This window comes from Ralstonia sp. 1138 (assembly GCF_040544795.1).
Taxonomy (GTDB): domain Bacteria; phylum Pseudomonadota; class Gammaproteobacteria; order Burkholderiales; family Burkholderiaceae; genus Ralstonia; species Ralstonia flatus.
The window spans coordinates 338,249-386,035 of sequence record NZ_JBEPKQ010000005.1; the positions used below are offsets into that span (position 1 = coordinate 338,249).

The following is a 47,787-nucleotide window of genomic DNA, read 5'->3' on the forward strand; positions in this document are numbered from 1 at the left end:
CGGCCGCTGCCACCCCGCGTTCGCCCGTCGTAAAAATGCTCTCGAGCGTGGCATCGAGCGAGGGATTCTGCAGTTGGCTGACCAGCGCGTGCGTGTCCCCCAGATGGCGAGCCAGCGCGGTGCGCGGCAAGCGCGGCAAATTCAGCACCAGCTTTTCATACAGTGGCCGCAGCGTGGTCGTGTGCGCATCGCACAGCAACGCCCAGTGAGCCTCACCGCGATCCTGCTGCAGCTTGCCGATCAGATGCAGTGCCTTCAGCTTCGTCAGCAGGTCGACGAGGTAATCGGCTTCCAATTGCAGGCGCCGGCCGATATCGCGTTCGGCCACCGTACGCGGCGCCTGTTCGCGTGCGCGATACAGCAGCAACAGGACACCCAGCGCATCAAAGAACTCGCTGCCCGGAAACGTGCGCCGCTGCCAGTAGCCCTGGCGGATGATCGGCAGCGTCGATGCGATGGTCGCGCCAAGCAGCGTCACCAACCAGCTCACATAGATCCACGTCAGGAAGATCGGCAGCGTGGCAAATGCGCCGTAGACGGCCGTGTAGGTGGGGATATGCGCGACGTAAGCGCCAAAGACGCGCTTCGCGATTTCAAATGCCCCGGCGGCAATCAGGCCGGCAATGAATGCATCGCGCCGCTCCACGTTGGTATTCGGCACGAACACGTAAAGCATCGCAAACGCAATCGCCGACAGCAGAATCGGGATCAAGCTCACGATCACGCCGAGGCCGAACGGCAGCTTGTGCACATAGCCCGCCGAGATCGACACGAGGTACGAACTGACCGACAGGCTCGCGCCAATCAGCACCGGCGCGAATGTCATCAGAGCCCAGAACACTAGAACGCGCTGCGCCAGCGGCCGACGATGACGCACGCGCCAGATGGCGTTCAATGCGTTTTCGACGGTGAGCATGGTCATCACCGACGTCACGACCAGGCCGATCAGGCCTGCGGCCGTCAGCCCCTTGGCGTTGCTGGAAAACTGGTTCAGATACGTCAGGATCGGCCGGCTGATGCTGCCCGGCACGAGGTTGCTGAACATGTAGCCTTCGATGTCCGCCCGGAAGCTCTTGAACATCGGGAAGGCCGTGAACAGCGCAAACGCCACCGTCAGGATCGGAACCAGCGACAGCACCGTCGTGAAGGTCAGGCTGCCGGCCACTTGCGGCAGGCGGTCTTCACCGGCGCGGCGCAAGGCGTAGCGCGCCAGCGCACGCAGCTTGGCGGCATTCCATTGACGAAGCGCGCGGGTGTCAAAAAGCATGAAAAATGAGGCGGGACGCGGGGTTGGGGGGCGCAACTATAATACCGCGACGCTCTCCACGCTTTGTTATGAAAGATATCCTGGTCCTGTACTACAGCCGTCACGGCAGCACGCGCGCTTTGGCCGAAGCCATTGCGCAAGGCATTGAAAGTGTCGACGACGCCCAGGCGCGGGTGCGCACCGTGCCGGCGGTCTCCACCGTCTGCGAGGCCACACAGCCCGACGTGCCCGATGGCGGTCCACCTTACGTGGAAGTACGCGACCTTGAAGAATGTGTGGGCCTCGCGCTGGGCTCGCCCACGCGCTTTGGCAACATGGCCGCACCGCTCAAGTACTTCCTGGATGGCACCACGCCGCAATGGCTGGCGGGCGCGCTGGCCGGCAAACCGGCATGTGTGTTCACCTCCACGGGCAGCATGCACGGCGGGCAGGAAACCACCCTGCTTTCGATGATGCTGCCGCTGCTGCACCACGGCATGGTCGTCCTGGGCCTGCCGTATCAGCACAGCGAACTGCTTTCCACCGACGCCGGCGGCACGCCATACGGGCCGTCGCACGTTGCGCACCGCGGCGATACCGCACCGCTGACTGCACACGAACGCACACTCGCCACAGCCATGGGCCGGCGGCTGGCGCAGACCGCTCTCAAGCTCGCCGCATGACTTCCTCCAACAACGCCGTCACCGAATCCCGGGCGCTGGCGCTGACGAGCGCAGCCAGCCTCATCGCATTGATCATCCTGTGCGCCGCGTGGGAGCTGTGGCTCGCGCCCGTGCGCCCAGGCGGCTCGTGGCTGGCGCTCAAGGCGCTGCTGCTGGCGTGGCCGCTGCCCGGCGTGCTGCGCAGGAATCGCTACACGATGCAATGGGCGTCGATGTTCATCCTGCTGTTCTTTACCGAAGGCATCGTGCGGGCAACATCGGACGTTGGGCTCTCGCGATCGCTGGCATGGGGCGAAGTGGCGCTCAGCGTGGTGTTCTTCTCGGCGACCATCTTCTACCTGCGTCCATTCAAGCGTGCGGCCAAAGCCCGCGCCAGCCAGAGCACCTGATCTGCCATGACTCACGATGCCTTCCTGCAATCCTGCGTTGATGCCATCGGGGCAACGCACGTCCTGACCGCACCGGAAGACCAGGCGCCTTACCTCACCGATTGGCGCAAGCGTTTCTCGGGCCGCGCACGCGCAGTATTGCGCCCCGCCAGTGCCGACGAAGTGGCTGCGCTCGTGCGCGTGTGCGGCGAACATGGCGTACCGATCGTTCCGCAAGGCGGCAACACCGGCCTGTGCGGCGGCGCCACGCCCGACATGGAAGGCAACGCGGTGGTGATCTCGTTGCAGCGCATGCAGCGCGTGCGCGCCGTCGACCCGATCAACAACACCATCACCGTGGATGCCGGCTGCATCCTGGCCAACGTGCAGCAGGCCGCTGCCGATGCGGATCGCCTCTTCCCCCTGAGCCTCGCTGCAGAGGGCAGTTGCACGATCGGCGGCAACCTTGCCACCAACGCCGGCGGCACCGCCGTCCTGCGCTACGGCAATGCACGCGAGTTGTGTCTGGGCATCGAAGCGGTTCTGCCCAACGGCGAACTGTGGAACGGCCTGCGCGGCCTTCGCAAGGACAACACCGGCTACGACCTGCGTGACCTTTTGATCGGCGCGGAAGGCACGCTTGGCATCATCACCGGCGCGATGCTGAAGCTGTTTCCGCAACCGCGCGCCAAGGTGACGGCGCTGGCGGCGCTGCAATCGCCGCGTCAGGCGCTTGAGTTTCTATCGCTGGCGCAAGGCCATGCAGGGACGCTGCTGACGGGCTTCGAGCTGATGTCGGCGTTTTGCCTGGAACTGTTGCGCAAGCATTACCCACAGTTGCGCGTGCCGTTCCCGCAGGCATATCCGCAATACGTGCTGCTGGAATTGTCCGATCTGGAAAGCGAAGCCCACGCGCGCACGCTGTTCGAATCGCTCATGGAAGACGCGCTCGCGCGCGGCGTGATCGACGATGCGGCGGTGGCCGAATCGGTGGCCCAGTCCCGCGACTTCTGGAGCCTGCGCGAACACATTCCGCTGGCGCAGGCCGATGAAGGCAAGAACATCAAGCACGATATTGGTGTGCCCATCTCGCGCATTGCCGACTTCATTGACGTAACCGACCGCGCGCTGGCGGCAGCCTACCCCGACATCCGCATGGTGACGTTCGGCCACCTTGGCGACGGCAACCTGCACTACAACGTGTCGCCGCCGGAGGGCCATGCGCACGACGCGTTCCTCGCCAACCAGGACGGCATCAACCGCATCGTGCATGACAGCGTTCATGCGCACGGCGGCTCCATCTCAGCCGAACACGGCATCGGCCAGCTCAAGCGCGAAGACAACGCGCGCTACAAGAGCCCCGTTGAACTGGCGGCGATGCGCGCGATCAAGCAGGCGCTGGACCCGCGCGGCCTGATGAATCCGGGGAAGGTGTTGTAGGGCCGTCCAGCCTTGGTTCAGCCGAACAGCTTGAACGTGTAGTTCGCCACCGCGAAGAGGACCGTCGCTGCCAGCAGCCACAGCAGCATGCGCGGCACGCCGCTGGGCGGCAGACGATGATCGCTGGCGTTGGAACGATCGCCGATGCGCCCGCTCTGGGCACTACGGATGTAAGTGGTGCGTGACGACCCAGCCGGGCGTCGTGCATGACGCGTGTTCATTGTTTCCTCCCTGCCCCATGGCTAGCGCCTCGCCCGGCTCCCTGCAGCCATGGCGAAACACAGCAGCCCCATGGATCGCTCCATGGCTGCCCAAACAAGACTCCCTGATTTCCCGTCTGGTCGGAACCGAAAAGGCTTCGTCACGCCCGTTTGGCGTGCGTAGGCACGGCGTTCCACGTCATTGCGCGGAATTTCGAATGAAACGTTATTGTTGTGTGGCACTACCCGACGCCACGAAATGTATCAAAAATCCCCCCAATTGAGGGGTACGCATTTTGGGTATATGACCTTTCGGATGATGCGCGGGAACGACGCTTGCGGGCTCGATCAGGGCAAACCCCGAATCCGACCCATGTATGGAGGCAGCCCATGCCCGCTTCGCCCGATCTGACCAAGCGCGCCCACATCACGCCGCCGCAGCCGCCCGAACAGCCCCCGCACCCGCCGCCGGAGATGCCGCCGCCCGATGAACCGGCCCACGACCCGGTGCACGACCCCGAACCCCAAACGCCCCCAATCGAACTGCCACCCGGGGAGCTACCGCCGGAAATCCCGCCCCAGCATTAGCGCGGCGCAACATCCCATCTGTTAGAATCGCGGCCTCCCAGGCACCGGAGGCCGCGCGTCTTTGATATGCCTGGGCAGCCTGCACATCTGCATATCTGCCCATAGCTCAGTTGGATAGAGCATCGGCCTTCTAAGCCGACGGTCGGGGGTTCGAATCCCTCTGGGCAGGCCAATAAAATCAATGAGTTGCAGCTTTAAGCCTGCAACCCTTTTTCTCTGTGTAGGCACCGTGTAGGCATTTGCGGTCAGCGTCGATCCACGCCGATCCATCCGCAAGCGAGTTGTAGAAGTCGCCAACGTATCGACACAAGCTACCCCAACCTAATACCCCCACTCCTCATGCCGCACAGGCAAGCGATTCAACGCATCCCGCACCTGCCGCCACTGCGGCATGAATCGATCCATGAGGGACTGAAACCGGGCGTTGTGCGTCGGCTCGATCAAATGCAGCAACTCATGCACGAGGATGTATTCCAAGCACTCTGACGGCTTGCAAGCCAAGTCCGTATTCAGGCGAATGTTGCCCGAAACCGGGTTGCAGCTCCCCCACTTCGTCTTCATGTGCTGAACAAGGATACGTCGGGCCTGAACACCCAGCAGCGGCTCCCACTTTTCCAACAACGGAGGCAGTGCGGCCCGGAGTTGCTCCCGATACCATGCCCAGAGCACCTCACGGCGCTTGTTGACATCGCTATCGGGGCGCAAACCTAGCTCCAGCGTAGCGTGCTTCAACTTCACCGTCGGCGCCGCGTCGGTTGCCACAATACGCAACAGATAACGCTTTCCCCAGACATAGTGGCTCTCCCGATCCAGATATTCGCGGACGGTCTCTCGTTCCTGGGATAGCAGCTTGCGCTGTTGCCGCCGAATCCAATCCAACCGGGTGATGGCATAGATTCGAATGACGTCCGACGCCATGTTCAGGGGCGCGGAAATACGAACATGTCCATCTGGCGGATACACGCTCAGATGGACATGCTTGATGTCCTTCCTGACCACATCGACGTGAAGGTCGCCCAGGTCGATGCTATTGCGCCGCTCCACGGTCAATACTCCTGCTTCTGGGCCTCGATAATCAGGAAGATACGCTCGACCTCTTGGTCATCCTTCAGGATGTCCCACAGCGCCTGTTTGATCACGTTCTCTCGCGGCAGCACGCCACGCCAGCCGTCCGGCCGCACGCGCTTGACGGCCGCATCCAGTTCGAGCGACAGCGCCAGTGTCTGCTCCGGGGAGCGACCGTTGGCAGTTTTCAAGTTATTGAACAGTGCGCGCTTGCCGGCCGTGTCCAGCGCGGGGGGCGTGTCCGCCGACGTGCCCGCCCGCACCTTGGTCACGAGGTCGGCCATTTGCTTCAGATACTCCTCGTAGTCGACAGCCTTTTCCTTGCGCTTCTTGATGATCTCGTCGAGCAGCGCGGACATCGTTGCGAAGTACGCGGGATCAGTCAGGTGGTCCTTGACGATCTTGCTGCGAACGTTGTTTTCGATGGTCTCGGCAACCGATTGGCGATCCTTCATCTCGCTGAGCTTCTTTGCAATGGCGTCGGCGATGCCCGACTTCACGATCAGGTCGAGTAGGCCGATGTTCTCGAACTCGGAAATCTTGCGCGGCTCGTTGGCCTGGATGTACGTGTCAATCAGGTGGCGCATGTCCGCTTCATACGGCTTGAGGTCAAGCGTCTCGCCGCTGGCCAGACGGATCGTCTCGCGCAGCTTCACGTACTGCTCCAGTTTCTGCCGGATGGACGCCTGTTGCTCGGTGCTGTAGCCGGCTTCATCCAGCTCATCGGCAATGCAGCCGTAGGCGCGAAGCAAGCCGACCACTCCGGTATAGAAGGCGACCCGTTGTGGTTCGCGGGCTTTCAGATCATCAGGAATCTCGGTGTTTCCGCAGAAGTAGTGGATGTAGTCCAGCTCGCCCTTGGGCGGTTCCACCTTTTCCACCAGCAGCGCCAGGGCTTCCAACGCCGCATCCAGACGCTCTCGGCCTTTCTGGACTCGGTTTTGGAGCAAGATTTCTGGTTCGGCACCGCCCGCGCTGTGGTCCAGCTCGGACGTGTACACGGCGATGGCCTTCTCTACCTTTTTGAACAAGTCCTTGTAATCGACGATGTAGCCGAAATCCTTGTCGTCGGTGTCCAGCCGGTTGGTGCGGCAGATGGCCTGAAACAGGCCGTGATCCTGCATGGACTTGTCGATGTAGAGGTACGTACACGGCGGAGCGTCGAATCCGGTCAGCAGCTTGTCCACCACGATCAGCAGCTTCATGTTGGCCGGTTCCTTGATGAACCTCGCCTTGGCCTGGTCCTCATACGTCTCGGTTTTCGACATGCCCGCCCTCGGCTGCACGTCTTTCAGCAGTTCGGTGTACGTGTTGTAGATGAACTGCTTGTCGGTTTCGGTGTTCGCTCCGGTTTCTTCCAGCGTCACATCTTTAGCGAGCGGGTTGTATGAAGTGACGACCGCGCACTTGCCCTTGAATGGGGTTTTCTGGAACAGCGTGAAGTACTTGCACGCTTCGTAGATGCTGGATGCCACAAGCAGGGCATTGCCGCGTTCGCTGGAGAGCCTCGGCTTGGTGCTGAAGTCGAAGATGATGTCCTCGACCACGCGGTCCATGCGCGAGCGCGAACTGAGCACCTGCTGCATCGTGCCCCATTTCTTTTTCAGCTCGTTCTTCTGCCAGTCGTTCAGCGCCTTGGTCTTCGATTCGAACCATGTGTCGATCTTGCCCTGGGAACCAAGCTTTTGGTCAATGTCCCGTGCCTCATAGACGAGATCGAGCACGACCTTGTCTTCGACCGCTTCGCTGAATTTGTACGTGTGGATATAGCTGCCGAACACTTCCAGGCTGGTCGCTGCGTCGCGCTTGAGCAGCGGCGTGCCGGTGAAGCCGATGAACACGGCTGCCGGCATCATCGCCTTCATGACTCGGTTAAGGCGGCCGCCCTGGGTGCGGTGGCATTCGTCCACGAACACAAAGAGATCGCCCACGGTCTTGCCGGGCTGGGATTCCAGTTCCTTGATGAAGACATCGAAATCTCCATCTCCAAGCCCTTTACCCGCGCCGAACTTGTGCACGAGTGAACATAGCAGACGCGGCGTCGGTTCGCTCAAACGGGTCATCAAATCGCGTCCGCTGCTGGTGCGGTGGATTGCCTCGCCGCTGCTCTTGAAGACGCGCTCGATCTGTTCATCCAGTTCGTCGCGGTCTGTGATGACGACCACGCGGGCGTGCGGGTTGTTTTCCAGAAGCCACTTGGCCAGTAGCACCATCAGAATGCTCTTGCCCGCGCCTTGGGTATGCCAGATGATCCCGCCCTGGCGTTTGCGCACGTGTTCCTGCGCAGCCTTGATGCCAAAATACTGGTGAACACGCGGCAGCTTCTTGATACCGCCATCGAACAGGATGAAGTCGTGCATCAGCTCGATGAGCCGAGACTTCTCGCACATCTTCAGCAGATACTTGTCCAGCTTGTAGCCGCTGTTATCGGCTTCGTCCTCTTTCCACCGGAGGAAGAATTTTTCTGGTGTGCCGGTTGTGCCGTATTGCAGGCCTTCGGAGTCGTTACCGGCAAAGACGAACTGCACGGTGCTGAAAAACCAGGCATTGAACGTCGACTGCTGGTTGGACAGGTTCTGCCGGATGCCGTTGCCAATGCTGACCCGGCTGTTTTTCAACTCCAGCACACCGACGGCGATGCCGTTGACGTAAAGGACGATGTCCGGACGGCGCGCGTGTTCGCCTGTCAGGGTCACTTCCTCGGCGAGCGCAAAGTGGTTGTTGGACGGTTGGGCCCAGTCAATGAGCCAAAGCGTTTGCGCCACCTTGTCACCCTCGACCTTCACCGAGATACCGTAGCGCAGAAGCTGATAGACCGCTTCGTTGTTGGCGTACAGCTCGCGCTGCGGGTTGGCCGCTTCGGTCTTGAACTTGTAGATCGCCTGGCTGATCTGGGCGGGTCGATAGCCGGCCTCCGTCAAGTACGCTGTCAGCAGACCTTCTTCAACGTTGCTGTTGCCGGCGCGATCAGTCCAGTCGCCGAGATAGGCATAGCCCAGTTGCTCGGTGAACAGCTTGATGACGCGGTTCTGCGTGGTTTTTTCTGATTTTCCGATCTCGCCCGTCATTGGGGCTCCCTTACACCAGTCGCGTCTTGCCGGTTAATAGTTCCTGCATCATGCCTTGTTTCAGCAGGCGGGTTTTTTCGCGTCGCGCTTCCAGCGCTGCCAGCTCGGCGTCCATGCTGGACAGCACTTCGGCAATGGAGGCCTGCTCTTCCCGCCGAGCAGGAATTTTCATTTCCAACCCGTCAATACTTTTCGGTGAAAGATTGTTGATACTCGAGCCCGCGAGAAGGATCGCAAGCTGCCTCCGATATGCTTCCGTCTGGAACAGATAGAAGGAAAAAGAGGCATTGACGAGCCCAGTATTTGGCCGATAGCACCCCATGAATGCCCCAAAGGTGTAGTTCATGCCGTCATCTAGCACCACTCTAGCCGCCTTCCCAACAAGTTCCTTACTTCCATTTGCCATGCAGATAAGCACATCTCCAACGCAAAGGTATTGGTGATCAGCAACTCGATTTCTTTTTACAAACTGAAGCACATCGAGAACAACACTGCTGTTTTGAACATTGTTAGCCCTCAGAAGCCTCACCGATTCAGCGACATCGCCGGAGAACAAGTCGTCGTTGGGTGAGTAACTAACACCGCGATAACAGACGCCAAATTCTCCCAACCGTTTCACCTCCCACTCCCCACTAAAACCCGGCAGACGCGTCTTACCCGTGAGCAACTGCTGCATGGCAGCCTGCTTGAGGTCGCGCTTTTTGGCGATGAGTTTGTCCAGGCCGGATAGCAGGGCATCCACATCGCCCAAAGCTTCGGCGATGGCGGTTTGCTCCGGGAACGCGGGGACAGCTAGCGGTAGCGCTTTGAGTTGCGTACCAGTGATCAGAGGCTGGCCGGAGCCAAATACCAGACTGTTGAGGCGCTTGGCCTCCAACTGTCGCCAGAAAAATGGCAAGTTGCAACTACCGCCAAAACGCAAAATTATCGTGTTGTCGGTAACACCATATTTGCCCGACACAAAATTCAACCTGCCCGCATTCGCACCTACCCGAGCCGTCAAGATCGCCTCACCGTCATATTCTGGCAAGGCAGTGTTACCAATAATCCCTGTCGAGCCATAAACTGGGTAGTCCCCCAGCGCTGAGCCGGCCGATGACCGACCTGAAGCGACCATAGTGGCTAATGTTCCAAGCAAGTGCACATCCCAATCTTCCGGGATAAGGCCGGCTTCCGTCTGTTTGTACCCTGACCTCAGTTCCACACCACCCCCATCTTGCGCAAATGCGCTTCAACGCGAGCGGATAGCATCGCGACTTCATCCACCAACACCGGCAACGGGGTTTCATAGCGCAAGGCCAAGTCACGCACACGGCTGGTCAGCGTTTGCGACACGCGCTCCAGTTCGCCTGACACGGTGGCGGCAAAGGCCGCGAGCCACTTGTCTTCCACAACCAGCGTCTTGATTTCGTCGACGGTGAGCTTGGGGTATTGCGCGTAAGCCTTGGCATCCAACTCGGTTTCCAGCGTCTTGAGCTTCTTCTTCAAGCCGGCCTCCTTGTCGGCCAGCGACTGCCATTGCTTCAACACGGCCAGTTCCTCTGCAGCCTCTTCGTCTTTGCCGATCTCTTTGATGCGCTCCTTCACTGCCGCCGCGTTGATCTTGTCGAAACCACTGAACGCACTGTCTTCGCCGCTGTGTTCCTCTTCCAGCTCGCCTAGCGCGCTGCTGGCGGCTTCCAGCGCGGCGCTGGTTTCATCAATGGCCTTCTGCTCGGCAGCAAAATAACGCGCCACGATGTATTGCCTGGGTATCAGGTCGCAGGCCCAACCCTTGTCCTTCTCAACGATCTTGGCGTTGTCGCCCTTGCCTTTCTTGGTCTTTTCGATAACGCGATAGGTTTTCGCCTCCCACCCATCGGCAGCCAGCAGGTAGGCATCGTCCTGCATGGTTTGCGCCCAGTAGTCCATCAGGTGCTGGTACACGTCGTAGGCATCCACCAGCGGCTTTCCTTCATAGTGGTGCAGCAGGCCATCGGCCAGCTCCACGATGAGCTGCTTCGGGTGGAACCCTGTGTCCAGCGCCTTGAGTTTGGGCACGGCCTGCGCCCGCCAAGCGTTGAAATGCTCGCCCATGCCCTTGAGATAAGCCGCGAACTGCGGGTGCTGGAAGATGGTGGGCTTGATGGCGGCCTTGTCCACGGCCAGCGTGGCGTAGCCTTCGCGCAATGGCTTGAACAGTGCGTCTTTCAGTTGCGGGCAGACGGCCCAGTAGTCTTTCAGGGCGTCCACGTCGGCCAGAGGGATACCGCCTTGCAGGTGCCCCTGAATGTCCTGAACGTCCTCGGCCACGCTGCTGTCGATGTAGCGCGGCAGGTTGAGGTTGAAGTCGTTCTTCTCGATCTCGGCCAGCCCCACCATGCGGGCGTAGCGCGGCTCGCTCTCGTCCTGGCGGTTGAACACGTCCACGATGCGGTGGATGTCCTGCTCGCGCAGGCGATTCTTCGGGCCGTCTTTGATGAATCCCTGGCTGGCGTCGATCATGAAGATGCCCTTGCGTGCCTGGGCGTTTTCCTTGTCGATGACGATGATGCAGGCAGGAATACCCGTGCCGTAGAACAGGTTGGCGGGCAGGCCGATGATGCCCTTGATGTATCCGTGGCGAACCAGATTCTTGCGGATTTCTGCCTCTGCATTCCCACGGAACAGCACGCCATGCGGCAAGATGCAGGCGCCCTTGCCCGTGCTCTTGAGCGAGCGAACGATATGCAGCAGATAAGCGTAGTCGCCTTGCTTGGCCGGTGGCGTGCCGAACGTATCGAACCGGCCGTAGGGGTCATTGATCGGATCAAGGCCAGTGCTCCAACGTTTGTCAGAGAACGGCGGATTGGCTACGACAAAATCGAACGTCTTGAGCCCATTACCGTCCTTGAACTTCGGATCGGTCAGCGTATTACCTTGCCCAATCAACGCCGTGGGATTGTCGTGCAGGATCATGTTCATGCGCGCCAAGCCGCTGGTCGCCGAGTCTTTTTCCTGTCCATACAGTGTGACAGCGGTGGGAGCCGAGTCGCCAACCTTCAACAGCAAGGAACCGGAACCGCAGGTGGGATCGTAGACCGTGGTATCTGTGCTGGTCTGAGCGCTCCCAATGCCGATGACGGCTGCCAGAATGCGGCTGACTTCGGCTGGGGTGTAGAACTGACCCTTGCTCTTGCCACTCTCCGTGGCGAAGTGGCGCATCAGGTATTCATAGGCGTCACCGAGGATGTCATCGCCATCGGCGCGGTTCTTCGAGAAATCCAGGTCGGGGTTCTCAAACACGGCAATCAGGTCGGTCAAACGCTTGACCATCTCCGCACCTGTGCCGAGTTTGCCTGTGTCGTTGAAATCCGGCATGTCCGACAGCTTGTTGGCGGCTGCCAGCGGTCCGACGATCTTCTTGTTGATCTGGTCACCAATGTCCGGCTTGCCTTTCAAGGCAACCATGTCGGCAAAGCTGGCGCCCCCGGGGATGGTGATTGGGGCATATTTCTTGCCAGCATACTTGTCGCTCACGTATTTGATGAACAACAGCACCAGCACATAGTCCTTGTACTGGCTCGCGTCCATCCCGCCGCGCAAGAGGTCACAGGACTCCCAGAGGGACGAATAGAGTTCGGATTTCTTGATTGCCATGGACTTGTTTCGGAAGGGGTCGGCACCTGCCGCGCAAGGCACGACAGTGGATTGCCCGGAATTTTAAGACACGCCGACGGCGCCGCACCTGAAACCCTTGGCCGCCGCCTGTGGCGCGGCAAGTTGGCATCCGCCCACGCCCGTAGGCAAACGGGTTGGTCACTCGTCAGTCATCGCCAAACTTGTCGCCAAATACCGGCGCTTGGCACTGTCATGCAGGCATCGATCTAGAATGGCGCATTGCGGGCACCAGTGGTCCGCATTGATCACACTGTCTGGGGTGACTTTCCATTGATGGCCACGATGACATTCCCACAACAAGGGCTCCTTTACGCCCAGGTATTCCGGGCTCAGGCAACGGCCACCACGCTCCCTCGCAATCTGCTGCATGGATTCGATCGTATGGCGTCGACGCAAACCCGCGCACGCTCTGCACCAAGTGCCGTCTCGCAAAACGTGCCCGCCGTTGGTTCGCCATTCGTGCCCGCGCGCGCAGCGAAACGTGTAAGACGCATTGAGACCCGCGTAGACGGACTCCAGCAGCTCGCCACCATGGGAGACGGCAACGGCCTTGAGCTGATCGAGCCCATCCGGTAGGCGCTGCTCCTTCCCCATGCGCTCGGCTGCGCAGCGACTGCACCACCTTCCGCCCAGGACCCCTGATCCTGACTGCCGCCATTCGTGGCCAGCCGCGCAACGGAACCTGTACTTCTCGTGGACACCCCGATACTCGCTGTCCAAACACTGCCCACCTTTTACCTCCGCAGCAGCCCGCAGACGTACAAGGCCATCTGGATCGGTCATACGCTCACTATGGCGCAGGCCAAAGCAGACCCGGCACCAACTGCCTCCAACAACTTTCGCGGCATTTGCATGCCAGCGATGCCCGAGCGCGCATTCCCATTCGTAGTTGACGTTGATGCCCGCATACGCCTCGGCAAGGCATCGTCCCCCTCGCTCGGCCGCCGACTGATGCAGCCGTTCCAGTCCATCTTGGTGGCGGTTCAGCGCTGCTGTTTGCGCGTTCGCACAGGCAGGGCAACCACTCCCCTCCAAGATCTTGCGCGCCTCGGTATCCCAGCGATGTCCTTGCGCACACTCGAAGCGCTGCCGAACAGTGCTCCCCAGATAGTCGCCCTCAAGACAGACCAGATCGCGCTGAGCCAATTGGTCGAAAAAGCGCTGCCGAACGATGGCCTTCTTGCACAGCTTGCACGAGGTGATGCCCGCCTTCACCGCGGTCGCGTGTCGCTCGAATTCATGGCCATGTTGGCATCGGAACAGGTACTTCGCGTGCGAGTTGATCCAGTGTGGCGTCAGGAGCGTAAGACCCGCTGCCTTCGCAATCTCGACCAAACGCGCCAAGGCGCCACCACTGGCGTGGTGTGCAGGTTTAATCGATGAGGCTGGCTTGGTCATGTTCGGAAATGATGCCGCGCACCGCTCGTGCTGACCGTTGTGCCGTCGCGCCAAGGCGCGATTGTCAATCCACGCACAGCCGCTTTGGGGACGGTCAGGCCCAGACTGACCACCCTCTTCTCCTTCATATTCGGTCGCAAGTTCTTCATGGAAGCCGCACTTACGGGCCTCCAGCCAACATCACTGGGAAGCATTCGATGGGAGTTCGCCGGCGACGGCCAGCCTCTGGTCGACCAGTTCAAGCTTCAGCGGTTTGTCCGCATCAAGCTTCTTCTTCTCAATCACCATCTTCCAGTCATTGGTGTTGCCGGGGTTGCGATAAAACGCAACGACCGCAACGAACTTCGTTTCCGGCTGCATCGGCTGTGCAAGGCTGGCGGATGCTCCCGGGCTCAACGTGGCCGCCATACTGGCTTGCAGATCCTGCGCGAGCACGGTCCGGTCGTTCTTGAGCAGATCGTCGTAGGAAGCGCTGTCCAACAGCTTGCGATCCTTGAGTTGGTAGACGCGCACAGCCACCGAAGTCGCCCGCCCTGCCTCGTCCGGATTCAGGGCACGGCGCGCAGCAAGATCGACATTCAAAACCTTGATCTGCTTGTAGAACACCGCCTGATAAGCCCCCACCGAGGCGTCAGAGACAGCCTGCCAGGCTCCGCAGCCCGACAGCAATAAAACAAGTGCAACAGTGGAAGTGGTGAAACGGAAGGTCATTGCAAGATTCCTGATCAAGCCGGTCGTGTCAGATGCGGATTGGGTGCAGGCGTGGGGAAGGCCTCGTACGTACCAAGCACGGCGCGCAAGAAGCCCATTGGAATAGCCGCTAAGCGGTCGTCACGCCGTTGTTGGCACGATCCTGCGCCTCGGAGAGCAGGCTCCAGTTGTTCGCTGGATCGTAGCCCTTGTCGCCGAAGTACATCATTCGCCAGTTCTCGAGCTTAGAGACATCTTTTCCAAAGCCTGCTACTGAGTCATGTACAAGGTAATCAAACAGATCGAGCATCTGGCTGCGGTTATTCTTGTGCTGGACGGAATCCATCGCGAAGCCGTCCGAGCGATCGGGCGAGGTGGATTGATCACGCATGAACCCGTCAAAAAAATCCGCTGGCAGCGGTGGGTGCTGCGTGAAGTCATCAACCGTTTGCAGCGCGTCCAAAAGCGTTTGCTCGCGAAGGGTCAGGGGGGCGTTGCTGCGCTGCTTAACGCGCGCCGCCTCCATGGCCTCTTGCACGGAAGTGCCGCCCTTCGTGATCCGCACCAATTCCCCATCTTGTTCGGCCACCAGATCGCCGTTGTTGGTTTGCGCCAGCACCGTCTTGGCCTCGGGCAAGCGTGCCGTTGCGGCCGCACCCCGTGTCTGCGCAGACAGGTAGCTGCGCGTGGCGTACAGCCAGTGCATGTGCGCCCCCACCGCCTGCTCCAACGGGCCGCTCGGTAGCACGGTGCGCAGGTAGTGGTTGTAGCGGGTGGCGGTGTCGGGCGAAACGTTGAACCACATCCTGATCTTGGGAGCTAGGGTTTCCAGTGCCTGAATCGGCACGCCCGCCACACGGGCGGCGCGGTGCATGTGCACGAGAGGGATCTGGCTGAGCTTCTCATCATCCCGCAACGCCCGGGTCTGCTCGCCCGGTGCATAGCCGCCGCCCACATCCGTGTGCACGCCTGGGTACACCTGCTCGAAGGTATTGGACGGATAGCTTTCGCCATCGCGTACCGAGTCGAGCGGAAACGAATCGCGCACCTCATGTGCGGCCACGTAGTGGATGCACTGCTCCGCCATGGCGGGGATCTTAAGGTTGCCTGCCCAGGCGTAGTGGCCATTCTTGGGAACCAGGGCAAGCCCGGCCCCCACCAGCAAGGCCGCCGGGCCGAACAACACCGTGCCAGCGGCCGTCATGACCGCTAGTAAAGGGCTGCGGTCGATGGCCTGCACGCTCGTTTGCATGCCCACCGACGCCACGGTATCGAACAGGCCCATGAAGTAGAGGCGGATGGGATGGCCTTGATGGCGCCACCCCTCGTCTTCCTGCTGACATTCCTTGGTCAGCCGCACGGCGAAGGCTCGCGCCAGCGCCGCCCCGCGCGAGAAGCCGAACAGGGCCACATTGATCATCCGGATCGGGTGCTGAGGGTTGGCGGCGCGGGCCTTCGCACGGGTGAGGATGTCATCGAATTGTTCCTTGGCCCACTGTAGGCGTTTCTCGCCGCCGACCCCGAAAGCGCCGCCAAGTGTGCTGTATGTCGTTTCGCCGATCTCGGGGAAAGGCGTTCCCAGACCGGGGATGTAGATTCGATACGTTCCCTTACTTTCATCTACGTCCTCATGCGCCATGAACAGGCGCGCCACGTTGCTGTGCTTGGACTTAGGGAGGTGGTCCCGCATGTTGTTGCCTGTGCCATCGAAGAACAGCGAGATCGACAGTACTTGCGAACAATCCGACATGCCGGGGCGTTTGGCGGGGTCGAAGCAGGCCATGGAGCCGGCGCGCTGCTGGCGTTCCTGCGCGGTCAGCGGGCGCTGGCCAGCCAGCTCAGGGATTTGGGCGTCATCAAGCATCGTGGAGGACTCCGTTATCGGATGAAGGGCAGGCGGCGTTCGAGCTTAAGCCGAGGGTCTAGAGAATCAAATCGCCCCACGATGGCGGCCTCGATATGACCGTCCGGGTAGAAGTGAACGGTGAGATATTTCGGGTCCGGCGGAATGGGGCCGGTCACCTCCACCTTGCGCGTGAGGTAGGGGCTCGCGGGTTCGATGGTTTTGCGCGTTTCATAGGACACGAGTTCGTCCAATTGGTACTCCACGTCCACCCAGAACGGAGTCTTGGTGGCGCGGCTCAGGACGACGCAGCAGACTATCCCACCCCCACCCGAGGTAGGCGTGCTGAGATTAATGTTTCCCCCGCCCGCCCCGTTCACAGAAAATTCCGGAATGGCGCGGTCCGTGTAATCGTAGCCAATGATCGCTAGGGTGTATGGCTCTTGTGCAGCGCAGCCGGACAGGCAGACCAGGCCCAGGCACAAGACGGTCAGCCAGGGTGAGAGGCGGTGGAGCAGAATCATCGAGCGTGTCCTTGGATTTGGTTGTTGGTTGGTTCTCTTCGAAGTCAAACAGGCCGTACCAGGTGGGGATTCGGCGCAGGCGTCGGGAAGGCCTCATACGTCCCGAGCACGACGTGAATCATGTGTTCCTCCTCGGACGACAGCACGGTGGTCCAACCCAGGCGCGGAGCGGGGCCGGCTTCGGTCCCGCCGATGGCGGGCACGGGAGCCAGTCGCGACGACACCATCATGCGCAGGTGGACATCCGCCTTGACACCGACATACAGGCGCAGGAAGGCCATCAGGTCACGATGCAGCCATGCACCGGGCAGAAGAGCGTGCGCCTGCTGTGCATTGGTCGGGCGCAGCGTCACACGCACGGCGCGGCTGCGGTACGTAAGACGCTGTCCCAGCACGTAGCCGCCACCGAGACCCTTGGCGGGGCTACCCACGGCTGGTGGTCCGCCCGATGCGGTCAGCGGCTGGGGCGTCCCCGCGCTTGTGGTGACCGACCAGAATTCGTCCACACGGACGTCCACCCCCGGCACGGCCAGCGCAATCACACCGGCCAGGCCTTCGGGCGTGCGGGTCTTCTGGATGAGTAGCCCCAGCAGCGCCAGCATGCGCGAATCCGGCAATCCGGCGCGCTTGGGCTTGTCACCCCAGCCGAAGCCCGCCAGACACAACAGATTGCGCGAATGGGCGTCCGTGCCGCCTGCACGAAAACTTTCCGGATAGCGGTATTTCTTCCACGCGCGATACAGCAGCGTGACGAAGCGGTGGTTGAACTGGTCCAGGAACGCTTCGACGGCCTCGTGTCCTTCCTCGCGCAGCACGATCTCGTCGATCATGTGCGATGGCATCGCCGCATCGACTCCATACAGGCCCATGAAGGTCGTGCGCACGGTCGGCGGCGCATCGGGCCGCTCGTCGTCGAATTCGACCGCGGCGATTTCCCCCGCTGGAAAGCCCACACGGGGCCGCGGTCGGAAGCGCACCCGTTCGTGCTCCAGCGTATCCCGTGTGCCCAACCCAGGGGCTTGCGGCTCACGCGCCTCCAGCAGCCGGCAAAGCTGCATGAAACTCATCCGCGGCGAGCGCCACAGCAGCGAGGCCACCAGGGGCTCGAGATCCGGCCAGTCTGTCGGCTTCACAGCGGCATCCGTTGCGCTTTGCTGCGCGGCCAGACCGTGCGCGTCTGCGCCGGCAGACTCACGATGGCGAGCTTGGTGAACAGATTGATTTCGGCGTACAGCGCGAAGAACCGATGCAGCAGTTCGCCGAACAACATCACATCGCCCTCACCCGCGAAAGCCTGCGCATCCAGCGTGACCTCGATCAGCACGCCCCGCTCGACCGCGCCCCCCGACACCTCCTCGAGCAGTTCCTGCGTCACCCGCAGGATGCCGGCCAGGCGCCTGCGGTTCAGTTCGTCCTGCCGCCAGTCGTACAGCGCCAGCGCGCCGCGCAAGACCTCGGCATCCATCAAGGACAGGAAGTTGGGCGCCAGATGCGACAGGATGCGCCACTGGAACCGGTCTTCCGTCGGCGGATAAAGCGGCAAGGTCAGCGCAACGAGATTGCGCACCCCGGTGACATTCGGCGTGCTGGCTGCAAGCTCGCTGAGACTGGCTTCCCGCAGGCCCTTGCGCGGCAACATGCCATTGGTGCCCGTCACCCGCAGGGAAACGCTCTCCTCTGGAAGGTCCTCCATCGTCTCCCACGCGTGCCCGCCAAGAATCACCCAGGTCTCATGCAGGCCCGAGACGCCGGGACGCACGCGCGTATGGAAATAGCGCTCGGGCGCCTCGTGCCGCAGCATGCCACCCCGGTGCCGGAAGGTCGCAAAGGGAACGTATTCGTAGCGCTCTGCAGTCTGATGGTCGAACGATTCGATGGCATCAACCGCGTAGGTTTCCACATGCTCGCCACGGTGCCCGGCCGGTACCACACGGTATTCGGTCTCGTGGTGATGGATGACGATCGGTTCGGCGTCGAGTTCGAACAGGTTGATGACCGGCGCACAGAACAGCCGCACATTCTCAGCACTGAACCGCTGGTCCGACGGATAGGCGGACTTGAGGACGATCTCTAGCTCGAAGCGGGTCGAGGTCGCGGGCAGCTTGGTGATATCCAGCCCACACAGGTCGACGAAGAGGAATTTCTCGCGAAACGTGAAATATTCCAGCAGCAGTTGGTAACCGGAGAACGCCGCCTCCGCCTTCGGCCACAGGCGCTCCTCCGTCGAGAACCCCGCTGGCTCAAGGGTGACGCCCGACAGCGGCAGCACTTCGCCATCGCGGACCTCCGGGATGCGCCAGTCGATCGAATCAACCTGACGCGTGAGCGCCAGATGCATGGCAAACGCCGTCGGCAGATCGGCATTCAGGTACAGGCGCAATCTCGACAGATCCGTCTCCGTGCGGCGCGCCGACGCTTGTAGCATGAAGCCCAGTCGAATCACCGAGCGCCCATCATGGCGTACCGTGGGCCCGGCATGGGTGATCGACACCGGTTGCAGCGTGACCGCCTGGGTGGTCCGGTACAGGCACTGCACAGTCTTGGGTGTCGAACCTTGCACGTCAGAGGCTTGCGGCAAGGTGATCGGCGCTGAGCGCACCGGGACGCCTGGCGGGACGAACTCGGTCTTTTGGAGCTTCTCTGCGAGCGGAATCAGTTCCACCACGGAGAGCGACGGGATCATCCGCAGGTAATGCGGCCACAGCAAGCTCACGAGCCCTTCGGTAAGTTCCGGCAGCTCGTCATCGAGCTTTTGCTGCAGCCGGCCCGTCAGGAATGCGAAGCCCTCGAACAGCCGTTCGACGTACGGGTCGCGATCGCCCACGCGGTCCAGGTTGAGCAGGCGCGCGCGGTCGGGATGCGCCTGCGCGAATTCCCGGCCGGACTCGCGCAGGTAACGCATCTCGGCTTCGTAGTAGCGCAGGATCGGGTCGTCGTGTTCCATGAGTTTGTGTTCTTATGCGAGCGTCAATGCGCGCGATGGGTCCAGCACGGTCAGCTCGGCGTGGAGTTCCGCGATGCGCTGCGCCAGCGCGGGCTTGTCGGCCTCCTTGCGGTTGCTCATGGCCTTGAGCGAGCGGACCAGTTGATGCTTGACCTCGAAGACGAGCGCCGGCTCCCAGCGCGTCAGAGGCAGCGAGCGGGCAGACAGATCCAGCTCCACCAGCAGCGCATGGGCTGCGTCCGGGCGTCCGGCGTGGTCCGCCAGACGTGCCATGACCAGGCGTTGCAGATAGCGGTGGCGGTCGGTTTTCAGGCCGGGCAAGGCTTCGAGCCAGGTAAAGGCGGCTTCCACGCCCTCGCGTGCCGCCAAATCCCGAGCTTGCGCCTCGATCTCGGGCCAGTCCCCAGCCGCTTCGCCCGCACCCTCTGCGGACACGGGCAGTGGCGCCACGCTCTCCCCGGCTTCTAGGTCGCGCACCACGGCGTGTCGCGCAATCCATTCGAGCGTGGTGTCATCGGCAAACGGCGTGCCGTCGTTGAAAGCCAGCCGCTCGATCCCGGGCAGGCGTTCCAGAAACAGCGCCACGTCGGCGCGCAGCAACTCGCGCCAGGCGTTGTACGGCGCCCCAACATGGTCGAGTGCGACGTGCTGGAAATACTGCAGGTCAAACCACAGGTGGTTCACGCCCTCCATGAAGGCGCCTTCGACACGCTCGAGCAGTTCGTGCCACTGCTTCTGCAGCACAAGCCGCTTCATCTGCTGGCGCAGTTCGCCCCGCGGCGGCGCCAGGCGCGTGCGGGAGGCGGCGTCCGCCGGCGGCACCTCGTGCAAGGTATCCCAACGCACGCTGCGCACGAGCCGCACCGACGGCAGGTAGCCGTTTTCCTGATCGCGCAGCCACGTGGCCATCGCGCGCGCCTGCTCGAGCAGATCGCGCGTGGAGGCGATCGTGCCGGAGGAAGCCGGCATTCCGGTGGTGGATGCCGGCATACTGGCATCGGGCTGCACGCTGCGGGGCGGTGCCTCCTTGCGCTCGAAGCGGGAGACCAGGGGTTGCAGGTTGGGCCGGGCCGCTTCCGGCCAGGCTGCGGTGCGCGTCAGCAGCACATCCAGCGCTGCCAGCGCACGCTCAAGGTCCGCAGGCGCGAACTCGCCGCGCGCCTCCAGCAACTCAATCACGCGCGTCGTGGCGAGCATCTCCAGCGCGCCCTTCTTCGCTTCGGCGCGGGCGGGCAGCACCGCCTCTCCGAATCGGTCAACCAGGGCAGCGGCCAACTCAAGCCCGTCGGCCAGCCCTGCCGGTCCATCCAGCCTTAGCCGTGCCAGGGCATAGTAGCCGGCAAGGCGCACATCCTTGCCGGTTTCCTTGAGCAGTTGTTCGCACGCCCGGGTAATGCGGCCATCATCGATCCCGGAGAGCTTGTTCGCCTCGTCCTTGAGCTCGAAGAACGCGTCTTCGTAGCCCGGATCGCGGCCAACGCCGGTTTCGCCAGCCAGTGGTTGCAGCCACGCTTGCCACGCATCCAGCCGCGTACGCACCAGTTGTTCGGCGTCGCGTGCCGGAAACAGGCTCTTGAACAATCCCGCCAGCATCACTGCACCTCCGCCGACACGGCGCGCGGAGCCCCGGCGTTGATGGCGATGGGCTTCGGTCCTGCCTTCGCTGCCCCGGTCACAAAGATCCGCGCCGGCAGCGTGAAGCGCCGCAGTTGCAACACATCGAGGGGCCCTGCCCCCGCTTCGCTGCGCAGCTGCACACGCAGCGCGATGGCTTGGCTCATATCGGGCGTCCAGGTCACCAGGTAACGTGCGTTGTCCTGTTGGGAGACCTTGGCGCGCTCCAGCAGCCGGATCAGCCCAAACCGCCCTTGCGCGTCCAGTGCCGAGCGCAGCCCGCCCTGCTCGGTCTGCCATTCGATGTGGGAGAGGTTCTCAAGCGTCTGGCCCGGCCACTCGAACGGCACCCACTCCTCCTTCTGATTGAAATAGTGCAGTTCTCGCCCCGAGAACACGTATCGCGTATCCGTGACACCGGAGGCGGGAACCGCGCGCAGATCAAAGCGCAGATGGGCGTCCCCCGATGGGAACAGCACCGTCGCCACCCGGGTGAGCCGATTGAGCCCGTCCAGGAACGCCGGGTCGAGCGCGAGGGCGCCGTGGTTGGCGCCTTGCGCGGCGACCCAGCGGTCACCCTGGCGTTCGACGACACCCGCCAGTTGTGTGGTGACGAACTGCGTCAGGACGCCGATGTCAGGGCGCATGAAGCGCGCCATCTCGGGCAAGGAGGCATCGTTGTCGGAGTCTGCGAACGGATAGCGGCCCCCAAAGGCCTTGTTCCAGTCCGCCACAATGGCGGTGCGCCAGATCTCGTTCAGGCTGGATGCGGCCGGCTGCACCACCACCTCCCAGGTCTGGTCGAGTGGCGCTTGGAACAGCGCACCGAAACCCGCCCACTGTTCGCCCAGGCTCGCGGCCAGCCGGCTCGCGTAGTCCCGACTGTCCGCGATATCCGAGCTCTTGCCCTGCAGTACCGACTGCGCGGCTATGCGCGACATCGCATCGGCATCCGGACTCGCCACCATTTGCTGGGCTTTGAGACGCATGGCGGTGACGCGTTCGAGATAGCGGGCGAGGCTCAGGTCGCCGGTGGTGGCAAGCTGTACGCCGGCCTTGCCGTTTGCCGGCGCACCCGACACGACGTCGCTGCCGGTCAGGCGCAGGATCGGCCCAAAGGGTCCCGCGAGGGGTGCCAATTGGGCTTGCGTCTGCTTCGAGGGGTCCTTCTCGCCGGCGCCGACGAGTTGCTGGGCCTTGCCCAGCAGGGTGTCGGACAACGATTGCGTGGTGGCGCCCGCCCCGGCCTGATACACGATCGCATTCATCAGGGCGACCAATGGCGAGCGTTGCGGGTCACCCAGCAGCGTCAGTTGGTCGACGGTACCGGACAAGGTGGGCACACTCTGCCAGCGCAAGCCATTGAGGAACAAGGCCCACGCGCGGGTGTAATCGTCGAAATACCGTTGGCGCAGTTCGGCTTTGAGTGTCGAGGGTGCCTGGTTGGCCGTCTTGGCGTCCGACAGTACCCAGTCCCCTGCAACATTGCGCTGTTCGCTGGCTTCATCGATTGCCTTCGCGATGCGTCCGTCCCATGCGGCCCGTGTGAACACGCCCGGTATGGCCGTGGTCGCGTCGAACAGCCCCCGGCTGGTGGTGTCGCCCAGCAGCATGGCGAGGGTCACGGGCGGGTATTTAGCGGCTGCCTCTTCAAGAATCTGCTGATAGAGCGCATCGCGAGAGTTCTGGATACCGCGCACGCCGATGATGGTCTGGCGCGCTGCGGCGACGAGCCCGACGTCCGGGTCGATCGCGAGCGCAGCGCCGTCCTCTCCTGCGCGGTGTCCGAGGTGGTTTGCGAGAAACGCGATGGTGTGTTGGCGCAGGTCTTCCCAGGCGCCGGACGAGACCGATGCATTGCCTGGGCGTGCGGGTACAGCGGTGGCAATAAGTTGCGGCGTCAGGAAGGCGGGGACGACCCGCTCCGGCTTGGCCAGCATCAGGTAGGCCTTGAGGGTGTCGTAGGCCGCCTGCACTTGCGTGCTGCCGCCGCTGGCGATCTGTGCGTCGGTGGAAGCGCCAAGCTCGCGCAGGCGCTCTTCGAGTTTGCGACGGATCGGGCCGACAAGAATGCGGCCAGCGGCGTTCGCATACCCGGGCCACAACGCCTCGAGCAATGCGGCGTCTCGGTTCAGGCCAAATCGGGTGATCCACGGTGCGCCGTCGCGTTGTCGGGTCTCCAGCGTTTCGATTTGTTTGTCGAGGCTGTCCAATGTCAGCAGCGCCTGCGTACGGTCCTGCGTCACGGACAGGTGATTGAGTGTGTCAGCAGCCGCTTGGGCCGTCGCACGGTTCGTGAAGCCCGACAGCATGGTGCCGGCGATCCAGCAGCCGACGAGTGCCGTGGTAACCCACGCGGCGGTGGTCGACCACGAAAAGCCGACACGGCGGCCATAGACCTTGCGGCTATGCTCGGCGACGGTCTGCCAGACCGGGTGCTGCTGGGGAAGAGCCAGTGGGTCGTCTTCACCGTCCTCGCCAGGAGCGGACTGAACCGGGTCCCGTGTCTTGCCCAGCGGCGCGAACAGCAGCCCATGCACGGCGTTGCACCAGAAGCGCGACTGGGCGGTCTGCAACACCAGGCCCGACAACGCAGCGTGCAAGCCAGAGATGTGCTGTGAGAGTTCGGCGGGATAGCGGTCGAGAGGATTCTGCGTGAGGCGGACCACGCCCCCGTCCGCGAGGTTGTGTGCGAGATCCTGCAGCGACGCATCGATCTGCTCGGCGTTTGCGCGCGGGTTGGCCCAGGTGAAACCGATGGTCTCTTCCGGTCCCGAGGCGTTGCCTCCAAAGGTCGTGGCATTGAGCAGATACACAGGGGCTGCCCAGCGCAGCGCGCGAGCGTGGCGGGCCAGCCGTTGGGCAACGCTGTCTGGGTCGAAGGGTGTATTGGGGGTGCTTCGATTGCGCGTGACGGCCACGACCGCATCGACCGGGCGACGGCGGCGCAGGCGGCGGATCTGGTCGAGCCAGTCGGTGTCGAGCGTGTTGCTGGTCTGCTTGGCGTAGAGTAGGACCGTGTCGCCAGTGAGCAGGTAGCCGGCTTCAGCCAGGCCTGGCGCTATGAGCTTGACCAGCGGTTCGTCGCCGACGACGAGCACCCAGCGGTCGTGGTAACGCCAGCGCCAGCCGTGACGGTCCAACAAGATTGCCTTGAGCGCGTTGCGACGGACAGGTGCTATCTCGGCACTTGCAGCCTTCTCGTCATCGACTCGCGCAAGCTGCGCGCGTTCATAGCGCCCCGCTCCCCGGCGTGGCGCGTGGCGCGCAACAATGCGCCAAGCTGCAGCCAGCCACGCTCGGCCTGCCAGAAACAGCAAGCCAACAAGACCGACAAACACAATGCGGCGCACCGGCGATGGATCAAGGCTTGCGCCATTGGACCAAGCGAAAATGGCGACCAGTATCGTGACTGCGGTGACAAGAATCCAGTATCCCGACAACTTCGGCAACTTCATGCTCTGTAGTCCATTCTCTGCTTACGCGATGGATTGAATGATGGCGAACCGCAAGGTGCCTTCGCGCCATGCCACCCACTGTGGGCGCTTGGCTTGTGCCGCATGTTCGATTCCTAGTGCCAATGCAAGCCACCCACCGGCTACCCCTTGGCGCCCGAGCTCGCTATCAAGGTCGTGGACACCGGACAAACCAGGCGTCTGCGACACCCCGAAAGAAAGGTTTCCGAGACGATCCGCGATGGCGGTTTTGTCGATGGCATCCAAACCGACCTGCCACACATCCTCAACTTTGTCGGGCGTCGTACAACCCCATTGCAGTGAAGTCGTCATAGCCGATTCCGGGGTCTGAACACCCTCCTCGACTGGCCGATGCAGCAAAGCAATACTCTTGAGTCGGCGGCGCTTGGCAAGCGGCGCCCAGCCCAATAGCAGCGCAACTGCGGCTTCGGCCACCTCCGATGAAGGGGTGTCGCGCAGGCCAACGGCGACGAACAGCGTGAAGTTTTCAAGCTGCGGCCCACCCTTTTGGTCAAGCCACGCGTCCAATGCCATGACGCCCGTCTCTGTGGGCACCAACGCGGCCTTGGCTGTCCGCAGCCCTTTAGCACACCAACAGGCTTGCCAACTGTCCAGTTGTGCCTGCCTTCCCTCGCCCTCTGGCAACGCCAACCGCACGCTGAATGGCACGTCAGCAGGGATAGCGCTGACCATGTTTGCCACTGCATCAATCAAATCCTTGAAGCAAGCACGGTAGCGCGTGGGGTCCTCGTCATCGCCAGCCAAACTGAGCGTGATTTCGGGTCGGAGTGCGGCTTCAGACGCAGCATCGGGCCCCTCCTGCAGACCGTCAGTCTGCGTCCATCGCTGCGACACACCTTGATTGCCCGCTCCCGTCAGGTAGGTAAGCCCGACGACCGCAAGTGGGTCGCTGCCAAACTGCAGGGCTTCTGCCCTGTCAGCCCGCATGACTTCTTCTTCCGCGTCGATACGCTCGTTTTCCTGCTCGTAGTAAAGCGTTCGGAGCCCGAACAGGACGCACCAAGCGAGAAAGGGCATCACCACCAGTCGCATCCAAAACCATACCGTGCTGGTTGGCGCCCCCTGGGGCCAGGTCAGCAACGTATGAGCGACGCCCCCGGCCATGGTCGCCACCAGCAGGCCCATCCACAGCGCAAGGCGTGGAGGGGACGGGCGAGGTTCTGTGGAGACCACAGGAGGAAGCACGACGGGCATGCGCGCTCAGAGCAGGCTGGAAATCAGGCGGCAGCCACACATGGCGCGGTGCCCGTGCCGAGCGATCGGCACGCCGTCGTCCAGCATCGTCTCGTCACCCTCGATGATGAGGTTGGGCCGGATGTCGTGGCGAGGACACGTCACCTCGTCGCCCTTGCGCGCCACGGCACGGTCATCAAATTGCATGGTCTTCGACGCACTGATTACCTTGCCGCCATGATCGGTCGCATCTCCCAAACGAATCAGGTCCATCATTGCTGTCGTGCTCCTTCCGTTGACATAGCGGGTTACGCCGTTGCCAGATCACCGTTACCTGGTTCCCCGTGCTTCTCTTCTTCCGCCAGATGCGTGGTCCAGTCATTCTCTGGCTCGTAGGCGAGATCGCCGAAATACATCATTCGCCAGTTCTGGAGTTTGGAGAGATCGCTGCCGAACCCCGCCACCGAATCGTGAACCAGATAGTCGAAGACATCGAGCAGCAGGCGTCGGTTGTTGTTCTCTTGCGCGTGTGAGGCGCTTGCCTTGCGCCGCGCGACATCGGCCTCAAAGGTGTCGGCACTGCCCTTTGGGGCGGACTGTTCGGAAGCTCCGGGCATCAGACCACCCAGACTTGGCGCATGATGGCCAAGGCTCCCTGCGCCGTGCGTCAGGAAGTCCACAGAATCGGCCGGTAGACCGCGTGGTTCAATAAAGTAGGCAGCACTTGCCTGCGCACTTGCCAGCGTCGCTTCACGCAGACTCAATCGCTTGTGGTTGCGCTGTTTGACAAGGGCCTCATCCATGGCCGTTCGAACATTTCGTCCACCATTGGTGATCTTGCGCAGCTCCTCATCTTGCGTCTCCACCAGATCGTTGTTCCCAGTCTTTGCCAGCATTGCCTTGGCCTCGGGCATTCGTGACAATGCGGCCGCGCTCTTGGTTTGCACGGATAAGTGGCTGCGCGCGCCATACAGCCAGTAAAGATGGGCCGCGACGGCCATTTCCAAGGACCCGCTTGCTCGAACCGTCTGACGGTAGTGGTCGAAGCGAGCTGCGGTCTCTGCTGACAATGCAAATGAGGCTTGGACCTTGCTCCCCATCGTCTCCAATGATTGAATCGGCACGCCCGCCACGCGGGCAGCCCGATGCATGTGCAGCAACGGCACCTGGCTGAGTTTCTCGTCGTCTCGCAAAGACCGCGTCTGTTCCCCCGGGGCATAGGCGCCACCGACGTCCGTATGCACACCGGGGTACACCACCTCAACTGTATTGGATGGGTAGCTCTTACCATCTCGCACCGAATCAAGTGGAAACGAGTCGCGCACTTCATGCGCGGCTACGTAGTGGATGCACTGCTCCGCCATGGCGGGGATCTTGAGATTCTTTGCCCAGTCGTAGTGACCGTCTTTGGGGGCAGCCTTCAGGCCTTCCTCCAAAATCGGGCCCAGCAATGCTGTCGTGGCCATTTGCAACATCGGGCTGCGGTCCAATGCCTTGGCACCTGCCGGCACGCCCACCGAAGCCACCGTGTCGAACAACCCCATGAAATACAGACGAATCGGGTAGCCTTGGTAGCGCCAGCCTTCACCTTCCTTGCGGCACTCCTTGGCCAGCCGAACAGCGAAGGCTCGCGCCAATGCCGCCCCGCGTGAAAAACCGAACAGCGCCACATTGATCATCCGAATCGGGTGCTGGGGGTTGGTAGCGCGGGCCTTGGCTTTTTTGATTCGATCTTCGAATTTGCCCATCGCCCATTGCAGGCGTTTCTCGCCGCCAGCCGCAAATGCCAGTCCAGCCGTGCTAAATGTCGTCTCACCGATCTCCGGGAAAGGTGAGCCGAGGCCGTTCACGTAGATTGGATACATCCCTTTACTTTCGTCTTCCAACTCGTGGGCAAGAAACAACCGTGCGACGTTGCTGTGTTTGGACTTCGGGGTATGCACATACATGTTGTTCTTCGTGCCATCGAAGAAAAGCGAAATCCATAGCGACTGCGAACAATCCGACATGCCAGGCCGCTTCGTGGGATCGAAGCACGCCATGGCATCGGCCCGCTGCTGACGCTCCAGCGAGGTCAGCGGGCGCTGGCCCGCAGGAGACGGCATTTGGGTATCGTCAAGCATGAACGAGCTCCAGTTATCGAACGAATGGCATCCGGCGGTCGAGTTTGAGCCTGGGCGGCGAAGGGCCGTCCCTCCCAGAGAGCGCGGCTTCAATGTGGCCGTCCGGGTAGAAGTGGATCTCCAGATAGCTCGGGTCGGGTGGAACCGGGCCGGTGACTTCTACCTGCCGCGTCAGGTATGGCCCCGGGGGCTCGATGATCTTTCTCGGCGGATAGGACTCCAGTGCGTCCATCTCGTACATCACCTCCACCTTGAACGGAGTCTTCGTGCCTTTGCGCATCACCACACAGCAGGATTCTTTCCCTCCTCCAGCCGTGGGCGTACTCAGTTCAACGTTGCTACCGCCCTGCCCATTCACACCGAAGAACGCGATCGCACGATCCGTGTAGTTGTAGCCAATGATGGCCAGCATGTAGGGTTCTTCCTTCGCGCAGCCCGACAGACTCGCGAATATGAGCAGACCGAGGAAGATGGCCGCACATCTTTGTGCTGCTGTCTTATTCAGATGCATGAGGTTGCTCCATGGCGCTTGCTTGGCTACCACTTCCATTTGATGTGCTCATATCGATCCAAAACGCAAGTTCGACGGCAGCGGAATCTCCGGTCCGTCGAATAGTGTCAAGACAAACGCCAACGAGGGGACCGACAACACGGCAAGCACCAGGGTTGTGGCGATGAGCGCCCTTGGACGTTTGAGTAGAAAGGCAAGCACGGCAATGCACAGCGCATAAGTCAGCACTGCACAGGGAAACATCATCCAAAACCATGCAACTCCACTGGCACCTTCAAAGTCCGATATGCCCTTCGCCTTTATCCAAGCAATTGCGAGACGATCAGCGAGTGTGACGCTCGCAGGGAAGACAAAAATCGAGTAGGACACGTACATCCACGGCTTGGGAACGAGTCTTATCAAGATAGCCACCTCTTTCGCAGGGATAGACCCGTAGCAGCGCCAAAGCACACGGTCTCGCTTGCTACCGTGCTGATGCCGCCCCAACAACAGCGACCGTCATAGGCCGGCCGGCGGCGTTGCATGGACGGGATCAATCGCCTCGATGTCTGACAGTTCTGCCTCAATTCGGCCCCCCGGATAGAAATGAATTTCCAAGGTTTTGGGTTCTGGCGGAATATGGCCTTTGACCGCAACATTCCGTTTGACAGAAGGGCCTGGTGGCACGGTGTACTTTCCCGAGAGGTAGGCTGCGCGCGAGATCGGTTTGTATTCAACCTCAATCCACAGGGGTGCCTTGGTGGACTTGTCCGTGGCCTCGCAGCAGGCATATTCCCCTGCGGCCCCGACCGGGATATTCAATGGGATGACCATCTCTTTGTGACCATCCACGCGGTAGAAGAACTTGGTATCAGTCGTGTGGTTGTGCGTGTTGACGCCGACGATAAAGACTTTGTACTCTGCATGACTAGGCAAACTGACCATGCCAAGGCACAGAGCCACCAGGAACGGTGCAAGGAAATGGCGCAAGGTCATATTTGTTCTGTCGATGTGTTCGACGAGGTTGTGTTTTCCAGCAGCGCCGCCCTGACTCGGTCGGCTAAAAGCGGCATGCTGTTGCGTTCGTCCGGCATGGCCCGCGCAATCGAGGCTTCGGCAATCAGGTAGCGCGTACGCGCATCGAATGCCGCAAGCAGATCGTCGTCGGTTTGGCTGAGCACGTGCAGCACAGCATCGGGCAGCCCAGCATCGACGAAGGCCGTCGTCTGCTGCTCGGTCAATTGCAGCGGTCCACAATACGTGTCGGCCGACAGTCCCAGACCGTCGATTTTCTGCAGGTTTCCGTGCCGGTCTACGTACCACCACGTCTTCACGACCTCAAAATACGTCGTGCGCTGCTCCGTTGACAGCGTGCGATCCAGCACGGCCAGCGATCGCGTGTCAAAGAACTTCATCTGCCATTCGCTCCGGTCCTCACAGACGACATCAAGCCGCGCGCGCAGTCCTGCCACCAGTGCCTCAAAATCCAACGGCGTGAACAGAAAGGAAACGCCTCGAAAATCATCCACGCAACAGCGGGCAAGTTGCGTCATAAGCTTCGTTGGCTGCGCGGCACCCGGTGCAAGGCGAACCAAGTAGGGGCCATATTGATCGGCCCCGTCTTCGGAGCTTGCGTCAAACAGCAGCGCAAGACGGGCATTTGCAGTCTCCCCACCGAACCACTGCCGCAGCTCGCCGAACAACTGTGGATACGCGACGCCGTAAACCAACGCGCACACCTGCAGGCTAGGGTTGGCGAGCTGGAATTCGTGAACTGCCGTTACCAGCAACTCCGGCGTGATTGGAGAATTCGGATGGCTCATTTCGCACCGAGCAAAGCGCCTTGGCGGAATTCAGCCAACAGACAGGGGATACACACGGACTTCGGCAGCAGCGGCAACACCGGCTGCATTGATGCGGGGCCGGGCTTGTTCCAGCTCGCGCACTTCTCAAGAATGCTCCCGGGGGTACAGTTCTCGATGCCACCGCCATGTATCCGGATGTACGATCCCCCGGCGCCGACCCAGACTTCCTTCTTCGCAGAGAGAACGAGCTTTCCTTCAGTGCTGGTGACGGTCAGATCCTTGAGGGCGGCCAGCGCCATCTCGTCGCCTTGTGCCTGGATCTCGACTTTCCCGCGCGACGCAAACAACTTCAGACCCAGCTTCTGCGCAACCATTGAGATCGCCTCGCCGGCGGCGACGGTCAGCCGCTTGACGACGCCGATGTCGGCGCTCTCGCCCGACGTGGCAATCAGATTTCGGGCCGCGCTCAATTGCATGTGTCCACCGGAGACAAGCCCAATACCCGCCGGTGCGCTGGCGAGAAGACCGGCTCGCTTCAAGCCATTCAACGTGCCCTCAAGCAGCGCCTTTTGCTCCTCGTAGTCCGCCGCAATCGCGTTGGCGGCCTTCGCCATGTCAGCCAACGCGCGCATCTGTTCAAGCGCGTTATCAAGCAGGACACGCGCGGGCTCGATATCCAGCTGTTTGCCCTGTGCGTTTGTTTTCGCGTCGGCGGAAAGCAGCATGCCCTTGGCCGCACGCACAGCCACGTGGCCATCGGAACGTAACTCCGCCCCCTGCCCCCGCTCCTTGCGGTTGCCGTCCACCATGTGGCCCAGATTCAGTTCACTGGTCTGGAACGGCGTGGTCAGGTGGATGTGCTCAACCCCTTCCTTGTCCTCCATCCGCAGTTCGTTCTGCGCGGCGGTGCGGATGAGGTTGCGCGTATGGTTCAGGTTGTTGACCAGGTCCGGATGCAGGCTGTCGTGCATCGCCCCAATGATCACGGGCCTATTCGGGTCTCCATTCGTATGGATGATGGCCACTTCCGCGCTGTCGATCAGCGGGAAATGCTGGCCATAGTTCTCGCCGCTATAGGGCTTGGCGAAGCGCACCGGCCGACTCGTGCCGCCCGGACTCCATTCATCCAGATCGAACGGCAACTTGATCACATACCAGCCCTGCTCGGTCAGGTAGGCGTATTTGTAGTTGCCCGGCGAGGTGATTCGCGCCGGCAGGATGCCGTCAATCACCGGCCGTTGGATCGACGCCATCGGCGTACGCCAGACGCGGTCGGCCGGAATCGCCTCGAACGTCATCCAATACGATTCGCTGCGTCCGCCATGCGACTCGACGGCCGTCATCAGCAGGCCATGCGGCGCATCTGCCGGGTTCTCGTCGAGACTGACCATCTCCCCGGCCTCGACCCCGAACGGATTGCCAGACCCCTTGAACACAACCTGCTGCGCGAGATACTCCTCGTGGCGCCGGCGAGCAATGCCCTGGCCCTCTTCCGGTGTCTCGTAGTGTTCGCCCCAGCGGTAATCGACGCCCTCGGTCGTCTTGTCCTCGCGCGCCGCGTTCTCTTCCACCAGGAGGGATACCCCCGCCTGGCGATGGTTGTAGTCGTGCAGCCGGACGGCCTCGGGCACGCGCTGCGTATAGCGCTCCAGCGTCTTGATGCTCTCGGCCCCGGCGCTCTCCAGCCCCGCATCGCGCCGGTGTGGCACGACGCGCTGCTTGCGGGCGTACGCGTCCAGATCGTCCCCAAACACAACAACGGTTCGATCCTTCTTCTGCTCGAAGCGAAACCACATCCCCTCTTCGGCGCACAGGCGCTGGATGAAGGCGAACGTCGTCTCGTGGTACTGGGTGATGTATTCGTGGCGCTTGTACTGCCGGCGCAGCTGGAACTCGAAGTCCACGCCTGCCCGATAGCCGTAATGCCTCAGCGTATCGGTCACAATTTCCTCGACCGACTGCTTCTGGAACAGGCGGCTGGTGACACCGCGGTTCAGGTCAGCGAGCTTCGGTTCGAGCCGCACCCGGTAGCGCGTCTCGTCGGCCGAGGTCCCCAACTCATCGAACCGCGTGATGATGCCGTGGACAGTGTAGGCCGGCGGCTTCTTGCTGAACTTCTCCGCGTTCTCCCCGAACATCTTGCGCAGATAGTCCATGTTCGGGTCGATGGGGTCGATGGTGAACTTCGCAGGGCGGCCGACCACTTGGTCCATTGGGAGACTGGCTACGGGGCTCGTGAACTCGATGTCGTACCAGTACAACTCGCTGATCGCATTGCGCCCAACGAACTTGAGGATGGAAAACGGGGCCGGATGCGGCGCCAACTTCAGCTCATACGCCTGCGAAGGCAACACCATCGACATACAAAGACTCCCTACGCGCAATACGTACTGACGACAACGCCGGAGCCAACGAGACCCCGGCGCTTGATGCGAGAGACCGCGAACCTACGGCGCGGCGCCGAAGTCCTCACGTAGCGGACCGCCCTCACCCTCGGCAAGGTTGAGCTTGGCCGCCTGGAGGTCACGCGTGTTCTTTTGCACGGCAATGGCACCGAACAACGCCAGCGCGAACGACATCCCGTAAAAGCCTTTTTCGCTCAGGGCCAGGGTGGCATTGAACAGTCCCACGCAAAGCAGGAGAACAGCCAGCAGTACGGAGAACCAGGCCAGACCGTAGTACAGCCCCGTCACGGGAATGCCCTCCGCGCGATCGCGTACGCTCTTCTGAATCGATACCGCCGAGAACAGCCCATAAGCCAGCACGGTGAAGTAGTAACCGCGCTCATTCAACTGCATGTTGGCGTTGTAGAGGCCGATGAGGAACGAGACGATGCCGATGAGCAGTGCGACCCACGAAACGGCGACGAACGCAAATGACGGCGCCTGAAGTTGCGGTTTCATAGGTGCTCCTTAGCTCTTTGCCTTAGGCATCTGCGACACCAGCGACAGCCCAATGTCCATCCCCTCGACCTGGAAGTGCGGGATGATGAAGAGCTTGATGCGGAAGAAGCCCGGGTTGTCCTCGATGTCTTCCACCGTCACCTTGGCTTCCCGCAGCGGGTGCGAGGCTTGCAGCTCGTCGCCCGGGTCCTTCATCTCGGTGACCAGTCCCTTGATCCAGTTGTTGAGTTCCAACTCCAACAGACGGCGATCCTTGGTGGTGCCGATGTTCTCGCGCTGAATCAGCTTCAGGTAGTGCGCAATGCGCGAAAGCAGGAAGATGTACGGCAAGCGCGCATTGATGCGGCTGTTGGCCGTGGCTTCCTTGGTCTCATACAGCGCGGGCTTCTGCGTCGAATTGGCCGAGAAGAAGCACGCAAAGTCGTGGTTCTTGTAGAACGACAGCGGGATGAAGCCCAGGTTGGCGAATTCAAACTCGCGCGTCTCGGGGATCAATACCTCGGTCGGAATCTTCGGCTGCACGCCAGTGCCCAGGTCGTACAGGTGCACGGGCAGATCTTCGACCTTGCCACCCGCCTGCGGACCACGGATCTGCACGCACCAGCCGTTGGAGACGAAGCTGCGCACCATGTTGGCGGCAAACGCAAACGAGGCGTTCACCCACAGGTACTTGTCGTGATCCGGGCCCTTGACCGCTTCTTCATAGTTGAAGGCGCGCACGGGCGTCGTGTCCTTGCCGTACGGCAGGCGGCCCAGCACGCGCGGCATGGTCAGGCCCACGTAGCGTGCATCGTCGGTGTCGCGGAAGCTCTTCCACTTGATGTACTCGGCGCGGTCGAAGTAGTTTCCGATGTCCTGGATCGCGGCCACCTCCTCCATCGACTGCTTGCCAAAGAACGCCGCGCCCACCGAGCCGATAAACGGCATATGGGCAGCAGCCGCGACCTTGGAGATATTGCGCAGCAAGGCGACATCCTGGGGCGAGTTCGCGAACTCGAAGTCGCTGACCAGCGCGCTGATCGGCTGGCCACCCGGGGTGTCGTATTCCTCGATGTAGGTCAGGCGGTACAGGCCACTCTGGATGATTTCTGGGGTGTCCTCGAAGTCGCGCTGCAGCGCGTCCTTGGAGACATCCAACACCTCGATCTTCGCGTTGCGCCGGAAATCCGTGCGCGACACCAGCATCTTGAGGCCGCGCCAGCGGCCTTCGAGTGCCTGGAATTCAGGCGTGTGCATCACAGCGTCAAGCTGGCGGCTGATCTGGCGGTCAAGCTGCCCGATGTGGAAATCGAGCAGCGATTTGTCCAGTCGGTCGACCGGCTGGCTGGTCTTGGCGACCAAATCCAGGAACGCGCTCATGCCGCGTGCGATCCGCTCATCAGCCGATGCCTCGGACAGCGTGTCGTTGTCGCGAAAGGCTTCCAGCGGACGGGCCTCGGCCACCGGCTTCAGATGGATCTTGTTGCACAGCGACGCGTACACGCTGTCGTTCTCCAGAACGACCGTCTCCGTTGCGCCCTGCGCGGACTCATGGTGCTTCATTGCAATGCCTCTTCTGCGTTCGTTTGGCTTCTCAGTTCAGTGCGGTACAGGCTCCAGGCCCAACACCGCTCAGGCGTGGCCTTCCGGCTGCGTCGCCGCCGTCGCGATCTGCGACAACTCGTTGCGCAGCTTGTCGGAGAGCCGCTTGTCCTTGAGCACCTTTTCGAACTCGCGCCGGAACGTGCCGTTGTCCAGCAGGTTCGATTTGAGATCGCGCAGCAGATTGCGCATCGCCAGCAGCGCCTGCAGCTCGGGGATTTGGCGCGCAACCTGTTCGGGCTCGAAGTCCTTGAGCGCGCGGAACGACAGGTTCACCGGCAACTCCGTGCCATCCCCCGTCAGGGTGTTTTCTGCAGCGAGCTTGAGATCCGGCGCGTAGTCGGCCAGCACCGCATCGAAGTTGTTCTTGTCGATGTTCACCTTTTTGCGCTCAGCAAGCGGCGCCTGCTCGCGGCCCGCGCTGAAGTCGCCCGCGACCAACAGCTTGAGCGGCAACTCGACCTTCTTCTGGGCGCCGCCCGTGTGCAGATCCAACGTAATCGAGACGCGACTCTTCGGAATTTCGCGCTGAAAGCTGTCCATCCGTACTCCCTCTTCCCAAGCTAATGACGATTGATCCAAGACGGCATCGATTCCTGAGACCGATGACGTCATGGCGTTTTATCAGGTTTACCATTGCAAAGTCAAAACTAACGTAATGTCGAGTGAGGCCTCCAGTTTGTCACAATTGTTTTGAATTAAGCGCCGCTTATATCTGGGTTTACGTTGAGACCAGCGACTCGGTGGACTGCGAGATGCTTGCAGTGCCAAGCCTGGAAGCGCCGCTGCACGAAGGCGCTAGGCGCAGTCGGTGCTCATCTGAGCGCGAATCCAATCCCGGCAAGCCCTTTCGGCAGATTGCAAATGTTTGTCACGCCATATTGACTTTTTATCTATTAACTTTTTATCAGATAGCACTGATCTCCAGCATCGCGATCCACATTGTTTCAATGCAACTTGCGGGTATACGATTCGCAATTACGCCGTATAGAATCGGCCGTCACGTGATTTAATGAATCGTCGTACACCACCTTTATGCGGATCAACAAACCGCTTTGGCATGAGGGCTTGATCCTCACGCAGCAGCATTTTCAGCAGCAGGACCAGTGGTCTGGATTCGCCTTGCAGCAACTGGCCTCGGCAGCGCTTGCACAGCCCTGGGGCACGCTTGGTGTCGAGGTCGACGAACAGGCGCTGGCCACGGGCAGGCTCAAGCTCACCCGTCTCAGGCTGCGCTTTCCGGATGGCACCCCCTTTGACTCGACCATCGCCGATGCCCTGCCGCCCGCGCGCGATCTGGCCCAAGGCTTGCCTGCCGACCTGCAAAGCGTGGTCGTGCTGGCCGCGCTGGCGCTTCCCGATGCCAACGGCAGCAACTGCCGCTTCGACGAGACGACACTGGCCCGCCCGCGTCGCTCGTACCGGGAGTTCGTCAAGGTGGTGGATTTGAATGGGACCAGCGAATCGGAGATCGCAGCCGAGCGTTACGCGGTGCGCCTGCTCTTCGCGTTCGAGGCGCACGCGGACGACACGGTCTGCGCGGTTGCGCGCCTGACGCGCACGACCAGCGGCCAGTTCCAGGTCGATCCCACGTTCGTGCCGCCGTGCCTGACGCTGGCCGGCCACCCGCTGCACCTCGAGCGGATCGCCCGGCTGGCCGACATTCTGCAAGCCAAGAGCGCGGCACTGGGTGCACGCCGCAGCGAGCGCATCGAACAGGTCGCCGAATACGGCGTGGCCGACGTCCAGCTCTTTTGGCTTCTGCACTGTATCCATGCAACCTGGCCGCAGTTGCGACTCTTCGCATCGCACCCCAGCCGTCCGCCCGAGCACCTGTATGCCACGCTCGCGCAATTGGCGAGCGCGCTGATGACGTTTTCCACGGCGCTGCAGCTCACGGACATCCCCGCGTATGACCATGCCCGGGCCGACGAGGTATTTACCCGGCTGGAGACGATGATTCGCGAGCTGCTGGACGCCATCATTCCGTCGCGTGTCGTGTCGATTGGCCTCACGCGCAAGAGCGCGACCACCTGGACCGGCCAGTTCCTGGATACCCGCATCGTCGAAGGCGCGGCCGACTGGTACCTGTCGGTCAACGCGCCGCTGCCCGCCGTGACGCTGGCCGAACACTTCCCCCGTCTTTGCAAGATCGGCGCGCCGGATGATGTCGAGCACATCGTCAATTCCGCCCTGCTCGGCATCCCGCTCAAGGCCGTGGCGCGCGTGCCGGCCGCGATTCCCGTCCGCCTGGACAACCAGTATTTCGCGCTCGATTCGAACGACCCGGCGCATGCGCGGATGCTCGCCGCACGGGCCTGCCAGGTCTACCTGCCGGCGTCGGTCCCTGACGCTTCGCTCGAACTTTACGCGGTGCTGCGCTCATGACTCCGACGCTCGTCCATACTGAACCGAGCCTGTTGCCCGCCGCTCCGGTAGCTGCTTCGGGTGCGCACGGCGGCATGCGCAGCCTGCTGCGCGACACCGCGCTCCTGGCCACCACCCTGGCAGCAAGCGGCACCACGCAGGATGTCGTCGCGTTGCGCCGGCGCTGCGTGGAACTGATGGACCAGTTTGCGCAGGCGCTGGAGCGCCGCGGCTACCCTGAAGACGTGCGCCAGGATGCGCTCATTGCCCAATGCGGCCTTCTGGACGAAATCGCCCTGCGCCGTCTGTCCGGGGAGAACCACGCCAACTGGGAAGCCAATCCGCTCCAGGTGGAGCGGTTCAATATCCACGACGCCGGCGAGCGCGTGTTTGCCCGGCTGGAGCAGCGCATGCGCGAAGCCCCGCCCTGTGTGGACCTGCTCGAGTGCTATTCGGCCATTCTCGGCCTGAACTTCGTGGGCCGCTACGCCCGCGAGGGCGAAGCCAAGCGCACCGCACTGGTGGACGCACTCAACGCGCAATTGCAGCAACTGCGCGGCACGCCTGCGCGGGCTTTCTTTGCGGACCGCGGGTCGCGCCGATTCGCGGACTGGTTTGTCCGCCTGTCGCCCTGGGCCATCGCAGGCGTATTCGGCCTCGTCGCTCTGCTCGTGTGGCTCGCCTGGACGGCCGCACTGGACAGTCAACTTGCCCACGTCATCACGACGCAGGGCGTCCGCCCGTGAAGTCCGAAGCGCATCCCCAGTTTGGTGCGCCCGCAGCGGCCATCGAACGAGACCATGACGGGCTCGGCTATCCGGCGCGCCTGCTGGTCGTCTTCGCGGCCGCGCTGGCGCTCACCGTCCTCTGGCTGGTGTGGCCACTCGGACGGGGAACCGCATGGTCCCTGACCGCCGTCATCGGCGTGACCGCGCTCGCGGCCCTCTGGCTGCGTACCCGCCAGCTTGCGCGCGCACGTGAGCACAGCGCGCAGGTTCTCGCCGCGCTGGGCACGGCCACGGCGGCGATTCCTCTCAAGCTGCGCACGCGCATGCCGCTGGTGCTGGTGACTGGCGACGGGCTGCCGGCGCTGTTCGATCGTGCTGCCGAAACCCACTACGCCTACGTCGGCGACGGCGCGATCTGGCTGCGCGTGGACCGGCCGCAGGATCTGCCGCGGCTTGCCGTGGCGGTCAGACAGTGGCGGGATGGCCGGGCTCCCGACGGTGTCGTCCTATCGGTGGCGCCAGCCTTGCACGCAAGCACCGATGCGCTCGCGCAGAAGCTCTTCATCGTGCGCCAGGCGGTGGCCGATGCGGCACGCGTACTGGGCAGGCGCCTGCCCGGCTACGTCGCGGTCTACCAGCGGCTGACCCGGGGGCCCGCGGCCTTCGCGATGCCGCAGTGGTACGGCGTATCGTCGGCAGCGCGGCTGACCGACATGCAGCGTTTCGAAACCGTCCTTCAAGCTGCCGAGATCGAACCGGCGACGGCGGCGGGCGGTCCCCTTGCCGCACCCCGCGCCGCAGCGCTGGCATCCGTCGTCGGTTGGACCCAACGCATCGTCCTCGATGCGCTGGCGGATCGGCGGCATCCGGCAGCGCCCTGGGTGCCTTACGGGATGGGCTGGATCGACTGTGGGCCCGCGAGCGGGTCGGCTGCGCTGTGGGAGCGCGCTGTCGCCTTGCAGACGCAGGTGGTGCCTGCTGCTGCGGCCGCCTCTCCCCTGCCGTGGCCGTTGCCACAGCCTCTCATCGAAGCCCTACCCCAGCGGGCGTGGGCCTCCCCCCGGCTGGCGGCGCTGGGCCATGCGGTGGCGTTGACAGCCTGTGCGGCGGCCCTGGCGTTCTGGGGGGCGGCAAAGAACAACGCGGCGTGGCTCACGCGCGTCGAGGCCGATCTCGGCCGGTATGCGGCGGCCCCGGCGGCCAACGATGCCGCCAAGCGCGACGCCTTGCAGGCGCTCGTGGCCGACCGCGATCAGCTTGAGCGCTACACGCGAACTGGCGTACCGCTGCGGCTGTCGTTCGGCATGTACCGGGGGGTGCAACTGGTGCCGGTCCTGAACACTGCCATCGCGTCGTATCAACCGCCACCGCCGCCCGCGGCGGTGGTGACGCTCGACAGCATGTCGCTGTTCGATTCCGGCGCGGCGCAGCTCAAGCCGGGCTCGACACGCACGATGGTGGCGGCGCTGGAGATGATCAAGTCGCATCCGGACAAGCGGATTCTCGTGGCCGGCTACACGGACAACGTCGGCAGTGCCGACAGCAATCTGAAGCTGTCGCTCGCCCGCGCGGGTGCCGTGCGTGACTGGCTGATCGAGGTGTCCGGGATACCGGCCACGCAGTTTGCGATCCAGGGCTATGGCGACACGCGCCCCATCGCGAGCAACGACACCCCCGAGGGGCGCGCGCGCAACCGGCGGGTCGAGATCACGCTGGTGCCCGATACGGGCCGGTAGCGCACAGGTTTGCCCCCGGAGCACTTGCTTCGGGATTTTGACGCTCGGGGGCTGGCTCCGGGCGATTTGCGTATGACAAGGAGTGAAACATGGCAATTCCGGCCTATATGTGGCTCAAGGACGATGGCGGCGCGGACATCAAGGGTTCGGTGACCGTGCAAGGCCGTGAGGGCAGCGTCGAGCTCGTCGCGTTCGACCACGGCGTGCACATCCCCACCGATGGCAACACCGGCAAGCTCACCGGCACGCGCGTGCACAAGCCCATCACGCTCACCAAGGAAACCGACGCTTCGACGCCCTATCTGTACAAGGCCGTCACGAGCGGCCAGACGCTGAAGTCGGTCGAGATCAAGTGGTACAAGATCGACGACGCCGGCAAGGAGAAGGAGTACTTCAACACGAAGCTGGACAACGTCAAGATCGTCGCCGTCAAGCCCAAGATGCTCGACATCAAGAACCCGGCCTTCGAGAAGCACAACCACCTCGAAGAGGTCGAGCTGCGCTACGAGACCATCACCTGGTCGTACAAGGACGGCAACATCATCCACAAGGACACGTGGAACGAGCGTTCCTGACGCCCACCCCGGGCCGGTCTTCTGCACGCTCCCCGTCCACGAACGCTCCGGCCCGTCTACCGTCAGTGCGTCTGTTTACCCGCGCACTGACGGTTGTATTTTGAGCCGCCCTCCCCCCTCTTCCCGTATCCCGTTCCACCATGGCATCGCGCGACACCACCCTCCTGCTTCGACGGCTCAACCCCCACTGTGCCCGCGCGCTCGAAGCGGCCGCCAGCCTATGCCAGACGCGGCTCTCAGACGAGATCACGGTTGAACACTGGCTCCTGAAGCTGATCGAGGCGGGCGACGGCGACATTCCGGCGATCTTGCGGCACTATGGGATCGATATCGACGCGCTCTGGGATGCCCTCCTTGCCGCGATCGACCACCTGCCGCGCAGCCTGCGGGGCAAACCGGCCCTCTCGCCGCAACTGGCGGCGCTGCTGCAGGATGCCTGGCAGAAGGCGGCGCTCGAGACGGACGACACGGCCATCCGTTCCGGCAATCTCCTCCAGGCGATCGTCGATGCGCCCCACCTGCTACGGGCACAGAACGCGTGGCCGCTGCTGTCGATCAGCAGCCCGCAAATCCAGCGCCTGCTGCCTCGACTGAGCCACCGGTCTTGCGAGGGCCAGCCCGAGGCATCCGAAGATGAATCGAGCGAGCCTGCTGCATCCGCAGCCGCTCAGCCCCCGGCACGGGACACCGGAATCCAGCCGGCACAGACACGGACCGTCGAAGGCAGTGCACTCGCGCGCTTCGCGATCGACCTGACCGACAAGGCCCGCCATGGCGAAATCGACCCTGTGTTCGGCCGCGATCGTGAAATCCAGCAAATGGTCGACGTGCTCGCGCGGCGGCGCAAGAACAATCCGATCCTCGTCGGCGAGCCCGGCGTCGGCAAGACCGCCCTCGTCGAGGGACTGGCGCTGCGCGTGGCCGAGGCCAGCGTGCCCAACGTGATCCGCGACGTGCGCATCCTTACACTGGACCTGGGCCTGCTGCAGGCAGGCGCCGGCGTCAAGGGCGAGTTCGAGCAGCGCCTCAAAACCGTCATCGACGAGGTGCAGGCCTCCCCCGTGCCGATCCTGCTCTTCATCGACGAGGCCCACACGCTCATCGGCGCGGGCAACGCGGCCGGCGGCGCCGACGCGGCCAACCTGCTCAAACCGGCGCTCGCGCGCGGTGAGCTACGCACGATTGCGGCGACCACCTGGGCCGAATACAAGGAATACTTCGAGCGCGATGCGGCGCTCGAGCGGCGCTTCCAGGTCATCAAGGTCGACGAGCCGGACGACGAGGCCGCCTGTCTGATGCTGCGCGGCCTCAAGGGCCGCTATGCGCAGTTTCACAATGTCCATATCCGGGACGAGGCGCTGGTCGCCGCAGTCAAGCTCTCGCGCCGCTATATCCCGGCGCGGCAATTGCCAGACAAGGCAGTCGACCTCATCGACACGGCCGCCGCGCGCGTGCGCATGGGTCTCGAATCGCCACCGGCGGAACTGCAGCGCGCCGAGGCCGCCGTGTCCGCACTGGAGCTGGAACGCAACACCCTGGAAGACGATGCACGGGCCGGTATCGACGGCGCGCACGCACGTCGCCTCGCACTCGATGCAGCACTTGCCGACGCCAAATCTGCGTTGACGGCGCTACAAGCGCGCTACGCGCACGAAATCGGGCTGATTCAGACACTGCATCACCAACGCGACGCCGAGGCTTCCACACGTGACGACGCGGCGTTCGCTCAGGCCCGCCAGGCGCTCGCCGCCGCGCAGGGCAAGACGCCGCTCATCTTCGCGGACGTCGACGCGCAAGCCATCGCCCGTGTCGTGGCGGAGTGGACCGGTGTGCCGGTCGGCAACTTGGTCGAGGACGAACTGCAGAGTCTACTCACCCTCGAAGGGCAGCTCGCCCAGCGCGTGGTGGCGCAGGACGATGCGCTCGCCGCGCTCGCAGAGAGCCTGCGCACCGCCAAGGCGGGGCTCAAGAGCGAGCATGCGCCGCTGGGCGTCTTCCTGCTGGCGGGACCCTCGGGTGTTGGCAAGACCGAGACGGCATTGGCGCTGGCCGACCTGCTCTTTGGTGGCGAGGCGGCCCTCACGACCATCAACATGTCGGAGTACCAGGAAGCACACACGGTCTCGCAGTTGAAGGGCTCGCCCCCGGGCTATGTGGGCTATGGCCGCGGTGGGGTTCTGACCGAAGCGGTGCGCCAGCGGCCCTACAGCGTTGTCCTGCTCGATGAAGTCGAAAAAGCTCACCGCGATGTGCTGGACATCTTCTACCAAGTCTTCGATCGCGGCATGATGCGCGACGGCGAGGGGCGCGAGATCGACTTCCGCAACTGCGTCATCCTCATGACGTCCAACCTCGGCAGCGCGCAGATTGACGAGGCGACCGCTGAGACCCCCGACATCTCGCAGGCCGATCTCTTGGAGGCCATCCATCCGCAATTGGTCGCCCACTTCCAGCCCGCCTTGCTCGCGCGCTTCCAGACCCTCGTCTATCGGCCGCTCGACGCCGGCGCGTTGGCAGCCATCGTGCGGATGAAGCTGGCCAAGGTGGCGGAGCGTTTGCAGCGGCAGCACGGTGTCGAACTGATTTGCGACGACGCGTTGATTGGCGGCATCGCTGAACTGTGCCTGGCCCGGGAGTCGGGCGCGCGCAACGTCGATGCCTTCCTCAATCAGCGCATCCTGCCGACCGTCTCGCGCGAGCTGCTTGCGCGCATGGCCACGGGCAGAGCGCCCGCCAGGATTGAGCTGTCGAGTTCGGCCGAAGGCAATCTGACGATGGAGTTCATTGACCGTGGCGAGACCGTAGGCGACACGGTAGCGCCGGCCCTCGCTTAAGGAGAAGCGCGCCCGTGCCTGCAGGTCCCTCCCTTTACGACATGCTTCTGGGCCAGATCGGCGGGGAGCCGCTGGCGGCCCACGATGACCGCACCCTGGAATGTCTGAGTGTGCAGCGGAACGTCCAGCGCATCCTAAACACGCGCGCCGGTGCGCTCAAGCATCTGCCCGATTACGGCCTGCCGGATCTCACCAACATCTACAAGGCCCTGCCCGCTTCCGCCCATCTGCTCAAGGAGCAGATGGAGGCGACGCTGCTGAAGTACGAACCGCGCATCCGATCCATCGAGGTCGAGATCCTCGAGAACGACGATCCCGGCGTGCTGGTGAGCTTCGAGATGGTCTGCCACCTCAAGAAGGCGGGGCTGGTGCGGTTTGGGACGTATTTTGAGCCGCCGGGACGGCTGCATGTCAAACGACGCGCGGAGCGCGGCTAAGACCGCAATCCACACGGTGTCAATCCGCCGCGGCCGGGAGGTTGGCGATCGTCGGAGGCATTGATGCGTCGATCTTTGACGCCCTCAACGCCCCCCCTATGCGTTATCGCGCTTGTGTCACCAACCACTTGCCGCTATTGCTTGGCCAACACCCCAGACGCCATGAAACTGTTCGTCGGAGTCTTCAGCAGATAGCTAATGGCCCGGGAATAGCCATTGCTTCCCGAAATCGGCCTGAAGACGATTGCGGCATTGCCTTGGAAGACCGATCCCGCTGGCGCGCTGCAGGACCCGCCAACAGCCGTGGTCAACGACACGCTATACAGGTTCTGATTGCTTCCCGGCGTACTGAGCATCATCGTGCCGTTCACGTTACACCCACTCAACGTTCCGCTCACGGAGCCATCCGCTGCGATCGTGAGCGACGCATTGGTGACGGCCCAGGTTCCGGCCACGCTTGCCTGCGTCACGCTCAGGGCGTTGGCAGCATCATAGTTCCACGCAATACTCTGCGTGCGGCCATTCTCAACATAGCTGCCGCTGAAAGTCTGCATGGGTACGAAGGACCCGCTTGCAGAAGAGATGGGATACACGAAACCCGTAAATTCCCAATGCGACCCCGTCATCGTCCATGACGTTCCCGAGACCGAAAGCACACCAAACAGCTCGGAGGCAGGCGACCCAGCCAGATAATCGACTGAAGAAATCTTTTGGGCCGGATCGACGAAAGCATACGTTTTATTCAGTCCCGAGGCTGCTGTCCAAATACCGAGAGCGCCTGTCCCGGTTGCTGCCGTTGAACCGGCTTGCGGACTGGATAGACTCGGCAAGGCCTCGCCCACCGGGGCTGGTGCAGGCGCGGGGCTGGGTGCGGGTGACGGAGCCGGTGCGGGGCTGGGCGTCGCAGGCACCGGCGAAACGACCGCCCCGGAATCACCACCTCCACCACAGCCAGCCAGCAATGCCGAAGCAATCAGTGAAGCAACAGCCACCTTCTTTTGCATATCCAACACCTATTGAACTCGATTTAGATTGAAGAAATTTTTGTACTCCAACGCGCTCCACCGTAGCGCGATAGAGACAAGACACACTGAATTTCATCGCTGCCGCTAGCCCGAGAAGATCATGAAATCCGATCAACTCACCGCCTCGCTCAACAGCGAAGCTCGCCACATGCTTGTTATCAAAGGCCCGTGGTTGGGCGTGTCGCACTGCGCAACGCACTGGCAGCGCTGCCAGTTGTGCGTCACCTAGCCAACAGGGCGCCAATCGATACGCTGGAATCGCCACCGCGCGTGGAGATAGCGGCAGCGCCATCGACGACTCGCAACACACCAGCCTCTGCGCAATCTCCCTTCGTGACAGCCTGAATGTCGACGCGCCTTTCGATCCGAGTCGCGCCGAACATGCGACGCCCCGAATAGCTGGATGTGCCCGTTAATCAGGTCTGCACGTACAGCCGATGGAACAGCTGTGTCGCGTGTTCGGTGAGAATGCATCGCGCTTCGTCAAAACGGGCCATCTCTCAGCCCAGCGCATCACGCATCCAATTCCGCGCGGAAGACGTTTTTCCTCATCCAGAGAAAAGAAACCCGGTGGACACGACGTCACCGGGCCGGGAAACCGCATGCCCGAGGGAGACACGCGGGGGTAGAACTGCGCGATCATTGTGCGCAAGTGCATCAATGAAAAAGGCAAACTTCTGTGTCGTACGTGAAGAGAGTGGTGATGGGCCGCAGACCGCGAGTTGGCGTCACCCGACTCCTCTAGACAGAAGCTCTGCCGCCCCAAGAGGAAGCCTGCAATCGTCTCTCACAGCGTTACTTCGACGCCAGGATGTGACGACGCGCCTGGAAGAGCTCGCCCCCTTTTTGCCAGAGGCGGCTGGCCTCTTTGGAGCGAAAGTTCCCAGCCGCCAGTCTGCTGTGGCGCCAGCGTGATCGCTACGAAAACACGACACACAATGCATGCAATGCACGCCCCCACGAAAGCACATTCACGGCGACCAGAGCTGTCATCAACAGCAGGTGGTTGTTGCGGACACGGTGGCGACGCCAGTCAGCGTCTTGCACGTCGAGCATGATTTCCTGGGCAGAACTACCAAGTCTTCGATGCGAGCCATCGTGCCGCAGTCCACACTGAAACACTGCAAGGCCATGTCAGGTGCAGCACGATCGTCACAATCGTTCACAAACCGTTCTTGGCGCCCTATCCCACCGGCCTGACAGAATGGCTCTTTGCGGTATGCGCGTTTTCGATAGGAGGAGCCATGCGCCGACTTCAAGTGAGCTTGACCATGGGCATCCTGGCGTCATTGCTGGTGCTATTCGGCTGCGATCAGCAGCAGGCCGATCAGGCCGTCGAGCGCGCAGGCCAGGCCGCCAAGCGTGCCTGGCAGTCAGCCAAACCGGATCACCTGCTGTTCAAGGGCATCGTGACGGGTCAGTCAACCGAGGACGATGTGCGTGCGACGGCGGGCCAGCCCGAGACGATCTGGGAGAACGAGGATGGCACGCGCGAACTCGAATATCCGCGCGGCCCGGAGGGCACGTCCACGTGGCGCGTCATCATCTCGGCGGATGGCCGCGTACGCAGCATCAACCAACTGTTGACGGCCGAGAACTTTGCCCATGTGCACCCAGGACAGACACGCCGAGACATCCTCCGTCTGCTCGGCAAGCCGACCAAGGTCGAAACCTTTGCACTCAAGCCCGAAGAGGTGTGGGGGTACCGGTGGATGGAAAGTCCAACGGAACGCGCTTTCTTCAACGTGCATTTCGGGGCGGATGGCCAGGTGACGACGACGTCCCGCAGTGACGACCGCGTGAACGGTGCTTAGGGAACTTGGAGCATTCAACGTGTTCGTTGCATCAGGCTCGCGCTAACAGCACCGTCGGCAGCCGTTTCGCCGGCCCACACAACGGGGACCATAGAACATCAATGGCGCCTATCGCGGGGACAAAGTCGCGATGCACGCGCTTGGCGAAGCGCGGTGGGAATCAAGGCGCGTCAAGTGATTAGATTGATCAGCACACGTGCCAACCCGTAGGCCGCGAGCCCCGACAAGGCCAGCACGCACAACGCCAGCACCGGCGCCCGGACCGGGTGCCGGTCGATCCAGTCCTGTACGGACGCCGTCCCAGCCTGCATTCGCGTCACGCGCGTGTCGTCCCGCGTCTGCGGTGTATCGATCCGATCCATCAACCAAGCTCCCCTACCCTCTCGCCCAACGCATCAGCGTATCAACGGCCGTACCACGTAAAAAGCAGTACGACATCCCACGAAAGTGGCGCGCACCGCCATCCCCTCCGTCTCGCGCAGCACAAGATCGCCCAAAGATTTCTCAGCCGGGATTCCAAAAGATTTCAGACCTATATCACCGCTCGGAGCATTAGCTACCGCGACTGCTCCGCTCGCGCCAACCCTGGCACGGGCGTTCCTTCATTTCAGGAGTTCGGTGTGCCGCCAATATCCCCCATCGAGTATTTGATTGCGTTCGCCCTCGCTTATCTCAGCGGAGTGCTGTGGTCGATCTGCTTCTGCAAGTACGTTGGCAAGGTCCGACGGGAGGCGACGTGTCATGCGTGACCATCGTTCGCTGCTTCCGCCTGACGATGACGACGAATGGCCGTACCAGCCGCCTGACGCATTCGCCAGACATCCATCGCACGATCCTGAGCCGCCTCGCTATCGGCCCGATACGGGCGAGTGCGTCGCCGCCTGCCCGGTTTGCGAATCCTTCCGCACCGAGCCACGTCATCTTGCCCGCCGTATTGGCGGCGCGCTCGGCGCGGCGGCGGGTGGCACCAGCGCAGCCGCAGCCTCGCTCTCGGGCGCCGAACTCGGCGCCGCAGCAGGCGCGCTGGGCGGTCCGTTCGGCGTGCTGTGCGGCAGCATCGCCGGCGCGATCATCGCTGGCTTGGCCGGTGCGGCTGCCGGCTGCGCTACCGGCGCGGCGCTCGGACAGACCTTGGATAACACGGTTCTACTCAACTGGCGCTGTCGCGCCTGCGGCCACCACTTCTCCAACCGGCCGGGCTGAACAGCCTTCCGTTCTCCTTTCCCTGATTTGCTTCTCTGTCGCCCGGCCCTGTGCCGGGCTTTATGCCTTCTCTCTTTCAAGGATTTCACCATGTCAGCAACACGATCAAACTGACCCAGCAGCAGCACTTTGGAAATGACCCACCGGGCTAGGATGGGCCCTTTTCGGAGGGCCAGTGCTAACCAG

Annotated in this window: 39 protein-coding genes and 1 tRNA gene (1 of these 40 running past the window's edge); 13 read left to right on the plus strand and 27 right to left on the minus strand. The window is 62.4% G+C overall.

What is annotated here, in order from left to right; all coding sequences use genetic code 11:
- Positions 1–1,267, minus strand: partial view of a YihY family inner membrane protein gene (locus ABIC76_RS22175; RefSeq protein WP_354535244.1) — the 5' portion only. 59 nt of this gene lie to the left of the window's left edge; the window shows 1,267 of its 1,326 coding nt (coding positions 1–1,267); its start codon is at positions 1,265–1,267; its stop codon lies beyond the left edge, outside the window.
- 68 nt (positions 1,268–1,335) lie between these two features.
- On the opposite strand from ABIC76_RS22175, the gene wrbA reads away from it, so the two are divergent.
- From wrbA to ABIC76_RS22190, 3 genes are read left to right on the plus strand one after another with little or no spacing between them, the layout of a single operon-like run.
- Complete coding sequence (gene wrbA / locus ABIC76_RS22180) at positions 1,336–1,929, plus strand: NAD(P)H:quinone oxidoreductase (protein WP_354535245.1); 594 nt, start codon at positions 1,336–1,338, stop codon at positions 1,927–1,929.
- Complete coding sequence (locus tag ABIC76_RS22185) at positions 1,926–2,318, plus strand: DUF2069 domain-containing protein (RefSeq protein ID WP_354535246.1); 393 nt, start codon at positions 1,926–1,928, stop codon at positions 2,316–2,318. The genes wrbA and ABIC76_RS22185 overlap by 4 nt, the downstream gene beginning before the upstream one ends.
- A gap of 6 nt (positions 2,319–2,324) precedes the next feature.
- Positions 2,325–3,737 (plus strand): FAD-binding oxidoreductase, encoded by a 1,413-nt coding sequence (locus tag ABIC76_RS22190; protein ID WP_354535247.1) that lies wholly within the window; start codon positions 2,325–2,327, stop codon positions 3,735–3,737.
- A gap of 17 nt (positions 3,738–3,754) precedes the next feature.
- Here the strand turns inward: ABIC76_RS22190 and ABIC76_RS22195 are convergent, their stop codons facing one another.
- A complete protein-coding gene (locus tag ABIC76_RS22195) occupies positions 3,755–3,958 on the minus strand; it encodes a hypothetical protein (RefSeq protein WP_027681208.1) in 204 nt (67 codons plus the stop codon).
- A gap of 662 nt (positions 3,959–4,620) precedes the next feature.
- Here ABIC76_RS22195 and ABIC76_RS22200 point away from each other — a divergent pair.
- A tRNA-Arg gene (locus ABIC76_RS22200) sits at positions 4,621–4,697 on the plus strand.
- A gap of 149 nt (positions 4,698–4,846) precedes the next feature.
- On the opposite strand, the gene ABIC76_RS22205 is transcribed toward ABIC76_RS22200, so the two are convergent.
- The 23 genes from ABIC76_RS22205 to tssB form a co-directional block, all read right to left on the minus strand.
- Positions 4,847–5,575, minus strand: a complete 729-nt coding sequence (locus ABIC76_RS22205) for a M48 family metallopeptidase (RefSeq protein WP_502947883.1) — start codon at positions 5,573–5,575, stop codon at positions 4,847–4,849.
- Positions 5,572–8,658: a type I restriction endonuclease subunit R gene (locus ABIC76_RS22210; RefSeq protein WP_354535249.1), complete on the minus strand. Its 3,087-nt coding sequence runs from the start codon at positions 8,656–8,658 to the stop codon at positions 5,572–5,574. Before ABIC76_RS22210 ends, ABIC76_RS22205 begins: the two co-directional genes overlap by 4 nt.
- Before the next feature lie 10 nt (positions 8,659–8,668).
- On the minus strand, positions 8,669–9,862 hold the full coding sequence (locus ABIC76_RS22215; RefSeq protein ID WP_354535250.1) for a restriction endonuclease subunit S: 1,194 nt from the start codon (positions 9,860–9,862) through the stop codon (positions 8,669–8,671).
- On the minus strand, positions 9,853–12,276 hold the full coding sequence (locus ABIC76_RS22220) for a type I restriction-modification system subunit M (protein WP_354535251.1): 2,424 nt from the start codon (positions 12,274–12,276) through the stop codon (positions 9,853–9,855). The genes ABIC76_RS22215 and ABIC76_RS22220 overlap by 10 nt, the downstream gene beginning before the upstream one ends.
- Positions 12,277–12,435: 159 nt before the next feature.
- Positions 12,436–13,695 (minus strand): hypothetical protein, encoded by a 1,260-nt coding sequence (locus tag ABIC76_RS22225; RefSeq protein WP_354535252.1) that lies wholly within the window; start codon positions 13,693–13,695, stop codon positions 12,436–12,438.
- Positions 13,696–13,875: 180 nt separating this feature from the next.
- Positions 13,876–14,406 (minus strand): type VI secretion system lipoprotein TssJ, encoded by a 531-nt coding sequence (tssJ, locus tag ABIC76_RS22230; protein WP_354535253.1) that lies wholly within the window; start codon positions 14,404–14,406, stop codon positions 13,876–13,878.
- A 109-nt stretch (positions 14,407–14,515) separates the two neighbouring features.
- On the minus strand, positions 14,516–16,249 hold the full coding sequence (locus ABIC76_RS22235; protein WP_354535254.1) for a T6SS phospholipase effector Tle1-like catalytic domain-containing protein: 1,734 nt from the start codon (positions 16,247–16,249) through the stop codon (positions 14,516–14,518).
- A 14-nt stretch (positions 16,250–16,263) separates the two neighbouring features.
- The gene (locus ABIC76_RS22240) at positions 16,264–16,752 is read right to left on the minus strand and encodes a DUF3304 domain-containing protein (protein WP_354535255.1); all 489 of its coding nucleotides are present in this window, start codon (positions 16,750–16,752) and stop codon (positions 16,264–16,266) included.
- Positions 16,753–16,796: 44 nt separating this feature from the next.
- Positions 16,797–17,918 carry a type VI secretion system baseplate subunit TssG gene (gene tssG / locus ABIC76_RS22245; RefSeq protein ID WP_502947889.1) on the minus strand — a complete coding sequence of 374 codons (1,122 nt, stop codon included), beginning with the start codon at positions 17,916–17,918 and terminating at the stop codon, positions 16,797–16,799.
- A complete protein-coding gene (gene tssF, locus ABIC76_RS22250) occupies positions 17,882–19,696 on the minus strand; it encodes a type VI secretion system baseplate subunit TssF (protein WP_354535257.1) in 1,815 nt (604 codons plus the stop codon). Before tssF ends, tssG begins: the two co-directional genes overlap by 37 nt.
- Positions 19,697–19,708: 12 nt before the next feature.
- Positions 19,709–21,289 (minus strand): type VI secretion system protein TssA, encoded by a 1,581-nt coding sequence (gene tssA / locus ABIC76_RS22255; RefSeq protein WP_354535258.1) that lies wholly within the window; start codon positions 21,287–21,289, stop codon positions 19,709–19,711.
- The gene (locus ABIC76_RS22260; protein WP_354535259.1) at positions 21,289–24,768 is read right to left on the minus strand and encodes an ImcF-related family protein; all 3,480 of its coding nucleotides are present in this window, start codon (positions 24,766–24,768) and stop codon (positions 21,289–21,291) included. Before ABIC76_RS22260 ends, tssA begins: the two co-directional genes overlap by 1 nt.
- Before the next feature lie 21 nt (positions 24,769–24,789).
- Positions 24,790–26,001, minus strand: coding sequence for a KPHS_23130 family T6SS system protein (locus ABIC76_RS22265; protein WP_502947884.1), 1,212 nt, complete (start codon positions 25,999–26,001; stop codon positions 24,790–24,792).
- Between the two features lie 6 nt (positions 26,002–26,007).
- On the minus strand, positions 26,008–26,256 hold the full coding sequence (locus ABIC76_RS22270; protein WP_354535261.1) for a PAAR domain-containing protein: 249 nt from the start codon (positions 26,254–26,256) through the stop codon (positions 26,008–26,010).
- A gap of 32 nt (positions 26,257–26,288) precedes the next feature.
- Complete coding sequence (locus ABIC76_RS22275; protein WP_354535262.1) at positions 26,289–28,103, minus strand: T6SS phospholipase effector Tle1-like catalytic domain-containing protein; 1,815 nt, start codon at positions 28,101–28,103, stop codon at positions 26,289–26,291.
- Positions 28,104–28,116: 13 nt separating this feature from the next.
- Positions 28,117–28,614, minus strand: a complete 498-nt coding sequence (locus tag ABIC76_RS22280) for a DUF3304 domain-containing protein (protein WP_354535263.1) — start codon at positions 28,612–28,614, stop codon at positions 28,117–28,119.
- Positions 28,615–28,662: 48 nt separating this feature from the next.
- Positions 28,663–28,983 carry a hypothetical protein gene (locus tag ABIC76_RS22285; protein ID WP_354535264.1) on the minus strand — a complete coding sequence of 107 codons (321 nt, stop codon included), beginning with the start codon at positions 28,981–28,983 and terminating at the stop codon, positions 28,663–28,665.
- A gap of 129 nt (positions 28,984–29,112) precedes the next feature.
- Complete coding sequence (locus ABIC76_RS22290) at positions 29,113–29,589, minus strand: hypothetical protein (protein WP_354535265.1); 477 nt, start codon at positions 29,587–29,589, stop codon at positions 29,113–29,115.
- Positions 29,586–30,416, minus strand: a complete 831-nt coding sequence (locus ABIC76_RS22295; protein WP_354535266.1) for a DUF4123 domain-containing protein — start codon at positions 30,414–30,416, stop codon at positions 29,586–29,588. Before ABIC76_RS22295 ends, ABIC76_RS22290 begins: the two co-directional genes overlap by 4 nt.
- Entirely contained in the window at positions 30,413–32,761 is a 2,349-nt protein-coding gene (locus ABIC76_RS22300; protein WP_354535267.1) for a type VI secretion system Vgr family protein, read from the minus strand. The genes ABIC76_RS22295 and ABIC76_RS22300 overlap by 4 nt, the downstream gene beginning before the upstream one ends.
- Before the next feature lie 84 nt (positions 32,762–32,845).
- Positions 32,846–33,301 (minus strand): inner membrane protein YiaA, encoded by a 456-nt coding sequence (yiaA, locus tag ABIC76_RS22305; protein WP_354535268.1) that lies wholly within the window; start codon positions 33,299–33,301, stop codon positions 32,846–32,848.
- Between the two features lie 9 nt (positions 33,302–33,310).
- The gene (gene tssC / locus ABIC76_RS22310; RefSeq protein ID WP_354535269.1) at positions 33,311–34,843 is read right to left on the minus strand and encodes a type VI secretion system contractile sheath large subunit; all 1,533 of its coding nucleotides are present in this window, start codon (positions 34,841–34,843) and stop codon (positions 33,311–33,313) included.
- A gap of 69 nt (positions 34,844–34,912) precedes the next feature.
- Positions 34,913–35,425 (minus strand): type VI secretion system contractile sheath small subunit, encoded by a 513-nt coding sequence (tssB, locus tag ABIC76_RS22315; RefSeq protein ID WP_354535270.1) that lies wholly within the window; start codon positions 35,423–35,425, stop codon positions 34,913–34,915.
- Between the two features lie 492 nt (positions 35,426–35,917).
- Between tssB and tssK the strand changes: the two genes are divergently transcribed.
- From tssK to tssE, 6 genes are all read left to right on the plus strand, one after another.
- Positions 35,918–37,270, plus strand: coding sequence for a type VI secretion system baseplate subunit TssK (gene tssK, locus ABIC76_RS22320; RefSeq protein WP_354535271.1), 1,353 nt, complete (start codon positions 35,918–35,920; stop codon positions 37,268–37,270).
- Entirely contained in the window at positions 37,267–37,995 is a 729-nt protein-coding gene (locus ABIC76_RS22325) for a DotU family type IV/VI secretion system protein (RefSeq protein WP_502947885.1), read from the plus strand. The genes tssK and ABIC76_RS22325 overlap by 4 nt, the downstream gene beginning before the upstream one ends.
- The gene (locus ABIC76_RS22330; RefSeq protein WP_502947886.1) at positions 37,992–39,713 is read left to right on the plus strand and encodes an OmpA family protein; all 1,722 of its coding nucleotides are present in this window, start codon (positions 37,992–37,994) and stop codon (positions 39,711–39,713) included. Before ABIC76_RS22325 ends, ABIC76_RS22330 begins: the two co-directional genes overlap by 4 nt.
- A gap of 89 nt (positions 39,714–39,802) precedes the next feature.
- Complete coding sequence (locus ABIC76_RS22335; protein ID WP_296224959.1) at positions 39,803–40,288, plus strand: Hcp family type VI secretion system effector; 486 nt, start codon at positions 39,803–39,805, stop codon at positions 40,286–40,288.
- A gap of 140 nt (positions 40,289–40,428) precedes the next feature.
- The gene (gene tssH / locus ABIC76_RS22340; protein WP_354535272.1) at positions 40,429–43,122 is read left to right on the plus strand and encodes a type VI secretion system ATPase TssH; all 2,694 of its coding nucleotides are present in this window, start codon (positions 40,429–40,431) and stop codon (positions 43,120–43,122) included.
- A gap of 14 nt (positions 43,123–43,136) precedes the next feature.
- A complete protein-coding gene (tssE, locus tag ABIC76_RS22345) occupies positions 43,137–43,559 on the plus strand; it encodes a type VI secretion system baseplate subunit TssE (protein ID WP_354535273.1) in 423 nt (140 codons plus the stop codon).
- A 134-nt stretch (positions 43,560–43,693) separates the two neighbouring features.
- Here tssE and ABIC76_RS22350 read toward each other — a convergent pair whose 3' ends face one another.
- Positions 43,694–44,563 carry a hypothetical protein gene (locus ABIC76_RS22350; protein WP_354535274.1) on the minus strand — a complete coding sequence of 290 codons (870 nt, stop codon included), beginning with the start codon at positions 44,561–44,563 and terminating at the stop codon, positions 43,694–43,696.
- Positions 44,564–44,684: 121 nt separating this feature from the next.
- Here ABIC76_RS22350 and ABIC76_RS22355 point away from each other — a divergent pair, with 121 nt between their 5' ends.
- Both ABIC76_RS22355 and ABIC76_RS22360 read left to right on the plus strand, forming a co-directional pair.
- Positions 44,685–44,813 carry a hypothetical protein gene (locus ABIC76_RS22355; RefSeq protein ID WP_354535275.1) on the plus strand — a complete coding sequence of 43 codons (129 nt, stop codon included), beginning with the start codon at positions 44,685–44,687 and terminating at the stop codon, positions 44,811–44,813.
- Between the two features lie 1,042 nt (positions 44,814–45,855).
- A complete protein-coding gene (locus ABIC76_RS22360) occupies positions 45,856–46,398 on the plus strand; it encodes a hypothetical protein (protein ID WP_354535290.1) in 543 nt (180 codons plus the stop codon).
- 170 nt (positions 46,399–46,568) lie between these two features.
- Here the strand turns inward: ABIC76_RS22360 and ABIC76_RS22365 are convergent, their stop codons facing one another.
- Positions 46,569–46,760: a hypothetical protein gene (locus tag ABIC76_RS22365; protein ID WP_354535276.1), complete on the minus strand. Its 192-nt coding sequence runs from the start codon at positions 46,758–46,760 to the stop codon at positions 46,569–46,571.
- 379 nt (positions 46,761–47,139) lie between these two features.
- Here ABIC76_RS22365 and ABIC76_RS22370 point away from each other — a divergent pair, with 379 nt between their 5' ends.
- On the plus strand, positions 47,140–47,601 hold the full coding sequence (locus ABIC76_RS22370) for a hypothetical protein (RefSeq protein WP_354535277.1): 462 nt from the start codon (positions 47,140–47,142) through the stop codon (positions 47,599–47,601).
- The last annotated feature ends 186 nt before the right edge of the window (positions 47,602–47,787 follow it).

Excerpts from the sequence above, each read along its gene's own strand:
- wrbA (WP_354535245.1), top strand. The coding sequence starts at position 1,336 with ATGAAAGATATCCTGGTCCTGTACTACAGCCGTCACGGCAGCACGCGC.
- ABIC76_RS22185 (WP_354535246.1), top strand. The coding sequence starts at position 1,926 with ATGACTTCCTCCAACAACGCCGTCACCGAATCCCGGGCGCTGGCGCTG.
- ABIC76_RS22190 (WP_354535247.1), top strand. The coding sequence starts at position 2,325 with ATGACTCACGATGCCTTCCTGCAATCCTGCGTTGATGCCATCGGGGCA.
- ABIC76_RS22195 (WP_027681208.1), bottom strand. The coding sequence starts at position 3,958 with ATGAACACGCGTCATGCACGACGCCCGGCTGGGTCGTCACGCACCACT.
- ABIC76_RS22210 (WP_354535249.1), bottom strand. The coding sequence starts at position 8,658 with ATGACGGGCGAGATCGGAAAATCAGAAAAAACCACGCAGAACCGCGTC.
- ABIC76_RS22220 (WP_354535251.1), bottom strand. The coding sequence starts at position 12,276 with ATGGCAATCAAGAAATCCGAACTCTATTCGTCCCTCTGGGAGTCCTGT.
- ABIC76_RS22225 (WP_354535252.1), bottom strand. The coding sequence starts at position 13,695 with ATGACCAAGCCAGCCTCATCGATTAAACCTGCACACCACGCCAGTGGT.
- tssJ (WP_354535253.1), bottom strand. The coding sequence starts at position 14,406 with ATGACCTTCCGTTTCACCACTTCCACTGTTGCACTTGTTTTATTGCTG.
- ABIC76_RS22235 (WP_354535254.1), bottom strand. The coding sequence starts at position 16,249 with ATGCTTGATGACGCCCAAATCCCTGAGCTGGCTGGCCAGCGCCCGCTG.
- ABIC76_RS22240 (WP_354535255.1), bottom strand. The coding sequence starts at position 16,752 with ATGATTCTGCTCCACCGCCTCTCACCCTGGCTGACCGTCTTGTGCCTG.
- tssF (WP_354535257.1), bottom strand. The coding sequence starts at position 19,696 with ATGGAACACGACGACCCGATCCTGCGCTACTACGAAGCCGAGATGCGT.
- tssA (WP_354535258.1), bottom strand. The coding sequence starts at position 21,289 with ATGCTGGCGGGATTGTTCAAGAGCCTGTTTCCGGCACGCGACGCCGAA.
- ABIC76_RS22260 (WP_354535259.1), bottom strand. The coding sequence starts at position 24,768 with ATGAAGTTGCCGAAGTTGTCGGGATACTGGATTCTTGTCACCGCAGTC.
- ABIC76_RS22265 (WP_502947884.1), bottom strand. The coding sequence starts at position 26,001 with ATGCCCGTCGTGCTTCCTCCTGTGGTCTCCACAGAACCTCGCCCGTCC.
- ABIC76_RS22270 (WP_354535261.1), bottom strand. The coding sequence starts at position 26,256 with ATGATGGACCTGATTCGTTTGGGAGATGCGACCGATCATGGCGGCAAG.
- ABIC76_RS22275 (WP_354535262.1), bottom strand. The coding sequence starts at position 28,103 with ATGCTTGACGATACCCAAATGCCGTCTCCTGCGGGCCAGCGCCCGCTG.
- ABIC76_RS22280 (WP_354535263.1), bottom strand. The coding sequence starts at position 28,614 with ATGCATCTGAATAAGACAGCAGCACAAAGATGTGCGGCCATCTTCCTC.
- ABIC76_RS22290 (WP_354535265.1), bottom strand. The coding sequence starts at position 29,589 with ATGACCTTGCGCCATTTCCTTGCACCGTTCCTGGTGGCTCTGTGCCTT.
- ABIC76_RS22295 (WP_354535266.1), bottom strand. The coding sequence starts at position 30,416 with ATGAGCCATCCGAATTCTCCAATCACGCCGGAGTTGCTGGTAACGGCA.
- ABIC76_RS22300 (WP_354535267.1), bottom strand. The coding sequence starts at position 32,761 with ATGTCGATGGTGTTGCCTTCGCAGGCGTATGAGCTGAAGTTGGCGCCG.
- yiaA (WP_354535268.1), bottom strand. The coding sequence starts at position 33,301 with ATGAAACCGCAACTTCAGGCGCCGTCATTTGCGTTCGTCGCCGTTTCG.
- tssC (WP_354535269.1), bottom strand. The coding sequence starts at position 34,843 with ATGAAGCACCATGAGTCCGCGCAGGGCGCAACGGAGACGGTCGTTCTG.
- tssB (WP_354535270.1), bottom strand. The coding sequence starts at position 35,425 with ATGGACAGCTTTCAGCGCGAAATTCCGAAGAGTCGCGTCTCGATTACG.
- tssK (WP_354535271.1), top strand. The coding sequence starts at position 35,918 with ATGCGGATCAACAAACCGCTTTGGCATGAGGGCTTGATCCTCACGCAG.
- ABIC76_RS22325 (WP_502947885.1), top strand. The coding sequence starts at position 37,267 with ATGACTCCGACGCTCGTCCATACTGAACCGAGCCTGTTGCCCGCCGCT.
- ABIC76_RS22335 (WP_296224959.1), top strand. The coding sequence starts at position 39,803 with ATGGCAATTCCGGCCTATATGTGGCTCAAGGACGATGGCGGCGCGGAC.
- tssH (WP_354535272.1), top strand. The coding sequence starts at position 40,429 with ATGGCATCGCGCGACACCACCCTCCTGCTTCGACGGCTCAACCCCCAC.
- ABIC76_RS22350 (WP_354535274.1), bottom strand. The coding sequence starts at position 44,563 with ATGCAAAAGAAGGTGGCTGTTGCTTCACTGATTGCTTCGGCATTGCTG.
- ABIC76_RS22355 (WP_354535275.1), top strand. The coding sequence starts at position 44,685 with ATGAAATCCGATCAACTCACCGCCTCGCTCAACAGCGAAGCTCGCCAC.
- ABIC76_RS22360 (WP_354535290.1), top strand. The coding sequence starts at position 45,856 with ATGGGCATCCTGGCGTCATTGCTGGTGCTATTCGGCTGCGATCAGCAG.
- ABIC76_RS22365 (WP_354535276.1), bottom strand. The coding sequence starts at position 46,760 with ATGGATCGGATCGATACACCGCAGACGCGGGACGACACGCGCGTGACG.
- ABIC76_RS22370 (WP_354535277.1), top strand. The coding sequence starts at position 47,140 with ATGCGTGACCATCGTTCGCTGCTTCCGCCTGACGATGACGACGAATGG.